Source organism: Micromonospora sp. CPCC 206061 (genome assembly GCF_036906915.1).
Lineage (GTDB): Bacteria > Actinomycetota > Actinomycetes > Mycobacteriales > Micromonosporaceae > Phytohabitans.
Genome location: NZ_JBAKHX010000066.1, coordinates 1 through 45,217 on the forward strand (window position 1 = coordinate 1; position 45,217 = coordinate 45,217).

General features: G+C 70.5%; 37 protein-coding genes and 2 pseudogenes. 25 read left to right on the forward strand and 14 right to left on the reverse strand.

Annotation, left to right across the window (positions count from 1 at the left end):
• A pseudogene (locus V6V89_RS31165) lies at positions 1 to 471 on the reverse strand (hypothetical protein); the annotation flags it as partial.
• 260 nt (positions 472 to 731) lie between these two features.
• Between V6V89_RS31165 and V6V89_RS41895 the strand changes: the two are divergent.
• Positions 732 to 1,034, forward strand: a complete 303-nt coding sequence (locus V6V89_RS41895) for an SEC-C metal-binding domain-containing protein (RefSeq protein ID WP_442935255.1) — start codon at positions 732 to 734, stop codon at positions 1,032 to 1,034.
• 151 nt (positions 1,035 to 1,185) lie between these two features.
• Here the strand turns inward: V6V89_RS41895 and V6V89_RS31170 are convergent, their stop codons facing one another.
• Positions 1,186 to 2,217, reverse strand: coding sequence for a hypothetical protein (locus V6V89_RS31170; RefSeq protein WP_334623098.1), 1,032 nt, complete (start codon positions 2,215 to 2,217; stop codon positions 1,186 to 1,188).
• A 110-nt stretch (positions 2,218 to 2,327) separates the two neighbouring features.
• Between V6V89_RS31170 and V6V89_RS31175 the strand changes: the two genes are divergently transcribed.
• The 4 genes and pseudogenes from V6V89_RS31175 (at position 2,328) to V6V89_RS31190 (ending at position 4,655) form a co-directional block, all read left to right on the forward strand.
• The gene (locus V6V89_RS31175) at positions 2,328 to 2,450 is read left to right on the forward strand and encodes a hypothetical protein (RefSeq protein ID WP_334623099.1); all 123 of its coding nucleotides are present in this window, start codon (positions 2,328 to 2,330) and stop codon (positions 2,448 to 2,450) included.
• A 411-nt stretch (positions 2,451 to 2,861) separates the two neighbouring features.
• A pseudogene (locus tag V6V89_RS41900) lies at positions 2,862 to 2,942 on the forward strand (hypothetical protein); the annotation flags it as partial.
• Positions 2,943 to 3,306: 364 nt separating this feature from the next.
• Entirely contained in the window at positions 3,307 to 3,636 is a 330-nt protein-coding gene (locus tag V6V89_RS31185) for a hypothetical protein (protein WP_334623102.1), read from the forward strand.
• 119 nt (positions 3,637 to 3,755) lie between these two features.
• Positions 3,756 to 4,655 carry a dienelactone hydrolase family protein gene (locus V6V89_RS31190; protein WP_334623103.1) on the forward strand — a complete coding sequence of 300 codons (900 nt, stop codon included), beginning with the start codon at positions 3,756 to 3,758 and terminating at the stop codon, positions 4,653 to 4,655.
• A gap of 478 nt (positions 4,656 to 5,133) precedes the next feature.
• On the opposite strand, the gene V6V89_RS31195 is transcribed toward V6V89_RS31190, so the two are convergent.
• Positions 5,134 to 5,649, reverse strand: coding sequence for a hypothetical protein (locus V6V89_RS31195; protein WP_334623104.1), 516 nt, complete (start codon positions 5,647 to 5,649; stop codon positions 5,134 to 5,136).
• Positions 5,650 to 5,733: 84 nt separating this feature from the next.
• Between V6V89_RS31195 and V6V89_RS31200 the strand changes: the two genes are divergently transcribed.
• Together V6V89_RS31200 and V6V89_RS31205 are read left to right on the forward strand one after the other, a co-directional pair.
• Positions 5,734 to 7,239 carry a PQQ-dependent sugar dehydrogenase gene (locus V6V89_RS31200; protein WP_334623105.1) on the forward strand — a complete coding sequence of 502 codons (1,506 nt, stop codon included), beginning with the start codon at positions 5,734 to 5,736 and terminating at the stop codon, positions 7,237 to 7,239.
• A gap of 508 nt (positions 7,240 to 7,747) precedes the next feature.
• Positions 7,748 to 8,500, forward strand: a complete 753-nt coding sequence (locus V6V89_RS31205; protein ID WP_334623106.1) for an ROK family protein — start codon at positions 7,748 to 7,750, stop codon at positions 8,498 to 8,500.
• Here the strand turns inward: V6V89_RS31205 and V6V89_RS31210 are convergent.
• Both V6V89_RS31210 and V6V89_RS31215 read right to left on the reverse strand, forming a co-directional pair.
• Positions 8,497 to 11,289 carry an ATP-binding protein gene (locus V6V89_RS31210; RefSeq protein WP_334623107.1) on the reverse strand — a complete coding sequence of 931 codons (2,793 nt, stop codon included), beginning with the start codon at positions 11,287 to 11,289 and terminating at the stop codon, positions 8,497 to 8,499. The two genes, V6V89_RS31205 and V6V89_RS31210, sit on opposite strands and share 4 nt — an antisense overlap.
• Positions 11,290 to 11,349: 60 nt before the next feature.
• On the reverse strand, positions 11,350 to 11,553 hold the full coding sequence (locus V6V89_RS31215; protein ID WP_334623108.1) for a hypothetical protein: 204 nt from the start codon (positions 11,551 to 11,553) through the stop codon (positions 11,350 to 11,352).
• Positions 11,554 to 11,720: 167 nt separating this feature from the next.
• Between V6V89_RS31215 and V6V89_RS31220 the strand changes: the two genes are divergently transcribed.
• The 5 genes from V6V89_RS31220 (at position 11,721) to V6V89_RS31240 (ending at position 25,341) form a co-directional block, all read left to right on the forward strand.
• Positions 11,721 to 15,026: a LamG-like jellyroll fold domain-containing protein gene (locus V6V89_RS31220; RefSeq protein ID WP_334623109.1), complete on the forward strand. Its 3,306-nt coding sequence runs from the start codon at positions 11,721 to 11,723 to the stop codon at positions 15,024 to 15,026.
• Between the two features lie 148 nt (positions 15,027 to 15,174).
• Positions 15,175 to 21,165, forward strand: coding sequence for an RHS repeat-associated core domain-containing protein (locus tag V6V89_RS31225; protein WP_334623110.1), 5,991 nt, complete (start codon positions 15,175 to 15,177; stop codon positions 21,163 to 21,165).
• A 153-nt stretch (positions 21,166 to 21,318) separates the two neighbouring features.
• Positions 21,319 to 23,094, forward strand: a complete 1,776-nt coding sequence (locus V6V89_RS31230; protein WP_334623111.1) for an AfsR/SARP family transcriptional regulator — start codon at positions 21,319 to 21,321, stop codon at positions 23,092 to 23,094.
• Between the two features lie 14 nt (positions 23,095 to 23,108).
• Complete coding sequence (locus tag V6V89_RS31235; RefSeq protein WP_334623112.1) at positions 23,109 to 23,765, forward strand: response regulator transcription factor; 657 nt, start codon at positions 23,109 to 23,111, stop codon at positions 23,763 to 23,765.
• Positions 23,766 to 23,913: 148 nt separating this feature from the next.
• Positions 23,914 to 25,341: a sensor histidine kinase gene (locus V6V89_RS31240; RefSeq protein ID WP_334623114.1), complete on the forward strand. Its 1,428-nt coding sequence runs from the start codon at positions 23,914 to 23,916 to the stop codon at positions 25,339 to 25,341.
• Here the strand turns inward: V6V89_RS31240 and V6V89_RS31245 are convergent.
• A complete protein-coding gene (locus V6V89_RS31245) occupies positions 25,294 to 26,193 on the reverse strand; it encodes a TAXI family TRAP transporter solute-binding subunit (protein ID WP_334623115.1) in 900 nt (299 codons plus the stop codon). The genes V6V89_RS31240 and V6V89_RS31245 overlap by 48 nt on opposite strands.
• Positions 26,194 to 26,304: 111 nt before the next feature.
• Between V6V89_RS31245 and V6V89_RS31250 the strand changes: the two genes are divergently transcribed.
• On the forward strand, positions 26,305 to 26,940 hold the full coding sequence (locus V6V89_RS31250) for a hypothetical protein (RefSeq protein WP_334623116.1): 636 nt from the start codon (positions 26,305 to 26,307) through the stop codon (positions 26,938 to 26,940).
• Positions 26,941 to 26,956: 16 nt separating this feature from the next.
• Here V6V89_RS31250 and V6V89_RS31255 read toward each other — a convergent pair whose 3' ends face one another.
• Entirely contained in the window at positions 26,957 to 27,862 is a 906-nt protein-coding gene (locus tag V6V89_RS31255; protein ID WP_334623117.1) for a proteasome assembly chaperone family protein, read from the reverse strand.
• 34 nt (positions 27,863 to 27,896) lie between these two features.
• Positions 27,897 to 28,868: an adenosine deaminase gene (add, locus tag V6V89_RS31260; RefSeq protein WP_334623118.1), complete on the reverse strand. Its 972-nt coding sequence runs from the start codon at positions 28,866 to 28,868 to the stop codon at positions 27,897 to 27,899.
• A 226-nt stretch (positions 28,869 to 29,094) separates the two neighbouring features.
• On the opposite strand from add, the gene V6V89_RS31265 reads away from it, so the two are divergent.
• Both V6V89_RS31265 and V6V89_RS31270 read left to right on the forward strand, forming a co-directional pair.
• Complete coding sequence (locus V6V89_RS31265; protein WP_334623119.1) at positions 29,095 to 29,979, forward strand: hypothetical protein; 885 nt, start codon at positions 29,095 to 29,097, stop codon at positions 29,977 to 29,979.
• Between the two features lie 58 nt (positions 29,980 to 30,037).
• Positions 30,038 to 30,745, forward strand: coding sequence for an EcsC family protein (locus V6V89_RS31270; RefSeq protein WP_334623120.1), 708 nt, complete (start codon positions 30,038 to 30,040; stop codon positions 30,743 to 30,745).
• Between the two features lie 10 nt (positions 30,746 to 30,755).
• Here the strand turns inward: V6V89_RS31270 and V6V89_RS31275 are convergent, their stop codons facing one another.
• A complete protein-coding gene (locus V6V89_RS31275) occupies positions 30,756 to 31,607 on the reverse strand; it encodes an SGNH/GDSL hydrolase family protein (protein WP_334623121.1) in 852 nt (283 codons plus the stop codon).
• 57 nt (positions 31,608 to 31,664) lie between these two features.
• On the opposite strand from V6V89_RS31275, the gene V6V89_RS31280 reads away from it, so the two are divergent.
• Genes V6V89_RS31280 through V6V89_RS31300 form a run of 5 tightly spaced genes read left to right on the forward strand, consistent with a single transcriptional unit; the run spans position 31,665 to position 36,136 of the window.
• Positions 31,665 to 31,928 carry a DUF6343 family protein gene (locus V6V89_RS31280; protein WP_334623123.1) on the forward strand — a complete coding sequence of 88 codons (264 nt, stop codon included), beginning with the start codon at positions 31,665 to 31,667 and terminating at the stop codon, positions 31,926 to 31,928.
• Positions 31,929 to 31,939: 11 nt separating this feature from the next.
• Entirely contained in the window at positions 31,940 to 33,313 is a 1,374-nt protein-coding gene (locus V6V89_RS31285; RefSeq protein ID WP_334623124.1) for an NADP-dependent succinic semialdehyde dehydrogenase, read from the forward strand.
• An 18-nt stretch (positions 33,314 to 33,331) separates the two neighbouring features.
• Positions 33,332 to 34,897, forward strand: a complete 1,566-nt coding sequence (locus V6V89_RS31290) for a Na+/H+ antiporter (protein ID WP_334623125.1) — start codon at positions 33,332 to 33,334, stop codon at positions 34,895 to 34,897.
• Positions 34,898 to 34,899: 2 nt separating this feature from the next.
• Positions 34,900 to 35,157: a UBP-type zinc finger domain-containing protein gene (locus V6V89_RS31295; protein WP_334623126.1), complete on the forward strand. Its 258-nt coding sequence runs from the start codon at positions 34,900 to 34,902 to the stop codon at positions 35,155 to 35,157.
• A gap of 25 nt (positions 35,158 to 35,182) precedes the next feature.
• On the forward strand, positions 35,183 to 36,136 hold the full coding sequence (locus V6V89_RS31300) for a TIGR03885 family FMN-dependent LLM class oxidoreductase (protein WP_334623127.1): 954 nt from the start codon (positions 35,183 to 35,185) through the stop codon (positions 36,134 to 36,136).
• A 266-nt stretch (positions 36,137 to 36,402) separates the two neighbouring features.
• Here the strand turns inward: V6V89_RS31300 and V6V89_RS31305 are convergent, their stop codons facing one another.
• On the reverse strand, positions 36,403 to 36,840 hold the full coding sequence (locus V6V89_RS31305; RefSeq protein ID WP_334623128.1) for a DUF3307 domain-containing protein: 438 nt from the start codon (positions 36,838 to 36,840) through the stop codon (positions 36,403 to 36,405).
• 141 nt (positions 36,841 to 36,981) lie between these two features.
• On the opposite strand from V6V89_RS31305, the gene V6V89_RS31310 reads away from it, so the two are divergent.
• Positions 36,982 to 38,358: an Nramp family divalent metal transporter gene (locus tag V6V89_RS31310; RefSeq protein WP_334623129.1), complete on the forward strand. Its 1,377-nt coding sequence runs from the start codon at positions 36,982 to 36,984 to the stop codon at positions 38,356 to 38,358.
• A gap of 48 nt (positions 38,359 to 38,406) precedes the next feature.
• Here V6V89_RS31310 and V6V89_RS31315 read toward each other — a convergent pair whose 3' ends face one another.
• Positions 38,407 to 38,706: a CPCC family cysteine-rich protein gene (locus tag V6V89_RS31315; protein ID WP_334623130.1), complete on the reverse strand. Its 300-nt coding sequence runs from the start codon at positions 38,704 to 38,706 to the stop codon at positions 38,407 to 38,409.
• Between the two features lie 146 nt (positions 38,707 to 38,852).
• On the opposite strand from V6V89_RS31315, the gene V6V89_RS31320 reads away from it, so the two are divergent.
• Both V6V89_RS31320 and V6V89_RS31325 read left to right on the forward strand, forming a co-directional pair.
• Positions 38,853 to 39,575 (forward strand): PP2C family protein-serine/threonine phosphatase, encoded by a 723-nt coding sequence (locus V6V89_RS31320; RefSeq protein WP_334623131.1) that lies wholly within the window; start codon positions 38,853 to 38,855, stop codon positions 39,573 to 39,575.
• Positions 39,576 to 39,686: 111 nt separating this feature from the next.
• The gene (locus V6V89_RS31325; protein WP_334623132.1) at positions 39,687 to 41,978 is read left to right on the forward strand and encodes a putative bifunctional diguanylate cyclase/phosphodiesterase; all 2,292 of its coding nucleotides are present in this window, start codon (positions 39,687 to 39,689) and stop codon (positions 41,976 to 41,978) included.
• Here V6V89_RS31325 and V6V89_RS31330 read toward each other — a convergent pair.
• Positions 41,959 to 42,771 (reverse strand): cyclase family protein, encoded by an 813-nt coding sequence (locus V6V89_RS31330; RefSeq protein WP_334623133.1) that lies wholly within the window; start codon positions 42,769 to 42,771, stop codon positions 41,959 to 41,961. The two genes, V6V89_RS31325 and V6V89_RS31330, sit on opposite strands and share 20 nt — an antisense overlap.
• A complete protein-coding gene (locus tag V6V89_RS31335) occupies positions 42,768 to 43,358 on the reverse strand; it encodes a hypothetical protein (protein WP_334623134.1) in 591 nt (196 codons plus the stop codon). The genes V6V89_RS31330 and V6V89_RS31335 overlap by 4 nt, the downstream gene beginning before the upstream one ends.
• Before the next feature lie 43 nt (positions 43,359 to 43,401).
• Here V6V89_RS31335 and V6V89_RS31340 point away from each other — a divergent pair, with 43 nt between their 5' ends.
• Entirely contained in the window at positions 43,402 to 44,217 is an 816-nt protein-coding gene (locus tag V6V89_RS31340) for an alpha/beta hydrolase (protein ID WP_334623135.1), read from the forward strand.
• Here V6V89_RS31340 and V6V89_RS41905 read toward each other — a convergent pair.
• On the reverse strand, positions 44,147 to 44,599 hold the full coding sequence (locus V6V89_RS41905) for a YciI family protein (protein ID WP_442935254.1): 453 nt from the start codon (positions 44,597 to 44,599) through the stop codon (positions 44,147 to 44,149). The two genes, V6V89_RS31340 and V6V89_RS41905, sit on opposite strands and share 71 nt — an antisense overlap.
• On the opposite strand from V6V89_RS41905, the gene V6V89_RS31345 reads away from it, so the two are divergent.
• A complete protein-coding gene (locus V6V89_RS31345) occupies positions 44,517 to 45,149 on the forward strand; it encodes a Crp/Fnr family transcriptional regulator (protein WP_334623136.1) in 633 nt (210 codons plus the stop codon). The genes V6V89_RS41905 and V6V89_RS31345 overlap by 83 nt on opposite strands.
• Positions 45,150 to 45,217: the final 68 nt, after the last annotated feature.

A 45,217-nucleotide genomic window follows, 5' to 3' on the forward strand; every position in this document is an offset into this window, starting at 1 on the left:
ATACAGCACGGCGATGCCTATCAGCGGCAGCCCGACGGTGCGGGTGGTCGTCGCGGCCGCGAGCAGCAGGCCCGCCCCGCCACAGGCCACGACGCCGGGGCGCCGCGACCAGCACAACGCGAGCATCCCACCGACCAGCAGCGCGGTGAACAGCGCCTCGGCCAGCAGAAACTGCTCCAGCAACGCCGTGCGCGCGTCCAGTAGGAAGACCGCCACCGCCGCCGTGGCGATCCAGCGCCGCACACCGCGGCGCACCATGAAGGCGTACAACGTTGCCGCGACCGCCAGCCCGATCAGGTGCTGCACGACGACGACGAGCCGCACGGAGTGAAACGGCAGCAGGAGCCACAGAAACCAGGAGTACCCCATTGGCCGCGCCGCGTTGGGGACCAGCGTGTACGCCGCGCCCAGGTAGACACTCGAGTCGCCGGTGAACCACAGGCCGGGCGAGTACGCGAGCGTCGTCAGCAACCGCAGCAGCGGCCCCGGCCGCGAAAATCACCAGCACGGGCCAGTGCGCGGGCACCCAGTGGAGCCGTTTCGGTACCCAACGTTCTGCCCATGGTGTCATGCGTATCCCCCCGTGTCGGTCAGCTACCTGGAGACGCGACAAGGGGTGCTTCCGTTTCCAAAATCGCGTGTATTGGCCGTTCGGTCGGTCCGAATAGGCCAGACGTAGGGCGGGTCACCGAGATGACACAAACCAGTCGCGCGTGGTGATGGTGATTTCTATGCTTGGCGCGTTCGTTGACCTCGATGGAGGAGGCAGCCATGTACCACGACCACGACGCCGAGGCGTCCTTTTGAGCCGACCAGCAAGCGCCGCAGGGGTTCCCTCTAGCGAGACCCAGGTCAAGCGCGGCGACCGCGTCGTCGGCGTCGACACCGAGTTGGTCGAGAAGCTGGGCGGAAACGATCCCTGCCCGTGCGGCTCCGGGCGCCGGTTTCAGGCGCTGCTGCCGCGGTGGCGGCCGCTACGACGACATCAACGACCACTACTACGTCCGCGACTGACCCCGCAGGGCAGACGCTGAGGCACGTCGCGCCTTCCCGCCGATCAAGGGACTCTGCGTGGATCAAGGGCAAACGCACGCGGAAATGAGATCGAACCACGCGCGTTTGCCCTTGATCGGCGGGGAGAGCGCGCGCTGAGGTGCGGGCAGGGGTGGGGGTGGGCGGGGCGGGCTATGGGTGGGTGGCGGCGAGGGTTTCGTCGAGCCAGGCGAAGTACTCAGTTGGCGGCTGGGAGCCGATGAAGATCTCGCCATGTTCCTCGATGACGATCAGGCCGTGTCCGCGTCCGCGGAGCAGCCCGGCCATCTCGTGGCCCAGGGCGGGCTCACCGCAGGGCCGGCGGCCGAGGCGAAAGCCGCGCTCGAACTCCGGGTTACGGGTGATCTGCCGGCTGGCGTGAGTGTGGATGAACGCCCACATGTGCGGCAGCCGCTCGGTGAGGACGAACAGCTCGACCGAGTCGGCGGACGGCAGCGCGGGCCCGCGGAAGGTCAAGACGTTGGACGCTTCGTCGTAGCGCTCCACGAGCACGAGACGGCTCTCATCCAGCGGCGCCTTGCAGGTGCGGGTCGCCGTGACGACCAGGCCCTCGTCGGTGCGGACCGCGATGCAGCCGTCGCCGGGGCCGCGGTGCCACAACTGGCCGGCCTTGATCCGGTCGGAGGCGGCGCGAAAGAAGGGCAGGACGCGGTCGCGCAGGCCCGGTGGCAGCTCCGTTCCGGCCTGGTGCGGCTCGTACCGTACGCGGACCGACTCCGCGATCATCGCGTCGATGATTTTGAAGTTGGAGACGAGGAACGTCTCGCCGAGCGTCAGGTCGGGCCGGATGATATTCAGCCGGTCGTGGGTGGCGCGCTTGACGGCGTCGATCGCGGGGATGGCCTCGCGGGACGCTCGCGCGTCCGGATACGCGAAGGCGATGCTCGCCGTGTCGTACGCCTCGCCGAGCCGGCCCGATGTGGCGTCCAGCAACGCTTCGTCCAATGGCCCGTCCCACACCGTCATCAGATGGTGCAGGCCCCGCGCGAGCTCCCGCGAGGTGGGCGGCCTCGACAGGCGGGTGAGGCTGAAACCGTACCTGCGTGCGGCTTCGCCAGCGAGTTCCACGAGCCGGTCACGCACCCCGAGCCGGTCGTGGACGACCAGGTCGACAGCCGCCTCTTCCCGGGTGAGCTTGGTCGCGTAGTCATAACTATCGGCCATACGCGTCACGACACTCCGGTTGGCGACGAACCAAACACCCATCGTAACGGCGCCTGTCAATGTCGGCCTATGTCCGCAGGCCACGGTTCCGCGCCGGATAGGGTGATGCCGTGCGAGCCGCCGATCTTGCCGCGCCCTTCCCCACCGTGAGCCTGAGCGCGCCCCCGCTGGAGGCGACCCGCCTCGCGGAGCAGGACCCACCCGGCCTCATCGTGGTGGTGCTCGGCAGGTGACCGGCGCCGCGAGGGCCGCCACAGCGGTCTTCGTCGTCGTCGCAACGGCGCTGACGGTCGTCGTTGTCGGTCGCGGCGGCGGCGTGAGCGTGCTGCACGTCGTGCTCACCCCGGTCGTGGGCTGGTCGTTCGGCCTCGCCGGCCTGGTCGCGTGCCTGCGCCCGCGGTGGCGTCGTCTGGTGCGCCGCGCTGGTGGCGTGCGCGGCGCTGGTCGGCAATCTCGCCAGCGGCTGGCTGGCGCCCGACCTCGCGCTGGCGCTGTGGGTGGTGTTCTCGGCCGCGTTCGCGGCCGTGCCGTTCGGATTCCTGGCCAGTGACCAGCTGGAAGGCCTCACCGCGCGGCTCGGCGCCGCCGAGCGGCGGCGCATCGAGCGAAACCTGCACGACGGCGCGCAGCAGCGCCTGGTGTCGGTGGCGTTCGCGCTGGGCGTCGCACAGTCGCGGCTGTCCGGCGACCCGGCGGCGAGCGCCGCGCTGGCCGAGGCCCGGGCGGGCCTGGCCACGGCGGTGGACGAGCTGCGCCGCCTGAGCCAGGGCGTCCATCCCGGCGTCCTCGTCGAGCGCGGGCTCCGCGCGGGCGTCGCGGAGCTGGCGTGGGCTTCGCCGGTACCGGTAGAGGTCGAGTGGCACGCGCGCGACGGGCGGCTGCCGGAGGCCGTCGAACTGGCCGGGTACTACGTGGTCGCGGAGGCGCTCGCGAACGTGGCGAAACACGCACGGGCCACCGCCGTCCGCGTCCGGTTGGCGGAACGGCGCGGGCGGGTGAGGATCGAGATCGTGGACGACGGCGTCGGAGGCGCGGACAACGCCGGCGGCAGCGGGCTGCGGGGCCTCGCCGACCGGGTCGAGGCCGTGGGTGGCACACGTCGAGCTGCACCAACGCCTCGATGCCGGACACGTGCCCCAATGGTTCGACGAGGGCCTGGCGGTGCTGGTCGCAGGCGACGAGCGGTACCTGCTGCCGGACACCGGCGGGGACCGGTGCCGGGTCGCTTCGGGCTCCGCCGAGGCGTTGCCGGAGACGCTCGCGGAGTGGTTGCGCACCGCGAAGGCCGACGAGCAGGTGTACGCCAAGGCGGCGTGCCGGGTCAGCCGGTACGTGGACGCGGGTGGCGGCCCCCGGACGGTGCTCGCCCTGATCGACGCCCTCAACCGTGGCGAGCCCTTTCCCGCGCTCACCCCGTAGCGCTCCACCCGCCGATTCGTCCGCGCGGAACGCAACCTGCGCGACGACCGCCGCCGAGGCATCGAAGGGCGTTATCGTCGTTCCGTTAGGCCGGTCTGAAAAAATCTGAGGGAGGGGCCATGACGGAGCTTCAGCGGTACCTCGCCGAGGAGGTCGCGGAAGACCTCGCCGACGGGCTCATCACGCGACGGGAGGCGGTGCGGCGGCTGGGCCTGCTCGGCCTGAGCGGAGCGGCGGCTACGGGGCTCCTGGCCACGTTCGCCACCGCACCGGCGTCCGCGAGCCCGGAGACTCAGGGCAGCGGGCGCGGCGCGGCCGAGACCAGCTGGGCGCCCGTGCCCCGCGAGTCGATCACGTTCGCCGGCCCGCGCGGGCCGTTGCTGGCCGCCTGGGCGGCCGCCGCCAAGCCGCGCGGCGGCGTCCTGGTCATCCACGAGAACCGCGGACTGACCGAGCACATCCGCACGGTCGCCGGCCGGCTCGCCGCCAGCGGGTACTCGGCGCTGGCGCTCGACCTGCTCTCCGAGGAGGGCGGCACCGGGGCGTTCCCCGGCGAGGCCGAGGTCGCCGCCGCCCTGTCGGCCATCCCGCCGGAGCGCTTCGTCGCCGACATGAAGGCCAGCGTCACCGAGCTCAAGCGGCGCGTCCGCGGCAGGAAGCTGGCCGCGATCGGCTTCTGCTTCGGCGGTGCCATGGTGTGGCGCCTGCTCGCGTCCAACGAGCCGCGCCTGGCGGCGGCCGCGCCCTTCTACGGCCCGTTCCCGACCGACGGCGACCTTTCCGGGTCCCGCGCGGCGGTACTCGGCGTCTACGGCGGGCTCGACACGCGCGTCAACGCGACCCGGGCCGCGGCCAGGGCGGCGCTCGACGCGGCCCGGCTGAAGTACGAGCTGCTGACGTTAACCGAGGCCGACCACGCCTTCTTCAACGACACCGGTGCCCGCTTCAACCCCCACGCCGCCACAGAGGCCTGGCACCGCGTCCTGACCTGGTTCGACGCGGCCGACGGCCACCACTGACCCCCACCCCACACTGCTCGCGCGCCCCCTTGCCGTCGATCAAGGGCGAATGCACGTGGTTCGATCTCTTTTCCGCGTGCGTTTGCCCTTGATCGATGCGGATGCCCTTGATCGACGGCGGCCTGTAGCGGGCAGGTGTGGCGGGCCCGCGCCCGCGGTCGGTGGACCATCGCGTCGATGGGCGCTTTCTTGACGGCGGCGCCAGCGCCGCCGCTCGCGAGATCTTGCGAGTTAGGGCGAATAGCGCTCGGCAAGTTTCGCCACCGCCACCGCCACCGCCACCGCGGCCGCGGTGGCGCATGCCCGGCCACACCCCGCGAGATCCGCCGAAGCGCCAGCGCGGGCGAGTTCTGCGAGCAGATCTTGGCGGGCGGCGTCGCTATACGTGAAGATCTGTATGCCAGCGGCGTCCGTCGCGACCAGGGGCCTCTCCAGGGGCCAGTCACCGCCGGCGCGCCTTCGCCGCGGGGCCGGGGCGCTAAGGGGCGATCTGGTACACGTAGCGGCCGTCGGCGGAGACGACGGCTCGGACGGGGGTGCCTTCGGCGAGCCGGTCGTAGTCCGCCCTGCCGACCGTCCACGCGACGATCTCGTCGTGGGTGCCGTCGTCCACGGCCACGCTGTAGATCTCCTCGCCGTACTGGCGGCTGAGCCGGTCGATGACCACGCCCTCGACGGTGTGCCGGCCGGTTATGTTGCGGGCGCCCGCGTACACCGCCCGGACCGCCACGTACGCCGCCGCGACCGCGCCGATCGCCAGGCCGCACCCGAAGACCAGGGCGACCGGTTTCGGCACCGGGGTGCGCACGAAGCTGGACAGCAGCGGCGCGGCGAGGCACGTCAGCACGACCGCCATGGCGCCCGCCGCGACGCCGCTGGTGAGCACCGAACCGGGCCGTTCGGCGGTGTGCCAGGGGTGCGTGACGCGCACCCGGCGCTGCCGCCCGCCCACCCGGGAGATCACGGTGCGTACGACGTCGAGCTCAGACCCCACCGCTGCGGTTTACCGATCGAATCGACGGCTGTCAAGACGAGTGCTACATTGACAATGATCACTGTCTGAGCGAGGGAGTGGATCGTGCGTACACGTCTAGCCGTGGCTGGCTTCGCGGCCCTGGTGATCGGCGCGGGCGGGGCCGGCCTGGCCGCCGCCGCGACCGTCGAGGATCCCGGGCCGGTGGTGCCACTCGCCAACGGTAACTTCAACTGGTCGCAGCCGCAGACTGTGGCGTCCAACCTCCAGATACCGTGGGGCCTTGCGTTCCTGCCGGACGGCAGCGCGCTGGTCAGCGAGCGCAACACCGCCCGGGTGCTGCGCGTCCAGGTCGGGCAGGCGCCCCAGCAGGTCGCCACGATCAACGGCGTCTCCGCCACGGGGGAGGCGGGCCTGCTCGGGCTGGCTGTGTCGCCGACCTTCGCGCAGGACAACCTGGTCTACGCGTACTTCACGTCGAGCTCCGACAACCGGATCGTCCGGTTCCGGCTGGACACCCCACAGACCCAGACGCCCATCCTGACCGGGCTCGCCCGGGCCAGCATCCACGACGGTGGCCGGATCGCGTTCGGCCCCGACGGCATGCTGTACGCGGGCGTGGGCGACGCCGGCAACACCGCCAGCTCGCAGAATCCGCAGAGCCGCAACGGCAAGATCCTGAGGATGCGCCCCGACGGCAGCGTGCCGCCGGACAATCCGACCTCCGGCTCCCTGGTCTACAGCCTGGGCCACCGCAACGTGCAGGGCCTGTCCTGGGACTCGGCCGGCCGGCTGTACGCGAGCGAGTTCGGGCAGAACACCTGGGACGAGGTCAACCACATCGTTGCCGGGGGCAACTACGGCTGGCCCACCGTCGAGGGCCGGGCAGGTGACCCGCGCTTCCGTGACCCGATCGTGCAGTGGACCACCGCTGAGGCGTCCCCCAGCGGCGCGGCCGTGGACGGCAACACGCTGCTGGTCGCCGCGCTGCGCGGTACCCGGCTCTGGCTCGTGCCGTTGACCGGCAACGGCGGCGCCGGCACCCCGACCGCCCAGCTCCAGGGCCAGTTCGGCCGGCTGCGTACGGTGGCCGTGGCTCCCGACGGATACCTCTGGGTCGCCACCAGCAACCGCGACGGTCGCGGCACGCCCGCCGCCACCGACGACCGGATCTTGCGCTTCGCGCCGGTCGGCGGGCCGACGAGCCCTCCGCCGACCACGCCTCCGCCCACGACCCCTCCGCCCACCACACCGCCGCCCACCACGCCGACACCGACCACACCGCCGCCCGGCGCCGGGAACTGCGTGGTCGGGTACCAGGTCAACCAGTGGAGCAACGGCTTCACCGCGAACGTCACCGTCACCAACCGGGGCCCCACAACCAACGCGTGGACGCTGACGTGGAGCTTTGGCGGCAACCAGACGATCAGCAACGCGTGGAACTCCACGGTCACCCAGAGCGGCACCTCCGTGACCGCCCGAAACGTCTCCTGGAATGGCACCATCGCGACGAATGCCAGCGTGACGTTCGGCTTCCAGGCCAGCTACTCCGGCACCAACGCGAGGCCCACCGAGTTCCGCCTGAACAACGCCGTATGCACCGTGACCTAACGGCGCTCCGTCGATCAAGGGCAAACGCACGCGGTTGGATCTCTTTTCCGCGTGCGTTCGCCCTTGATCGATGGGGATCTCCATGATCGACGCCGTTGGGTTGAGCGAGCCCTTGACTCGATGGCGTTCGGCCCTTGATCGACGCTCACGCTGGGAGTTCGACGGCGCGGCGCTCGTGTGGCGATGCGCCGCCCGCTGCCAGCCGACCGTAACTGAGCGTTCCGCTGGGTTGTGGTTACTCTCCGCACTTGAGTGCGGTGGCCGCACCATTGCTCGGGCGCGGCCTTGCCCTGCTTCCCTCTAGGAAACCTTCCTCCACCTGCGACTACACGGTTGGGGAAGGCTGGCCGGCGGCCCTGAAGGTTGCGGTGTGTAACCGTTTCCTCCCGGGAAGCAGGGCGCAGCGGCGCGAGCGTTCGCGTGACCTGTGACGTGTCGTTGCACACAGTGATCGGGAGGGCGGCTCGCGCCCGGAGCGTGGAAGGGCCTCCGGTGCGATGATCGGGGCGTGACCACCACGCTTGCGATCGACTGCGGTGGGGGCGGTATCAAGGCATCCGTCCTGGATGAGGCCGGCACCATGCGGGCCCATCCGGTGCGGGTGCCCACGCCGTACCCGCTGCCGCCGGCACTCTTCGTGCAGACGCTCAAGGATCTCGGCGGCAAGCTACCCGCAGCCGACCGGGCCACCGTGGGCATGCCCGGGATGATCCGGCACGGCGTCGTGGTAGCCACCCCGCACTACGTGACCCGCAACGGCCCGCGTACCAAGGTCGACCCCGACCTGGTCGTCCAGTGGGAGGGATTCGACGCCCGCACCGCGCTCGCTGAGGCGTTCGGCGTGCCGACGCTCGTGCTCAACGACGCCGAGGTGCACGGCGCGGGCGTGGTCGCCGGCACCGGCCTGGAGCTGGTGCTGACGCTCGGCACCGGGCTCGGCTGCGCGCTCTTCGACGGCGGCGTGCTGGCCCCGCACCTTGAGCTGTCGCAGGCGCCGGTGCGCTGGGGGCTGAGCTACGACACGTACATCGGCGAGCACGAACGCCGCCGGCTGGGCGACGCGTTCTGGTCGCGGCGCATCCGGACCATCGTCGAGGGGTTGCGGCCGGTCTTCCTCTGGGACCGCCTGTACATCGGTGGCGGCAACTCCCGGCGCATCCGCCCTGAGCAGCTCGAACGTATGGGCGACGACGTGGTCATCGTGCCCAACACGGCCGGCATCATCGGCGGCGTACGAGCCTGGTCCCTGGCCCGCCCCTAGCGGTAGTGCCTGCGCCGCTGCTCGTCCAGGCGCGCGAGGTCCCATGTTGCCTCTAGGGCGGTGTAGCGGACGGCGGCCTCGTCCAACTGGCGTTCGGCCTGGAGCAGGTCACCAGTATCAGCGAACGCGGAGGCCGCCCCTTCGAATGCCTGGGCAGCGGGCAGCGGCCTGCCGCCATCCCGATGTCGGTGTGCGGCCTCGAGCAGGAGCTGTGGGTCGTTGCTGACAAGACCGCGGCAATGGAGCGCAACGGTTGACAGCCGGGGGAGTTTCGAACCGCGCGTCAAGGACTCCGCGCGGTCGGTGACCGCGCGCGCGACTTCACGATCTTCTACCCGCATGGCGAGTCGAGCGGCATCGACAAGTAGGTGCGTAACGACCTCGTTGTCCTCACTCGCTGACAGCGCGGCGAGAAGGACGTCCAAGGCTTCACCAAGCGCGGCAGCTTGTTCGCGCCACAGGCTCTTCGCGAGCACGTGCGTTGCCACAAGACGGCCGCCGAGACTGGCTCCAAACTCGGCGGCCTCAGCGAGGTAGCGGTCAGCCGCCGGGTCGCCGCGATGCATCGCCACACACGCCGCAACACTATGTCGGACACAACCCGCGAAAGGATCACCACGGGCGTGCGTAAGGCCACTTTCGGCTGTGACGTCTTCCCAGCGGCCGATGTCGAACTTCAGCTCTTGGAGAAGCGCTTCGGCCGGGATCAGTCGCGCCACGTTGCCTGCCGCGCGGGAAGCCTGTCTGGCGTCCTCGGCTATGGGGATGGCGAGGTCGTAGCGGTCGATGTTGCCGTACGTCACCGCTTGGTTGATCTTCAACATGAGGCGGAGGTCGGCCAGCGGCGGATCGTCGTCCGTCAGTGCGATCGCCTGATCGAACAATGGCAGCGCGGCTTCCGGGTCTCCCTGCATCCCGTACACGATCGTCTGGACAGCGAGTGCCCAGCTGGTGGCCCATCGATCGTTGACGGTGGTCGCGAGCGAAAGCGCCGCCTCTGCGAGCTCGGCGGCTTTGTCTACCCGGCCCCGGGAACAGTGTGTTCGGGCCATGAGCACCAACAGCCGAGCCCGATGCGTCGGATCCATCGGCTGCGTGCTCACCGTGGGCTCCAGAATCGCGATCACCTCATCCGGTCGCCCGGCTCGAGGCAGGCAATGTGCGAGTGTCCAGTGCAGCGCGACTAGCACATCCGCGTCTGCCACCCACGTCAACGCGCTACTGGCTACGCGGATCGCGCCCACGGCATCACCGACGCGGGATAGGGCATCGGCGAGTAGGGAGGTCAGGAAGGCACGTGGGGGGTCGACATTCGGCAAGCCCTCGATCGCCCAACCCAGCAGCCGGACTGCCGCCTGTGGTGCCCTATTTACCAGGTGTTGGCCGTTTTCGACCAACCAGGGTCTGATCCATTCTTCGACCGGAGCGACTTCGCCCCCGTCCAGTCCAGGGAACAACTGCCTCGCGACCCGCTCGGCTGGGACACCCGACTCAGCCAGAGCGTGTGCGGCCTGACGGTGTCGCGCGGCTCTGATGCCGGACGGGATCGCGTGGTAGAGCGCCTCGTGGATCATCGGATGCCCGAAGGCGAGTTCCTGACCGGCATCACGCAGGACACCGGTTGCGACTGCCTCCTCGATCAGAGGCAGGACCTCGATGGTGTTCAGCGCCGATACGGCTGCCAATTCAGGCGCCGAGAACCTGGCACCGAGCAGAGCCGCGGCCTGTAGGACATTTAGAAGCGGAGATGACAGGAAATCCAGGCGGTCCGCGATCGCTTCCCTGAGAGAGCCGACGATTGGCCCGCTGGCCGCATCGACCTGGCCGCCATCGCTGATGAGTGCGTCCGCTCGAATCAGCGCGTAGATCAACTCGGTGAGGTAGAGCGGGTTGCCGGCAGCCCCGCTGGCCAGATGCCGCAGCTGCGGCCCCGGCCGTCCGCCTGTCCGGCGAGCGAGGAACTCGTTCACCTCATCGTCCGAGAAGGGGCGTAGCCGCAGCCGCCCGGTGCGCTCGATCAAACGGCGCAGCGCAGTCACGTGATGGGGGCGGGGCACCGGTCGGATCGCGCAGGCGAGCAGCAACGGAATGCGCCGGGCGGCCCGAGCCAGCAGCCCCAGGGTCCGGACGGTTGCCGGGTCGGCCCACTGCAGGTCATCGACGACCAGCACGACGGGGGCGGCGGTCGTGAGGTCCTCAGTCAGGGTGACAAGTCGATGCATGGCGCTCGTGACGAGGTCGTCGTTCGTAAGCCCCTGCCAGGTTGCTGAGTCGATGGCCTCGATCAGCGGAAGGAGGGGGATGGGGTGGCTCAGCTCGTCGCAGGTTGCCCAGAACGCCTGGTACCCGCGTTTATCCGCCGCGGAGCTTGCGGCTCGGAGGAGGGTTGACTTGCCTATCCCCGGCTCACCCTCGATGAGCACGACGCCGCCGTGGCCAGCCGCGAGGCTGTCGACGTATGTGGTGAGGCGCCCCAACTCCTCTCGGCGCCCTACGACCGACATTCCCGCCGTGTGTACTGTGGCCGCTCCGACGTCGGCGTCCTCGGCGTCGCGGGCGGCTGTCCACAGGCGTCGGACCAGCTCGATGTCGCCGCCGAGAGCATTGGCGACCGGTTCCAGCGACTGCCATCTGGGAACGCGAGTGCCGCGGAGTATGGCGTTGATGGTGGTGTGACTCAGTACGCCGCGACCGAGGGCGCATGACAGATCTCGTGAGCTCGGCTCGCCCGCCTGACGGTGCAGGCGCCGAAGTTCACGAGAGAGCGCCTGGATGAGGTCCTCACTCAACGTATGACCTTGGTTCGAGCAGCGCGGGACAGCGTTGACTACAGCATGTGACCGTTGCCGTCATGCGCACTCGTTGTCCGTCGTGCTGGACACGATGTCACTCGGGGCGACCTGGGGGTTGATGCTGGCAAGCAGCACGAGCAGCATCTCGCGCGATCTCAGTCTGTGGTCTGGGTTGGAGGACCAGACGTAGGTGGTGACCAAGATCGCGATCAACAGCGTGATGACCAGCAGCACGGAGATGAGCAGTACGAGCATCTTCACCGGCGACCTTTCAGGGGAGGAAGGACCGCGGTTCAGAATGGTGGCTCCGCGTCCTCGGGCCTACCGGTTGATACAGGTCTTTACAGGAGCTGACAGCAGAGCGTTCGGTGGGCCGAGAAATGGCGGCGTGGTGGCCTGGTGATGGCCGCTACGTGAATGCTGCCGCCATGCGTACCCGGAGCTGGTTGGTGGTGGGCGCGGTCGTCGCGGCGTCCGCGGTGGTGGTGCCGGTGCGGGCGGGGGCCGCGCCGCCGAAGGCACCGCGCACGGTGGGGGAGGCGGCGGCGCGGGCCGCCGCGGTGGCGTCGGGCAAGCGCGTGGAGGCGACCGCGCTGCGCACCGAGCGCCAGCAGGTGTTCGCGAACCCCAACGGCAGCTTCACGCTGGAGCAGTCGGTCATCCCGGTGCGGGTGCGTCGCGGCGCCGATTGGGTATCGGTCGACACCACGCTGCGCAGGAATGCTGACGGGACCGTCGCGCCCGCGGCGACCACACTGGACATGGCGTTCTCGGGCGGCGGTGCCGGGCCGATGGTGCGGATGCGTCGCGACGGCACCGAGTTGGCGCTGAGCTGGCCGGGACGACTGCCTGAGCCGGTGCTCAGCGGCGACACGGCCACTTACCCCGAGGTGCTGCCCGGCGTCGACCTGACGGTACGGGCCAGTGTGGAGGGCTTCTCGCAGCTGCTGGTGGTGAAGTCGGCGACGGCGGCGAGGAACCCGGCGCTGTCGCGGGTGCGGCTGGGCACCGCCACGAAGGGCGTGACCGTACGGGCTGCCGATGGCGGCGCGCTCGCGGCGGTGGACGTGAAGGGTACGCCGGTGTTCGAGGCGCCTGCGCCGTACATGTGGGACTCGTCTGGGAGCGGCACCGCCGCGCGCAAGCCGGGCGGCACGGTCCGCGCGATGCGGGTGGGTCTCAGTGCCGGCGAGGTGGCGCTGGTGCCGGACCGGTCTCTGCTGGCCGGTGCCCGCACGAAGTACCCGGTCTACATCGACCCGTCGTGGTCGGGTTCGCGTACGGCGTGGACGCAGGTGTGGAGCAACCTGCCGACGACTTCGTTCTGGAACGGCGCGAACGACGCCGAGGACGAGGCCCGGGTCGGGTACGACGCCACCGACGGGAAGAAGACCCGGTCGTTCTTCCGCTTCGACACGACCGGTGTCAAGGGCAAGCACATCATCAAGGCCACACTCCAGACGTTCGAGGTGTGGTCGCGCTCGTGCACCGCGCGCGAGGTGCAGGTGTGGGCTGTCAACCCCATCTCGTCGGCCACCACGTGGAGCAAGCAGCCGAGCTGGGTCACCAAGCTGGCGGCGAAGAGCTTCGCCAAGGGGTTCTCGTCGAGCTGCCCCGCCGGCGGCGTGGAGTTCGACGTGACGGCGCAGATCAAGAACTCAGCGAAGAACGGGTGGAGCAACGTCACCCAGGGCCTGCGGGCGTCCGCCACGGCGGAGTCCAACAAGGACACGCTGTCGTGGAAGCGCTTCCGCAACAACCCGTCCGTCACGATCGTGTACAACACGGTGCCGGGCAAGCCGACCAACCTGACCACGGATGGCTCCTCGATCTGCACGACGGGTTCGGGCCGGCTGGCGATCGGCACGGCCACCCCGACGCTGCGGGCCTCGGTCAGCGACGCCGACAACGCGGTGATGGCCCACTTCCAGTGGTGGAAGGTCGACGGTACGGCGCCGGTGGGCGAGTGGACGTCGGCGTCGGTAGCGGGCAAGAAGCCGACGACGGTGGCGAAGGCGATTCCGTCCGGCGCGTTCGCCAACGGGGCGATCGCCAAGTGGCGGGTGCGCGCCGAGGACGGCACCGACAGCAGCGCGTGGAGCCCGTTCTGCGAGTTCCAGATCGACACCAGCCGTCCGCCGATCCCGACGCTCACCTCGACGGCGTTCCCGGACGGCGCCGAGGGTGACGCGGTGATGGGTCGGGCGTCCACAGTGGAAATCGGGTCGAACGGCGGTACCGACGTCACGTCGTACGAGTACGTGCTGAACGGCGACTCGACGGCGCTGACCAGGAAGGCGACACCGGCGGCGGCCGGCGGGCCGGCGAGCGTGGCGGTCACCCCGGACCGGTTCGTCAACTGGATACACGTGCGCGCCGTCGACACGGCGGGCAACAGGTCGGCGGTGGCTACCGTCGTGTTCTACGCGGACGTACCGTCGGGGCCGGCTGGTGACTGGACGCTGGACGAGACCGAAGACGGCCTGGTGGCCGAGGACAGCTCGCCGAACGCGCGGCACGCCGCGCTGGGAGGCGGCGCAACCTGGGTCGACGGTGTATCCGGCGGCGCGCTGCGCCTGGACGGCACCAGCGGATACGCGGCGACGCCCGGCCAGGTGCTCGACACCACCAAATCGTTTTCGGTGAGCGCGTGGATACGGCTGACCGACAAGGCCCGCAACGCGGTCGCGGTCACCCAGGTGGGCAGCCGGGCCAGCGTGTTCGCCCTCTACTACTCCAGCTCGTACAACAAGTGGATCTTCAACCGGACGGCGGTGGACGGCGACACCCAGACGTACACCCGAGCCCTGTCGACCACCGTGCCGGCGGCCAACACCTGGGTGCACCTGGCCGGGGTGTACGACGCCACCGCGCAGCAGATCAGGCTGTACGTCAACGGCGTGCTGGAGGGTACGGCGTCCTTCACGACGCCGTGGAGCGCCACCGGCGCCCTCCAGATCGGACGGTCGAAGGTCGCCGGCAACCTCGGCGAGTACTGGCCGGGCGAGATCGACGCGCTGCGGGTGTACGACCGGGTGCTGTTGCCCGGTGAGGTGCAGCAGGTGCCGAAGCTGACCAGCCACTGGAAGCTCGACGAGACCTCCGGCACCACGGCGGCGGACGCGGTCGGCGGGCGCACAGCCACCTGGTCGGCGAGCGGCGTGTCCCGGACCACCGGGGTCCGCGGCAACGCGGTCGCGGTCAACGGCAGCACCGGTGCCCTCGCCACGACGGCTCCGGCGCTGCGCACCGACGGCAGCTTCGCGATCAGCGCCTGGGTGCGGCCGGACGCGGTGAACAAGAACGGGATCGCGGTCAGCCAGCTCGGCTCGGCGGTGGGCGGCTTCAACCTCGGCTGGGCCTGGAACGCCGACTACGGCGCGTACCAGTGGTCGGTGCGCACATCCGCGACGGACGCTTCGGGTTCGGCGGTTCGGGAGGCGACCGACCTGTTCACCAGCCCGACCGTCGGCACGTGGACGCACCTGGCGGCGGTGTACGACGCCGCGGCACACAAGCTGCGGCTGTACGTGGACGGCCAGGCGGTGGACGAGACGTACCACGCCAGCGCGTGGAATGCGGGCGGCAGCGTGCTCATCGGCCGCGGCCAGGCGTCCAACGTGACGGTCTCGCAGTACCTGACCGGTGGGATCGACGATGTGCGCACCTACTCCGGTGTCCTCAGCGACCAGGAGATCTTCGAAATTCATGGCGCGATCGCCAACGGCGACTAGTCAAGTAAAGGGAGGCGAACACATGTACCTCAAGTGGACATCTGGGGCCACCGCCGCAGTCATGGCCGCCAGTTTGTTAGTCGCCTCTCCTGCCGCTGCCGCGCCCCAGAAGCCGTGGCGGCCGCCCGCGACGCAGGCGGAGAAGTCCGTGCCCGTGAAGCCGTTTACGCCGCGCCGCCAGCGCGTCGCCACGGTGCCCGAGAAGGGCCCGGCGGCGGTGAGCTGGCCGGCCGCGGGCGAGGCCACGGTGCCGCTGCGTGCGACCCGGGCGCGGGCCGGCACCTTGCCGGTGTGGGTGACCGGCGCGAGCGCCGGCACCGCCAAGGTGAAGGTGCTCGACCGGGGCGCCACCGACCGGGTCGGCGTACCGGGTCTGCTGTTCACCGTTACCCCCAGCACCGCGCGCTCCAGGATGACCGTCGAGGTGGACTACTCGGCCTTCCGGTACGCGTACGGCGGCGACTGGGCGTCCCGGCTGCGCCTGGTGGAGCTGCCGGCGTGCGTGCTGTCCACTCCGGAGCGCGCCGAGTGTCAAGCCAGCAAGCCGCTTCCGACCCGTAACGCGGTCAAGGACGGCAAGCTGACGGCGGAGGTGAGCAGCGCGGCCGTGCTCGCCGCCGCGGCCGCCCCGTCGGGCAGTTCCGGCGACTACAGCGCGACGCAGTTATCGCGCTCGTCCTCCTGGGAGGTGGGCGGCTCGGCTGGCGACTTTTCGTGGTCGTACGAGATGGACGCGCCACCGGCTTTCGGCGGTCCGGAACCGGACCTGGACCTGAAGTACAACTCTGGCGGCGTCGACGGCCGTACGGCGTCGACCAACAACCAGCCGTCGTGGGTGGGTGAGGGCTGGGGCCTGTCCGAGGGCTTCATCGAGCGGCGCTACAAGTCCTGTTCGGACGAGGTCACGACCACGCCGAAGCCGTACGACCTGTGTTGGGAGACCGACAACGCGTTCGTCAGCCTGGGCGACAAGACCGTCGAGTTGGTCAAGGACGCGACCACCGGTGTGTGGCGCCTGCGCAACGATGACGCGTCCAAGGTGGAGCGCCTGACCGGAGCGACGAACGGCGACAACGACGGCGAGCACTGGAAGCTCACCGACCGCGACGGCACCCAGTACTTCTTCGGGCTGAACCGGCTGCCGGGCTGGGCGAGCGGCAAGGAGGTCACGAACTCCACGTGGAGCGCGCCGGTGTTCGGCAACGACTCGGGGGAGCCGTGCCACGCCTCGACGTTCGCGTCGTCGTACTGCTCACAGGCGTGGCGGTGGAATCTCGACTACGTCGTCGACTCCAACGGCAACGCGATGTCGTACTTCTACACCCCTGTCACCAACTACTACGGCCGCAACCGCACCGCCTCGGCCGGCACCGCCTACCACCGCGACGGCTACCTGAGCCGGATCGACTACGGCCAGCGCTCGGACACGATGTACTCAGCGGCAGCCCCGATGCGGGTGTCGTTCGATGTCGAGGAGCGGTGCGCTGCCGGCGCTACCTGCGGCACCGGAGCCCTCACCAAGGACACGGCGAAGAACTGGCCGGACGTGCCGTACGACCAGCAGTGCAACTCGGGCGCGACGTGCACCGACCTGTTCGCGCCGACGTTCTGGACGCGCAAGCGGCTCGCGGCGATCACCACGAAGGTGCTGGTGTCCGGCACCACGTACAAGGACGTCGACTCGTGGGCGCTCCGGTACCAGTTCCGCGAGCCCGGCGACGGCACGTCGCGACTGCTGTGGCTGTCGTCGATCACCCGCACCGGCAAGGTCGGTGGGTCGGCGGCGCTGCCGGCGGTCACCTTCGAGGGCGTGCAACTGGAGAATCGGGTCGACGCCGAAGAAGGCATCCCGCCCATGTACAAGTGGCGGGTCAGCGACGTCTACGACGAGTTCGGTGGGCACGTGCGGGTGAACTACTCGGGCAAGGAGTGCACGCGTGCGAACCCGCCGACACCGGATTCCAACACGAAGCGGTGCTTCCCGCACTACTGGACGCCGGAGGGGGCGACCGCGCCCAAGCTCGACTGGTTCCACAAGTACGTGGCGGTGCAGGTACTGCAGGACGACCAGTCCGGTGTGGCCGGCCTCGAGCAGACCGACTACGAGTACCTGGGCGGGGGCGCCTGGCACTACGACGACAACGAGCTGACGCCGGCCAAGCACCGGACGTGGAGCGAGTGGCGCGGGTTCGCGCGGGTGAAGGTGACGCACGGCGCGTCGGGCGACGTGCGGTCGCAGAGCGAGACGCTGTACTACCGCGGCATGGACGGCGACAAGCTGTCCAGCGGCACCCGGAGCGCGACGGTGACCGACTCCGAGGGTGTGGCGGTCGCCGACCACGAGGCGCTGGCCGGAAACCCGCGCGAGACCATCACTTACAACGGGCCTGGCGGTGCGGTGCTGGACGGTGAGATCCGCGACTACTGGGTCTCGGCGGCCACCGCGACCCGCGGCACCAACAAGGCGTACCTCACCGGTGTCAGCAAGCAGCGCAACCGGCTCGCGCTCGCGGCCGGTGGCTGGCGACGCACCGAGGAGCAGACGTCGTACGACTCGTACGGCCTGCCGTATCAGGCCAACGATCTGGGTGACACGTCGAGGAGCGACGACGACGAGTGTGTACGCACCACGTACGCCCGGGACACGTCGAAGATGATGATCAACTTCAAGTCGCGCGAGGAGCGGGTCTCCGTGGCCTGCACCGCCACACCCTCCCGCCCGAACGACGTGCTCTCCGACGTACGTACCTTCTACGACGGTTCCACGACGTTCGGCACCGCGCCGACCAAGGGTGACGAGACGCTGACCCAGGAGCTGGCTTCGTACTCAGGCACCACGCCGGTGTACGTGCAGTCGACCAGGGCCACGTACGACATTTACGGCCGCACGCTGGACAGCTTCGATGCGCTGGACCGGAAGACCAGCACCCGGTTCACGCCAGCGACCGGCGCCCCGGCGACGAGCAGCGTGACGACCAACCCGCTCGGGCACGTGGTCACCACCACGTACGAGACCGCGTGGGGCGACGAGACCGCCCTCGTCGACGCGAACGGGCGGCGCACCGACCTGACGTACAACCCGCTCGGCCAGCTCGCCGCCGTCTGGCTGCCCGGCCAGTCGAAAGCGGACGGTGAAGCGGCCAGCCAGAAGTTCACCTACCTGATCCGGACCGACGCCCCGAGCGCGGTCACCAGCGAGGCGATCCGCGACGACGGCGGCTACACCGCCGAGTACGCCCTGTTCGACGGGCGGCTGCGGCAGCGCCAGACACAGCGGCCGGTGCCCGAGGGCGGCCGGGTCATCACCGACACATTCCACGATTCGCGCGGCCTCAAGTCCCGTGAGAACACCGCCTACTGGAACGACGGCGCGGCCGGCACCACGCTCGTGACGGTCGCCGACAACACGGTGCCGGCGCAGACCATCTACGTGTACGACGGCGACGAGCGGGAGACCACCGAGATCTTCCGGTCGTACGGCACCGAGAAGTGGCGCACCCTGACCACCTACGGCGGTGACCGAGTGGCGGTCACCCCACCGGCCGGCGGCACCGCCACCACCACGGTCATGGACGCCGCAGGCAACACGACCGAGCTGCGGCAACACACCGGGGCGACGCCGGCCAGCGGGTACGACGCGACGAAGTACACCTACACCCGCGGTGGCGACGTCGCCTCCGTCACCGACGCGGTCGGCAACGTCTGGCGGTACACGTACGACCTGCGCGGCCGGAAGACCAAGGACGAGGACCCCGACAAGGGCACCACGTCGTACACGTTCGACAACGGCGACCAACTGCTCACGGCGACCGACGCCCGGGGCAAGACACTGGCGTCCACCTACGACGCGCTGGGCCGCAAGACGGCACAGTACGAGGGGTCGACGTCGGGCACGAAGCTGGCCGAGTGGACGTGGGACACCCTTGCCAAGGGGCACGCGGCCTCGTCGACCCGATACGTCGACGGAAACGCTTACACCACCGCGGTCACCGGGTACGACCTGAGCTACCGGTCACTCGGCACCATTGTCACGATCCCGTCCGCCGAGGGCGCGCTCGCCGGTACCTTCCGGACCAACACCGGGTACACGGATACCGGTCTGCCGCTGCTGGTCACCTATCCCGCGGCAGGCGGCCTCGCGGCGGAGACGCTGCGGTACAGCTACGACGCCCATGGGCGCCTGGCCACCGGCCAGACCGGACTGTCCACACTGCTCACCGGCGCGACGTACACGCCGTACGGGGAGCCGGCGCAGTACACGCTGCAGGCGGTCACCGGTAGACAGATGGTGCAGACGTTCATGTACGACGACGCGACCCGGAAGCTGAGCAGGTCGATCGTCGACCGGAGCGTCTCGCCGATGCGGCTGGCGGACGTGAACTACACGTACGACGCGTCGGGCAACGTTACGAAGATCGCCGACGGCGCCGACGTGCAGTGCTTCACGTACGACTACCTGAAGCGTCTGAGCAGCGCGTGGACGGCCAACAACAGCTGCGCCACCGCTCCGAGCGCGTCCGTCCTGGGTGGACCGGCGCCGTACTGGCAAGCGTGGACATACGACAAGACCGGCAACCGGCTGACGGAAACGAACTACAACACGACCACCGGTGCTGGCACGACGAGCGGCTACACGTATCCGGCGGCGGGTGCGGCCCGCCCGCATGCGCTCACGAGCATGACCACGGGCGGCCAGACCACCAGCTACGGCTACGACGCCACCGGCAACACCACCACCCGGCCCGGCCAGACGCTGACGTGGGACGTCGAGGGTCACCTGGCGACCGTGACGGAGAACGGGAAGACGTCGGAGTTCCTGTACGACGCGGACGGCGACCGCCTGATGCGCAAGGACTCTGACACGGTCACCCTGTACCTGGGCGGCACCGAACTGGAGCTGACGAAGTCGACCAACGCGGTCGCGGCGACCCGCTTCTATCAGCTCGGCTCGGTCAACGCGGTGCGTTCGAGCGGCGGCGGCCTGTCGTTCGAGGCCAAAGACCGGCTGGGCACAGCCCAGATCTCGGTCGACGCCGATGACCTGGCCGTCGCGCAGCGGCGGTATCTGCCGTTCGGTGAGCAGCGTGGCGCGGTACCGGCGAGCTGGCCGACGGAGAAGGGCTACATCGGCGGCACGGTCGACGGCAGCGGCCTGACGCATCTCGGCGCGCGGGAGTACGACGCGGGCACCGGCCGGTTCCTCTCGGTCGACCCGGTCGTCGACCACGACGACCCGCAGCAGATGAACGCGTACGCCTACTCGAACAACACGCCGGTCACGATGCACGACCCGGACGGCCGGTGGGCGGTGCTGCCGGGTGGCCACTACTGCGATGGCTGCAGCGGTGACTACGTCCACAAGCCGTCGAAGTCGAAGGGCAAGAAGAAGAAAAAGAAGAGCAGCAGCAAGAAGACGACGTACTACTGCGACAGCTGTAACTACTACAAGTACCACCGGCCCGCCAAGAAGGTGTACCCGGGCGACCTGCGCCAGCACGACAACCGGATCGCGGCGGAGGCGCGGCGGCTGGCCCGGGAGTACGCCGCGAAGAAGGCCCGCGAGGAGGCGGCGAAGAAGGCCAGGCTGGCGGCGAAGAAGGCGGCACAGAAGAAGTGGAACGCCTGCGTGGAGCAGTACGGCGCGCAACGCTCGGCGAAGTGCGGCGCGAACCCCAGCGGCAAGAAGAGTGGTGGTGGCGGCGGCTGGAGCTGGAAGTTCCCGAGTCCCGTCAAAATCGGCAAGCACCTGTGGAAGCACGGGTTCGCGAGCTGGCAGGTGTGCAACACCTCGTCTCACATGTGCGGCAAGGTCAAGATCCAGAACGGTCGGGTCTCGGTTCTGACGTCGTACAACACGACGCCCGCCAAGCCAGGGCTGGGCTCGCTTTTCCCGACCATCGGCTACGCGCACAAGTCCAGTGGCCGGGAGAAAGCCAGCACCAGCTATGCCTTCGGCCGCTACGGAGTCGGCGTCGGGGTGCGGAAGGACGGCTCCCTCAACTGGTCGGACTGGGACTATTCGGTCGGGACCAACCCCGCGGGAGGCTGGCGCGGCAGCGAGAACAGCGGCATCTCGGCGATGGGTATGAGCTACAACCTCACCGTCGCGAGCTGGTGCTTGATCGGAAGCTGCAAATGATGGGCTGCGTTATCGTTTCGTGACCATCCGACTAATGATCGTTCACCCGCGGATCCCTACGGTGTGACCGGGGGCGTGTCAATCGCGAGGAACGGTCGGTTCATGGAGTTGACGCGCGACAGTGCGGTTGGTGGTAGGCGTCCGGTTTTTCGGGTGCTCGGTCCGTTGGAGGTGCGCGGGGCGTCGGGACCCGTCCCGCTGACCGGAGCGCGGCAGCGCGTCGTCCTAGCGGCTCTGTTGGTACGCGCCAACAGGGTGGTTCCGCTCGGAGACCTCGTCGACGCGGTCTGGCCAGAGCGGCCTCCGGCGACCGCCCGCGACCAGGTGGTCAACGTGGTATCCGCGTTGCGCCGCCTGGTCGGCCGGGCGGTGGGCGCGGGATGGCTGGAGACCCAGCCGCCCGGATACGTCGTCCGGCTCGGCCCTGGCCAGCTCGACGTCGAAGACTTCGAGGAGCTGGTCCGCACCGCCGACGCCGCGGGCCTTGCGGGCCGGCCGGGAGACGCCGCACGGGCGCTGCGCGGCGCGCTTTCCCTGTGGCGCGGGCCGGCCCTCGCCGACGTGCCGGCCACGTTCGCGGCGACGGAGGCGCGCCGGCTCAGCGAGCTGCGGCTGGCGGCGGTCGAGAAGCTGATGGACGCGGAGTTCGCCGTGGGCCGGCATCGGGAGGTGGTACCCGAACTGACCCAGCTCGTCGCCGAGTACCCCTTGCGGGAGAGGCTGCGCGGCCAGCTCATGCTCGCCCTGCACGCGGCCGGCCGGACGGCGGACGCGCTGGCGGCGTACCGCAGTGGCCGCCGCCTGCTGGTCGACGAACTCGGCCTCGAGCCGGGTGCGGCGCTGCAGCGGATCGAGCGGGCGATCCTGACGGACACCGAGGTCGGCGAGCCCGCGACCGCCGGCCCGCCCGCGCAGCTCCCGCGCGACGTCGCCGACTTCACCGGGCGGCGCGCCGAGATCGCGGCGATCCGCGGACGGCTCGAAGCCCCACCGAGCACGGCGGTCCGCGTGGTCGCCGTCGTCGGCCCGCCCGGCGTCGGCAAGAGCACGCTGGTCAACCACGTCGCACACGGCCTGCGGGCGGACTTCCCGGGCGGCCAGCTCCACGCCAGCCTGCGCGGTGACCGCGACCCGTTCGAGGTGCTGGCTGAGATGCTGCGCGCGCTGGGTACGCCAGCCGGCGCGATCCCCGAGGACCTGCCCGAGCGGGTACGGCTGTACCGGTCCCTGACCGCCCAGCGGCGGCTGCTGATCGTGCTCGACGGCGTGGCCGGCGCGGCCCACGCCCGGCCGCTGCTGCCCGGCGACCCGGGCTGCGCGGTGCTGATGACCAGTCGCAGCGCCCTGACCGGCCTCGAAGGCGCGCACCGGATCACGCTGGGGGCCCTGCCCAGCGACGACGCGGTGGCGCTGCTGGGCGCGACAGCGGGACCGGGTCGGGTGACCGCCGAGCCGGCCGCCGCCCAGATGATCGCCGAACTCTGCGGCCGGTACCCGCTGGCCCTGCGGGTCGCGGGCGCCCGCGCCGCGGCCCGGCCGGAGCTGTCGCTGCGCCGGCTCGCCGAGCGACTGGCCGACCCTGAGCGGCGGCTCGACGAGCTGCGCGCCGGCGACCTCGACGTCCGGTCCAGCATGGCGGCCGGTATCGGCACCCTCCCTCCGGAGCTGGCACAGCCGGCGCGCCGGCTGGCGCTGCTGGGCGTCGGCAGCTTTCCACTCTGGACGGTCGTGGCGGTGCTCGGTGTCACCGCGGAAGCGGCCGAGGACCTCGTCGACCAGCTGGTGGACCGCCAGGTGGTCGAGTACGCAGGTGTCGACGACGCCGGACAGCACCGGTACCGGTTCCCGGAGCTGATACGGCTTTACTTGAGGTTTCCCAATCGCCACACGGCCGCGGACGCATGGTCCGGCGAAAGCGTGAGCGCGTAAAGGGGTGATGATCGATGCGCATACTGCTCGTTGAAGACGATCACCGCGTGAGCGCGGCGATGGTGGCGATGCTCCAACGCCGCGGGTACGAAGTGGAGCATGCCGCCACCGCGGCGGCTGCCCTCGCCGCGGCCCCCTGCGACCTGGTCCTGCTCGACCTCAACCTGCCCGACGGCGACGGTGTCGACGTGTGCCGCTCGCTGCGTTCGCGCAGCGAGCAGCTTGGCATCATCGCGGTGACCGCGCGCGGCGAGGAGCGCGACCGGGTGGTGGGCCTGCGCACCGGCGCGGACGACTACGTGGTGAAGCCGTTCTCCATGGCCGAGCTGCACGCGCGCATCGAGGCCCTGCTGCGCCGCACAGTCCGGCAGGCGCCGCGGTGCGAACTGATCGAGGTGGCGCCGATCAAGATCAACCTCGGTACCCGCGCGGTTGAGGTGAACGGGGCGTGCGTCACCCTGACCCGCAAGGAGTTCGACATCCTCGTCTCGCTGGCCCGGCAGCCCGGTTCGGCGGTCAGCTACGAGCGGATCCTGCTCGATGTCTGGCAGACGACGTGGTCGGGCCGGCACACTCTCGAGGTGCACATCGCGTCACTGCGCTCCAAGCTCGGCGTACCAAACCTGGTGCAGACGGTTCGGGGGGTGGGCTACAGGCTGCGAACGGGCTGATCGGAACGCTTTGGGTCACGGGGCGGGTTGGGGGACAACCCAAACCGGAATTCGGTCATTCGCCGTCGTTGGTCGCCACGGCTCCTAGCTGGATCCGAAGGCGACCGATACGGGTAGCGCTGGGGGACGGCGCGAGGCGGGAGGTACGGTGCGGCGACGGCTGGTGAGCACGTACGTGCTGTTGCTGTGCATGGTGTTGCTGGCGCTGGAGATCCCGCTGGCGATAGCGCTGACAAACCGCGAGACCCAACAGGTGGTCGCCGACCGGCTGGCCGACGCCACCCGGTTCGCTTCGCTGGCCGCGCCCGCGGTGCGCGACGGCGAACTGGACGCCCTCGGCAACGAGCTGCGCCCGTATCACGAGCTCTACGGCATCGCCACGCTCGTGGTCGACCAGAACCGCCAGGTGCTCAGCATCTTCGGCGCGCCCCGCCCGTACTGGGAGTCCACCGAACGGGCGATCCGCGGCGCGCTCGCCGGCCGGCAGGTGAGCCTGCCCGCCACCATCTGGCCGTGGCAGGAGCACGCGCTTGTCATCGCGGTGCCGGTCAGCGACGGCGGTGCGGTGCTGGGTGCCGTGGTCACGGTCTCGCCGACCGGTCACATCCGGCGCGCGGTCGTCGAGTCCTGGTTGGAGCTCGGGCTCGTCGGGCTGCTGGCGGTGGCCGCGTGTGTGATCACCGCGCTCCGGCTGGCGGGTTGGGTGCTGCGGCCGGTGACCCGGCTCGACGCGGCCACGCATGAGATCGCGGCCGGCGACAGCGGTGCCCGGGTACAGCCGAATCTCGGGCCGCCGGAGCTGCGGCGGCTCTCGGACAGCTTCAACGAGATGGCGGACGCGGTCGCCGAGGCGCTGGAGCGGCAGCGGTCGTTCGTGGCCCACGCCAGCCATCAGCTGCGCAACCCGTTGACCGTACTGCGGTTGCGGGTCGAGGAACTGGGCCTCGGCCTGGTCGACCCGCTGGCGAAGGCCGACCACGAGATCGCGCTCGCCGAGACGGACCGGCTGGCGGATGTGCTCGACGGACTGCTCGCCCTCGCCCGGGCGGAGCGCGGCCAGCACGGTGTGGAGGTGCTCGACACGGTGGCGGTGGCGCAGGAACGGGCGGTGGCCTGGCAGCCGCTCGCTGAGCGGCGCGGCATCGAGCTGGTCACCGAGGTGCCGGACGAGCCGGTGTGGGCGCGGCTGGTGTCGACCGGGCTGGACCAGTCGCTGGACGCGCTCGTCGACAACGCGCTCAAGTTCACGCCGGCCGGCGGGCAGGTCACCGTGATGGTCGAGCCGGCCGGCGGCGGTGTCGCGGTGTCGGTGCGAGACAGCGGGCCGGGCCTGACCGAAGAGCAGTGCCGGCTGGCGACCCACCGTTTCTGGCGTGCGCCGGATACCCAGAACGTCGACGGCGCCGGCCTCGGCCTGCCGATCGTGGCGGTGCTGGTCGAGGCGTCCGGCGGCCGGCTCTCGCTTTCTCCCGGAGAGCCGGCAGGACTGGTGGTACGGATGTGGTTTCCGGCGGCTGAACCGCCGCCGCTACGGCTTGACGGACTTGAAATAGCGGGCGGCACCCGGGTGGAGTGACAGCGGCGCGGTGGCGATCGCCGACCGGAAGTCCAGTGGCTCGGCCGCCGGGTGTGCGGCGGCGAGCTCGTCGCGCCGCTCCAGCAACAGCCTGGCCAGATCGTAGGCCAGGTCGTCGGGCATCGCGCCCGACACCACCAGCAGGTTGGGCACCGCTACGGTGCTGACCGCCCCGAGCCCGTAGGTCGACGTGGGCACGTCGCGTACCACGTAGGCGTCGCTGTACGCGTCGCGCAGCGGCTCCGCCCACTCGCTGAGGTCGACGAGGCGGGGTGCGACCTGGGCGCGCAGGTCGGCGATGCGACCCACGGGCAGGCCGCCAGAGAAGAAGAACGCGTCGATCCGGCCGTCGGTGAGTGCCGCTGACGACTCGTCGATGCCCATCCGTTCCTGCTGGATGGCGCCGGAACCGGCGAGGCCGCCGACGGTCAGCAGCCGGTTGACGGTCACCTCGGTGCCCGATCCTGGTGCGCCCACCGACACCCGCCGGCCACGCAGGTCGGCGAGTGTCCGGATTGGACTGTCGGCCCGCACGATCAGGTGCAGCAGATCGTCGTACACCCTGGCGAGCGCCGTGAGGTTGGCGCTGTTGCCGTCGTCGAGGATGTCGGCCTGCGTGAAGCCGACCTCGGCCTCGCCCCTGCTTACCCGGGCCACGTTTTCCGCGGACGCGGCGGTCACCTGCACGCTGGCGTCGACCTCGGGCAGGTCGCGCTCGATGATGCGGGCGAGGGCGGATCCCACCGCGTGGTAGACGGCCGTCGTGCTGCCGGTGGCGATGCGGATCTGTCGTTGTTCGGGGACGCCGCCGTCGCATCCGGTTGCGGCGAGTAACACGACAATCGCCGTCATGGTCGATCGAATCCGGCGCACTCGCAAGTTTCCCTCAAGTCCTTGGCGACGGTGTACCGGCCGAACGGCGGATCAGCCACGGTGTGTGTGGGACCGGGAGAGGAGACACGGATGATCCGGGAACAGCTCGGTTTCGAGGCGATGAGTCTCGTGCAGTGCACTGACCTTACGCGGGCGGCCGGCCGGCGTCGCCCCGCCTGGGCGCACGCGGAGGGGTACCGGCCGAATCTGCCCGCGGTGCTGGCGGAGTTCAACCGCGAGGACGCCGCGCACCGGCTCGCGCTACTGCTGTCCGACCTGGGCGTCGCGGCCTCGCACGACGTGCGCGTCGGTGGTGGACGCAGGCGGTTCCGGCTGCACCGGGTCGTGGTGCCGGCCGACCGCGACGGCGTGATCCGTGCGCTCGCCGGATACTGGCGGCAGGGGCGCGCGACGTTGCTGAGCACGGAACCGGTCGGGGCATCGTCGCCGCGCAACGCGCAGCGCGCGACGCTGGCGCGCGCCGCTTGGCGGGCGGCGCTGCTCGCCGGCGGCCGGCGGCTTCGTGCGGATTCCTTGGGGGTACGCCTCGGCGATCAGGAGATGGCGGCGGTTCTCGTGCGGGCCGGGCGCCTGCTGGGTGTGACGCCCGCTGTGCTGTCTCGCCCGGGCTGCCTGCTCGTCACCGTCTCCGAGCCGGAGGAGCGCACCCGCATCCTCAACACGTTGAGCACCACGGTGGCGCTCACCGCCCGCAGGGTCGCCTGATTGGGGCGCTGGTCGCTCAGGGCGTGTCGCCCTGCTCCGCGAGGAATCGCTCCAGCTCGGCGCCCAACTCCTCGGCGGTCGGCAGCGGTCCGGTATCGGCTAGCAGGTTGCGCCCCGTCTGCCGCCCCCGGGTGAACGCGTCGTACTGCTCCTCGAGCGCCCGCACCAGCTGGGTGGCCTCTTCGGACTGTGCCACCTGGTGGTCGATGTCGGCGCGCACCAACCCGGCGTTTTCGCGCAGCCCGTCGGTAGGCAGCAGCAGCCCCGTCGCCTTGGACAGTGAGGAGAGGAGCTGGTCGGCGGCCGCCGGGAACTCGGCCTGCGACAGGTAGTGCGGCACGTGTACGGCGAAGCCCAGCGCGTCATGACCGCGCTGCCCCAACCGGTACTCGATGAGGTTGCCGGCGCTGCCCGGCACCTGCACGCGCTGCAGCCATGGCTCGTAGCCGGCTATCAGGTCGCGCCGGGTGGCGTGTGCGGTGACCCCCGTGGGCCGGGTGTGCGGCACGGCCATCGGGATCGAGCTGAGCCCCACGGTCAGCCGCACGCCGAGCCGATCGACCATACCGATCACCGCCGCGACGAACCGTTCCCACTGCAGGTCAGGCTCGGGCCCGGTCAGGAGCAGGAACGGCGTGCCCGCGTCGTCCTGTAGCAGGTGCAGTTCGAGCCGCGGGTCCTCGTACTCCGACCAGTGGTCCTCGACGAAGATCATCGGGGGGCGGCGGGACCGGTAGTCCAGGAGCTGGTCGACGTCGAACGTCGCGACCGTGCGGTGCTCCAGCGTCTGGGTGAGGTGCTCGCGAGCGAGCCTGGTGCCGCTGCCCGCGTCGACGAAGCCGCTCAGGGCCTGTACGAGCACCGGCCGGCCCAGCTCGGGCAGATCCCCGGTGAGGTCGTACAGGGCATGCGGATCGAGCACGGGGGTCCTCCTCGTTGGCAATCACCTTCGGTAATTAAACCTCCGTGACCCAGGCGTCGATTCCCGCCAGCAGCGCGGCGCGTACGTCCGGTGGGGCGGCGGACGAGGTCACGGAGTGCCGCGCGAGCGCTGCCAGCTCGGCATCTGTGCAGGTCAGGTCGTGTCGCGCGATCTCGTACTGCCGGATTAAGCCGGCAGCGAACAGCAGCGGGTCATCGGAGCCCAGCGCCACCGGCACACCGGCCGCGAGCAGGGCGCGGACGGGCACCCCAGCCAGGTCGGCGGCGACCCCGAGCGGCGGGTATGACGTGGGGCACACCTCAAGGGCCACGCGCCGCTCCGCGAGCAGGTCGAGGGTCGCCGGGTCGGCCAGGGCGGTGAGCCCGTGCCCGATCCGGCTGGCGCCGAGCACCGTCACGCAGTCGCGTACATGCCAGGAGGGCTCGTAGAAGCCCGCGTGCGGTGCGGCGAGCAACCCCGCCTCGGCGGCGATCCGGCAGGCGGGCGCGAAGTCGGCGACGCGCCCCAGCCGCTCGTCGTTTGAGATACCGAAGCCGACCACTCCAGCGCCGGCGTAGCGGGCCGCGAGGCGGGCGACCTCGACGGCGTCGCCGGGGGAGCGCGCCCAGCTCGCCGCGAGCACCACGCCGGCCGGCTTGCCCCGGGCGCCGGCGAGCACGGCTTCCACCACCTGCTCCGGGCCGCCGAGGCGTGCGGCGTACGAGGTGGGGTCGACCTGGAGCTCGACCCAGCCCGCGCCGTCCGCCGCGTCGTCCGCGGCCGCTTCGGCCACCACGCGTGCGATGTCCTCCGCGGTACGCAGTGCGGCGCGCGCCGTGTCGTAGCGGGTCTGGAAGGCGGCCCAGCCGTGCACGCGGGTGAGGTCGAGCGGCGCCGGCAGCGGCAGCCCGTACCGGTCGGCCAGCTCCACCAGCGTGGCCGGGCGCATGGCGCCGGTGAGGTGGAGATGGAGGTTCGCTTTGGGGAGCCGCCGGAGGTCGCGCACCCGGTCGACCCTAACCCCTTCGGCCGAACGGCTGAGTCTACGGAGAGTAGCGGATCTTTCTACACGTAGTGTCCCAATCGGACAGACGAGGACATGTCTGTTTTGCGAGGTTCAAGCCGCGTGGCGTCACCCCGTCACGCGCCGCGTAGAAAACCAAACCCCAAAGTGATCAGCGTCATATGATCACCGTGTGTAATCACGGTGTGCGCCTGCCTAGCCTCGCTGGATGCACGACGACGACAAGAAATCCCAACAGTTCGCCGCGGCATCCCCCTTCCGCCGTTTGGCGGATGTCGTATCCGACCTATCGAAGAAGAGTCGGCACCGCGCCGACCGAGTCCGTCCTTTCATCCTCGCCTACATCAACGCTCCGTCATGGGCCCGGGTCACCGTGGCCGCCAGCATGGTGGCCGCACTCGGGGTCGCGGCACTCACCGAGACCCGCGACGGGACCACCGAAGCGGCCTCACCGGTCGCCGGAAACAAGGCCGCGGTCGAGCGGTCGATTACGGACCGTGCGCAGCAAGCGGATGCCGCGTCGCGTTCTCAGCGAACCGCGGCGACCCCGCCTGCCCCCGCGGCCCCGGCTGCCCCGGCCGCTCCGGCACCGGCGGCGAAGGCGGCACCCGCGCCGGCTCCGAAGGAACCCACCCAGGTCGGGCCGGTGGCCGGCCTGTCCCAGGTGCAGATGAACAACGCGCACGCCATCGTCAAGGCGGGCCTGAAGCGCGGCATACCCCAGCGGGGCCTCGTCATCGCCGTGGCGACGGCCATGCAGGAGAGCACCCTGCTCAACCGGGCCAGCGAGGTGCTGCCCGAGTCCAAGCGGTACTCGCACCAGGGCACCGGTTCGGACCACGACTCGGTGGGCCTGTTCCAGCAGCGTCCCAGCAGCGGCTGGGGTCCGGTCGCCAAGCTGATGCAGCCGGACTACGCCGCCGGCAAGTTCTACGCGGGCCTGGTCCAGGTCCCCGGCTGGAACAAGATGCCGCTGACCCTCGCCGCGCAGGCGGTGCAGGTGTCCGCGTACCCGTACGCCTACGCCAAGCACGAGCAGCGGGCAGCCGCGATCGTTAACGCGTTGCTCAAGGCCGGCGTCACCGGGAAGTAGCCCGCTCCGGGCACTATGGAGGCAGGCAACCCTTGACCTCTGCCCCCGGAGGCCCTACGTGACCGACCCCACGCCACCCGTCGAAGAAGCCACCCCGGACGCCACCGCCGAACTGCCGGCGGGGCTCTGGGACCGGATGCGCAGCGACCCCCAGTACGCGCCCGAACACCTGGCGCTGGAGGCGGTGCGCCGCCTGGGCCCGCAAGCGCGGGCCTGGGCCGACCGGGCCCGCGCCGAACGCCCCGGCGTCGACGCGGACGCGCTCGCCCAGCAAGCGATCCGGAAGTTCGTCAAGCTGGCCCGGCTGTCCGGTGCCGTGTCCGGTGCCGCGGGGCTGCCCGGCGCGGTGGTCGACGTGGGCGTGCTGGCGTGGACGCAGGCCCGGATGGTCCTGCACGTCGCGGCGGCGTACGGCGTCGACCCGACACACAACGACCGCGCGATCGACCTCCTGGTGCTCCAGAAGGTGCACAAGGCCGCGCAGACCGCGCGACTGGCGCTCGGCGTCGCCGCCGGGCGCGAGCGGGCCGGGGCGCTGTTCGGGCGTGCCGCCATGCCGCTCGCCCGCACCGTGGCCAGCCTCGGCGTCAAGCTGGCCCAGATGGCCGGCGTACGCGCCGCCAAGCGACTGTTCGCCAAGCTCATCCCGGGCGCCGGCATCATTCTTGGCACCTGGGCCAACTCCTCGGCCACCACCGACCTGGCCCGCCGCGCCCAGGCCATGTACCGCCCCCGCCCAGCGATCCCCGCCCAACGCACCGCCTAACGGCACGGCGCTATCGGAAGGCGCGACCGAACGTCACCTCGGCCAGCTTGTGCTGCCCCTCCGTGTCGGGGTGGAAGTAGTCGAGTCGGTTCAGCATGTCGAGGGTGAAGCGCACCTTGTGCACGGCGCCGCCGTCGTACACGCACCGCTTCCCGTACGCCTTGCACGCCGCGGCCAGCTGGCTGTTGTACGCGTCGACCCGCTTCCCGACCGCGGCCCGGCGGTCAGCGTCGGCCTTCGCGGTCGAGGTGGGGTTGGCCAGCAGCGCCGGGCAGATCCCGTTGCTCCAGGCCTTGATCGCGCGTTCGTCCCCATGGCCGATCTCCCACAGCCGGTTGAGATCCGGCACGCTCACCACCAGCACGCGGGCCTTCGGCAGGCCCTTCTTGAGCACGGCGAGCGCCTCGTCGACGCTCGACCGGAACGACTCCACCGGCGTCATGTCGCCGACCCTGGTGCGGCAGGCGTCGTTGGCGCCGATCAGCACCGTCACGTACTCCACTTTGGACTGGACGGCCTGCCTGGCCTGCGCGGTGAGGCCGGACGCCCGCGCGCCCGGCACCGAGTAGTTGTAGCCCCGGCCGTCGATGGCGGGGTTGTCGTCCTTGATCCGGCGGTAGTGGCTGTCGACCCGGGCGCTCTCGCCAGTCGACCACGAGTTGCGGTGGCACTTGACGAGGGCGAGGCAGGTGCCGAAGCCCGACGTCACCGAGTCGCCCAGCGCGGCCATCGACGACGGGAGATCACCGCGGGGCGTCGACCCCGCCGATGGCTCCGGGTCCGCGGAGGCAGTGCCCTCCTTGCACGCGAGCCCCACGAGCGCCGCCACTACGAGTAATGCTGTAGTCCACCGTCCGTGCACACGGACACTGTACGGGGAGGGTGTTAATTCTTTAAGACCGACGGGTAGTCAGTACCCATGAAGCCGCAGCGACGCGGCGCGCGCGGGACGGTCGGGCACCCGTACAGCACGCTCAACCTGCGTCTGGTCCTCGCGCTCTTCGGGCTGGTCTCATGCGGCGTGCTGGCCGTGCTCACCGCGCGGGCCGACCTGCCCGTCGCGGCCGGCGTGCTGGCCGTGCTGGCCCTGGTCGGGCTCGTCGACATGGTGGTAGTCATGAAGCGCCGGGCCGCCCGGCGCCGCACCGAACCGCCCGGCACACACCACTCACTCTTCGAGTGAAGGAGCCAGCCGTGCCGATCGCCACCGTCAATCCTGCCACCGCGCAGGTACTCAAGACATTCGATCCCATGCCGGAAGACCGGATCGACTCCACGCTCGATCGTGCGGTGAGCGGATTCGACAAGGTCCGGCACCTGTCCTTCAAGGAGCGCGGCGAGTGGATGCGCGCCCTCGCCGACCTGCTCGACGACGAGCGCGACGACATCGCCACGCTGATGACCACCGAGATGGGCAAGACGCTGGCCGCCGCCAAGGCGGAGGTCACGAAGTGCGCGTACGCGTGCCGCTTCTACGCCGGGCGCGCCGCCGGGTTCCTCGCCGACGAGCCGGCCGACCCCGCAGCGGTCGGCGCCCACCTGGCGTACGCCCATTACCAGCCGCTCGGCCCGGTGCTCGCGATCATGCCGTGGAACTTCCCGCTGTGGCAGGTCATGCGCTTCGCCGCGCCGGCGCTGATGGCCGGCAACGTCGGGCTGCTCAAGCACGCGTCCAACGTTCCGCAGACCGCGCTGCGCCTCGAAGACCTGTTCAAGCGGGCGGGCTTCCCGGAGGGAGCGTTCCAGACCCTGCTCATCGGCTCGGACGCCGTCGAGCGCGTGCTCACCGACGACCGGGTACGGGCGGCCACGCTCACCGGCAGCGAGGCCGCCGGCCGTTCGGTCGCCGAAATCGCCGGCCGCGTCATCAAGAAGACCGTCCTGGAACTGGGCGGCAGCGACCCGTTCGTCGTCATGCCCTCGGCGGACCTCGCGCGGGCAGCGGAGGTCGCCGCGACGTCCCGCTGCCTCAACAACGGTCAGTCGTGCATCTCGGCCAAGCGGTTCATCGTGCACGCCGACGTGTACGACGCGTTCGCCGAGGCGTTCGTCGGGCGGATGTCCGCGATGACGCTCGGCGACCCCTTGGCGGCTGACACCGACGTAGGCCCGCTCGCGACCGAGCAGGGCCGCACCGACGTCGAGGAGCAGGTGGCGGACGCGGTGGGCAACGGCGCCCGGGTACTGTGCGGCGGCGAGCGCCCCGACCAGCCCGGCTGGTGGTACCCGGCGACCGTCGTCGCCGGCATCACACCGCGGATGCGGATGTGGTCCGAGGAGGTCTTCGGCCCGGTCGCCGGGCTCTACCAGGTCGGCTCGTACGACGAGGCGGTCGCGGTGGCCAACGGCACGTCGTTCGGGCTCGGCGCCAACGCGTGGACGGCCGACCCGGGCGAGCAGGAGCGGTTCGTGGCCGACCTGGAGTCCGGCCAGGTGTTCCTCAACGGCATGACCACGTCGTACCCGGAGCTGCCGTTCGGCGGCGTGAAGAACTCCGGGTACGGGCGGGAACTGTCCGCACACGGCATCCGTGAGTTCTGTAACCTCAAGACCGTCTGGGTCGCCTGAACACATAAGCTCCACCGCATGGACGGGCTGGTTGACGTCGTCGTACTGGTCGCGGTGGCGGTGCTGGGGGTGGCACTCGCCCGACGCCTCGGCATGCTCGCGCCCATCCTGCTCGTACTGGGCGGCCTGGCGCTGTCGTTCGTGCCCGGGTTCCCCGAGGTGCACCTCGAACCCGAGATGGTGCTCGTCGGCATCCTCCCGCCACTGCTCTACGTCGCCGCAATCGAGACATCAGTGCCGGCGTTCCGCTTCAACCTGCGCCCGATCCTGCTGCTCGCCATCGGTCTGGTGATCTTCACGGCGCTGGTCGTCGGCGTGGCGCTGCACCTGATGCTGCCCGAGGTGCCGCTGGCCCTGTGCGTGGCGCTCGGCGCGGTGCTGGCACCACCCGACGCGGTCGCCGCCACCGCCATCGCCCGCCGGATCGGGCTGCCCCGGCGGCTGGTCACGATCCTCGAAGGCGAGAGCCTGATCAACGACGCCACCGCGCTGGTACTGCTGCGGGTGTCGATAGGCGCGGCCACCGGTACCGCCGTGGGACTCCTGGACATCGGCCGCGACATCGTCATCGCGGCCGGCGGCGGCGTCGCGATCGGCGCCGTCGGCGCGGTGATCATCGGCTTCCTGCACAAGAAGATCACCGACCCGTTGCTCGACACCGCGCTGTCGCTGCTCACCCCGTTTCTCATCGTGCTCGTCGCCGAGGCCATCCACTCGTCCGGCGTCGTGGCCGTGGTGGTCGCCGGCCTGTACCTCGGGCACCGCATGCCCACCCTCATGTCCGCCGCCTCCCGCCTCCAGAGCGACGGGTTCTGGCAGATGACCCGCTTTCTGCTGGAGGGCCTGGTGTTCCTGCTGGTCGGCCTCCAGCTCCGCGACATCGTCCGCGAGCTCGAAACCCCGTGGGGCGAGGTCGCGTGGATCACCGCGGCCGTCATCGGCGTGCTGATCGTGACCCGGTTCCTGTGGGTCTTCCCCTCCACCTATCTGTCGCGGCTCATCCCGAGGATCCGTCGCCGCGACCCCTTCCCGCCGGCCAGCCACCCAGTCGTGGTCGGCTGGGCCGGTATGCGCGGGGTGGTGACGCTCGCCGCGGCGCTCGCCCTGCCACCCACCAGCGAAGTGGAGTACCCGCGCGACCTGTTCATCTGGCTGGCGTTCGCCGTGATCGTGGTGACCTTGGTGCTCCAAGGCGCCACCCTGCCGGCCGTGGCGCGCCGGCTCCATCTGCCACAGGACGAGCGCACCCAGGACGCCCTCGCCGAGGCGGCCGTGCAGAACGCCGCCAGCAAGGCCGCCCGCGACCGCCTCGACGCGATCGCCGACGGCGTACCCGAGCGGGTCCTCCACAAGCTGCGCGATCTCGGCGAGCACCGTGTCAACAAGGCGTGGGAGCGCCTCGGCGGCGAGGGCGAGACCCCGTCACGGGTGTACGGTCGACTGCGCCGCGAGATGATCGACGCCGAGCGGGGCGTGTTCCGCGCGGCACGGGACGAAGGCCGCATCCCCGAAGAGGTACTCCGCCGGGCCCAGCGCGACCTCGATCTGGAGGAGTCCATGCTGCACCGCACCGTGGAGGAGTAAGCATGACCTGTACGCACCTGGCTTCGGCTAATGCGGCTTCGCCGCAGAGCACCGACGGCTGCCAGGACTGCCTCGCCGACGGGTTTACCGACTGGGTGCACCTGCGGCTGTGCCTGGCCTGCGGTCGGGTCAGCTGCTGCGACTCGTCGCCCCGCAAGCACGCCACCGCACACTGGCACGCGACCGAGCACCCCGTGGTCCAGTCGTTCCAGCCCGGCGAGAGGTGGCGTTGGTGCTATGTCGACGAGGCGGTTGGCTGACATTCAACGAGGGTAGAAGCGTGGCATGACGGTGTACGGCATCCACGCGTCCCACGAGCAGGTCCACCCCCGCGCTCTGCTAGACGCGGTGGTCGGCGCCGAGCGGGCCGGGTTCGGCGCGGCAATGTCCTCCGACCACTTCTCGCCCTGGAGCGCCCGGCAGGGCCAGTCCGGGTACGCGTGGTCGTGGCTCGGCGCCGCGCTGGCCTCCACCGACCTGCCATTCGGCGTGGTGACCGCACCCGGCCAGCGGTACCATCCCGCGATCACCGCCCAGGCCATCGCCACCCTCGGCGCGATGTTCCCCGGCCGCTTCTGGGCCGCCCTCGGCACCGGCGAAGCCAGCAACGAGCACATCACCGGCGGCGGCTGGCCACGCAAGGAACTGCGCGCCGCCCGCCTGCGTGAGTGCGTCGACGTGATCCGCGCGCTGCTGGCCGGCGAGGAGGTCAGCCACGACGGCCTGGTCACCGTCGACCGCGCCCGCCTCTGGACCCGCCCCGAGGAGCCGCCGCCGCTGGTCGGTGCCGCGGTCAGCGTCGAGACCGCCCTCTGGTGCGCCACCTGGGCAGACGGCCTGATCACCGTCAATGCTCCTGAAGATCACCTGCGCCGCATGATCGACGCGTACCGGACGGCCGGCGGTCGTGGCCGGCTGTGCCTCCAGGCCCACCTGAGCTGGGCCCCGGACGCCGACGAGGCGGCGCGGATCGCGCACGAACAGTGGCGCAGCAACGTGTTCGCCCCGCCGGTGTGCTGGGACCTGGAGCTGACCGACCACTTCGACGAGGCCTCCCGCTTCGTGACCCGCGAGCAGGTGGCAGAGGTCGTCAACATCTCCGCGGACCTGTCCCAACACGCCGACTGGCTCCGCTCGTACGCCGACCTGGGCTTCGACGAGATCTACATCCACCAGGTAGCCCAAGACCAACGCCCCTTCCTAGAGGCAGCGGCCGACAAACTCCTCCCCCTCCTCTAACCCCGCCCACCCGCCCACCCGCGCCACCGGTCGCGCCGCGCGGGGCGCTTCGCGCGCCCGGCGCCGGGCGCTCCGCGCCCCTCTTCCCGCCGATCAAGGGCAAACGCACGTGCTTCGATCTCTTTTCCACGTGCATTCGCCCTTGATCGATGGAGATGCCCTTGATCGGCGGCGCGTTAGGCGCAGGTGCGCGGCGTCCGGTTGCGCGCCGCGCCTGAGCCACGAACCGGCGGCGCGGTCGATCGGCGGGGAGGAAGGGAGCGCGGCTACAGGCGGGCAATCATCAAGGCGGAGATCAATAGGGCCAGCCAGTGCAAGGCTTGGTCGGCTACGTACATGCCGGAGACCGGCGTGGTTTGCTCGGCGAAGGCGGGGGAGCGGGTCAGGCGCAGGATCTGGCGCACCGGGTAGCGCAGGTCGAGGACCGCGTGCGTCACCAGGCTGAACGCGAACCCCGCCGCCACGCCCGTCGGCGACAGCGACAGGTCCAATGTGTACGCCGTGACGGCGAGCACGCCGAAGACGGTCAGGTGGTATCCGGTGAGGTGCCCGGCGAGCGCCTTCGCCCCGGTCCAGCCGCCCGTCGACTTGTTCACTGCCTGCCTGTCGGTCTGCGCGACGTGATCGCCGACCTGGTGGCCGATCAGCATCGCGAGCAGCGCCACCAGAAATGTCGTCTGCAGATCCACCTGCTCGCCGGTCATCTAGGCATACTGCGTGAAGACTCAGGTTCATTTCTGCGTGCTAGCTGACACTTTGCGGGAATGTGTCGGACGTCGCCTGGGTATTGACGATCCATGACGCAGACCGCCGCTGATCGATTTCCGACGCGCCATCTACCGGGCGTGACGGTACGCGAACTGCCGGACCTGCCGTCCTCTCCCTGGCGGATCATCGGACCTGGAGTGGTCGCGGCCGGCGTGGGACTCGCCTCCGGCGAGTTCATCCTGTTTCCGTACATCGCGTCGCAGGTGGGGCTGGTCTTCCTGTGGGCGGCGGCGATCGGCATCATCACGCAGTACTTCATCAACATGGAGATCGAGCGGTACACGCTGGCGACGGGTGAGACCGCGCTGACCGGGTTCTCCCGGTTCTGGCGGCACTGGGGCCTGGTCTTCGCGATCATGGTGTACTTCGCGAACCTGTGGCCCGGGTGGGCATCGAGCTCCGCCACCATGCTCACGTACATCTTCGGCGGCGAACCGAAGTTCATCGCGGTGGTCCTGCTGCTGCTGATCGGAACGACGCTCACCTTGGCGCCGGTGATCTACAGCGCGCTGGAGCGGGTCGAGTTCGTCAAGGTCGGCCTGGTGGTGCTCTTCATCGTGGTGGCGGTGGTGTTCGCGATCTCGGCAGACGCGTGGCGGGAACTGCCCACCACCGTGACCTCGCCGGACTTCCCGACCGAGCTTGGGTTCGCGCTCATGCTCTCCGCGCTGGTGTTCGCGGGCGCGGGCGGCGGCCAGAACCTCTGCCAGAGCAACTGGATCCGCGACAAGCGGTACGGGATGGGCGCCTATGTGCCGCGGCTGGTGAGCCCGGTGACGGGGCACGAGGAGGCGGCGCCGGACAGGGCCGGGTACGTCTTCGAGCCGACCCCCGACAACATGGCGCGGTGGCGGCGCTGGTGGAAGGTCGCCAACCAGGAGCAGCTCGCCACGTTCGTACTGATCTCGTTCGTGACGATCGTGCTGATGTCGATGCTCGCCTACTCAACCGTGTACGGCGTGCCCGGGCTCGCCAACAGCGTCGCGTTCCTGGAGGTCGAGGGGGAGCGGCTCAAAGAGCTCGTCGGGCCGTGGTTCGGTGTGCTCTTCTGGCTGATCGGCGCGGTCTCGCTGTTCGCCGCCGCGATGGGCATCGTCGACTACACCAGCCGGCTGGCCGCCGACGTGTTGAAGACCTCGTATCTGCGGCGCTTTTCCGAAAGCCGGATCTATTTCGCGCTGGTGTGGGGCCTGGTGGTGCTGGGCTGCGCGATCCTGCTGGCCGGTTTCGATCAGCCGCTGCCGCTGCTGGTCATCTCGGCTTGCGTGGGCGGCCTGATGATGTTCATGTACTCGATCCTGCTGCTCGTGCTGAACCGGCGGGTGCTGCCCGACGAGATAAGGCCGCGGGCGTACCGGGTGGCCGCGCTCGCCTGGGCGGTGGCACTCTTCGGCGTCTTCTCCGCGCTCACGGTCTGGCAGCAGGGCGACCGCCTGCTCGAATGGTTGAGGTGAAAGAGCGCCGGGCCACCGGCCCAGCACCCTTTCAGGAATTGAATACCGTCAGGGGAGCTCGTCCGGACGGGGCTTACGAACCACCTCGCGATAGCGGGGGTGACTCGCGCCGTACAGCGCGAAGTTGAGCCGCGCCTCGTTCAGGCTGAGATCGCCATTTGGGCCGCCGACCGCCACGAAGGCGCTCGGATCGGCCTGCCCCGGGTCGGTCCAGAAACAGACCGGGCACGTTATGCACCCTGTCCGGTATCCACAACAGGGACACCGGTTAATCACTGACGCCTGACCACCCACCACGCGCCATAGCTTTTCACGACAACAGGCAGTGAGGTAACCCGGGTGCGGCACCTTTGTGGACGGTCTTCGAGTCGCCGAACAGGCGAGTCGATCACCATTGGGGGGCCGCCAGCGCAAACACGGATTTTCGGTACTTCTCGGTCGTTGGGGTGATCTACTAGAGACATGCCTGCCCCTACCCTGGCAGGCTGCCTGCCATGACCCTCAAGCTCCGCTACGCGGCGGTGAGTGACACCGGCCTGGTTCGCAGTGCGAATCAGGACTCGGTACACGCCGGGCCGCGCCTGCTCGCCGTGGCAGACGGCATGGGTGGGATGGCCGCCGGAGACCTCGCCAGCCGCATCGTCATCGATGTGATCGCCGGGCTGGACACCGAGATAGCCGACGACGGGCTCATAGCCGCGTTGCGGGACGCGCTCGACGAGGCCAACAGCCGCATCCGGGCCGCGGTCGCCGAAGACCCGAACCGCGAGGGCATGGGCACGACCCTGACGGTGGTGCTCTTCACCGGCAGCGCCCTGGTACTGGGACACGTCGGCGACTCCCGGGCGTACCTGCTGCGCGATGGGGAACTGCGGCAGATGACCCGTGACGACACTTTCGTCCAGATGCTCGTCGACGAGGGCGTGATCACGCGTGAGGAGGCCGGGAGCCACCCCCGCCGGGCGGTGGTCACCCAGGCGATCCAGGGCGGCGAGGCGACCCCGTCGTTCACGTACATGCGGCCGGTCGCCGGCGACCGGTGGGTGCTCTGCAGCGATGGTCTGTCCAATGTGGTCTCGGACGAGACGATCGCGGAGACGCTCGGGGCCTACACCGAGCCGCGGGACTGCGCCCAGCGCCTGGTCGATCTCGCGCTACGGGCCGGCGCCCCCGACAACGTAACCGTGATCATCGCGGACGTGACCGACGGCGCCTGAGCCAGGTCAACGACACGGGCGCCCAACTGCGGTAGGTTACTCCGGTCGTGCGGGGGTGCTCGAGTCTGCCAGGGGAGGGGTGGGCTGACACGTCTCTATGCCCGTGTCACGGTGACGCTGATAGCCGTCGCCGTGATAGTTGGCGTCAACAGCAGTGGTTGGCTGCCGGCGCGCGCGGTGGCTGTGCTCGACAATGGAGCTCAACTGGCGGCGGCGCTGGCCGCCGTCGCGACCTGCGCCTGGACCACCCGCAGGCTGACCGGCGCGGAGCGCTCGTGGCGCCGCCTCATGGCCCTGGGCATGGCCGGCTGGGCGCTCGGGCAGCTCATCTGGAGCTGGTACCAGATCTTCAGCACCGAGCACCTCCCGTCACCGTCGCTGGCTGACTTCGGGTACCTCTCGCTGCCGGTCTTCGCGCTGCTGGCGCTGCTGTCGATCGCGGCGTCGGTGCCGCGCCCGGCCGCGGCCTCGCCGCAGTCGCGGCACCGCGACCGCGCGGTGCTGGTGCTCGACGGCCTGATCGTGGTGGCGTCGCTGCTGGTGCTGAGCTGGGCGACGGTGCTCGGCGCGGTCGTGGAGGCGGGGGCGGAGACCCGCGAGGCCTTCGCGGTCGCGATCGCCCACCCGATCACCGACCTGGTGCTGACCGCCATCGTGGTGCTGATGTTCTCGACCCGGCCGGTGCCGCGGGCATACCGCCCGCAGCTCTCGCTGCTGGGCCTCGGCCTGGTCGCGCTGTCGCTGTCCGACTGCGTCTACGCGTACCTGGTGGCGACCGGCGCCGAATCGATGTCGCCGCTGGCCAACACCGGTTTCATCGCCGGACCCGCGTTGATCGCGCTGGCGGGTTCGGCCACCGTCGACCGGCAGCCGCCCGAGCCGGTGCCCGCGCCGCGTCGCCGGGCGGACTGGCTGCACCTGCTCGTGCCATACGTGCCCGTGATCGCCACCGGGCTGCTCGTCGTGGTCCGCGCCCTCAGCGGCCACAGACTGTCCAACGTGGAGATCTACGTCGGGTGGCTGGGCCTCGGCCTGGTGGTCGCCCGGCAGATGGTGACGCTGGTGGAGAACACCGCGCTGCTCGCCCGGGTCTCCGAGGGCCAGCAGCGCCTGGCCTACCAGGCGTTCCATGATCCGCTCACCGGCCTCGCCAACCGGGCACTCTTCCGGGAACGCCTCCAGCACGCCGTCGACCGGCATCGGCTGCACGGGCAGCCCGTCGCGCTGCTCTTCGTCGACCTCGACGACTTCAAGCTGGTCAACGACGGCCTGGGGCACGCGGCCGGCGACCGCCTCTTGCGCGCCGTCGGCGACCGGCTTCAAGGTTGTGTACGCCGGGACGACGCGGTCGCGCGCCTTGGCGGCGACGAGTTCGCGATCCTGCTCGACGGTGACCCGACGGTGCCGGAGCGGGTCGGTGAGCGGATCATCGCCGCGTTGAGCGAGCCGTTCACCGTCGACGCGCACACCGTGCGGGTAAGCGCCAGCGTCGGTGTTGTCGTGCCGGACGCCGACGAGATGCTCACGCCAGACTCCCTGCTGCGCCGCGCCGACGCCGCCATGTACGCGGGCAAGCGTCGCGGCAAGGGCCTGCTTGTGCGGTACGAGGCCGGGGTCAGCGACGGCAGCGGCGACCCGCACCTGCCCGACCTGCTGGCGACGGCGTTGACCGGTGACCCGGCGTCGGCCGGGTTCGAGGTGCACTACCAGCCGATCGTGCGGTTCGAAGACGCGGCGACGGTAGCCGTGGAGGCGCTGGCCCGGTGGTCCCACCCGGTCGCCGGTGCGGTCGACCCGGACGTGTTCGTCAAGGTGGCCGAGCGTGCCGGGCTGGTCGCCAACCTCGACGACTTCGTGCTCGACCGGGCGTGCGGCGACGCGGCGGCGCTCGCCGAGACGTACGGGCAGGCCATCGACGTACACGTGAACGTGTCCGCGGGCCGGTTGGGGCGGCCGGAGCTAGAGGCGGCGCTCGACCGGGCCCTGGCCAGGCACGGGCTGCGGCCCGGCCGTCTCGTCCTGGAGATCACCGAGACCAGCCGGATCGTCGACCTGACCGGCGCCGCGGCCGCCGCGCGCCGCATCCGGGCCCGAGGCGTACGGGTGGCGCTGGACGACTTCGGATCGGGCTTCAACGCGCTCGCCCAGCTGCACGCGTTGCCGGTCGACGTGGTGAAACTCGACGCGGCGCTCACCGACATCGAGACCGAGCCGGAGCGTGCCGAGGCGCTCTGCCGGTCGGTGCTGGCGATCTGCGCCGAGTTGCAGGTGGCGGTCGTCGCCGAGGGCGTCGAGACGGTGTCGCGGGCGGGTGCCCTGGCCCGGCTGGGATGCCGCCTAGGCCAGGGCTACCTGTACGGCCCGCCACGCCCGATCCAGGGGCTTACCGCCTCGGTGGGATGAAGCCGAAGATCGTCGCGGTCGAGCCAGAGCCCGCCTTGTGGATGGGACCGCCCGCGAGCACCCAGGCACCGGTCGCCGGCAGCGCGGCCAGGTTCGCGAGGTTTTCCAGACTGATCCGGTGCTCCTGGTACAGCGCGACCGACACCGCGAAGTCGGTGTCGACGCCCCGGTCAGGGCTGAACGTGTCGGTGCCGAGCGCGCCCCGGGTCGCCAGCCGGCCGGTGTCGATCAGCCACTGTGCCGCCTCGATGGTGAACCCCGGCTGGTGGATCACGCCCTCGTCATCGAGGTTCGGATACGCGGGCGTGCCCCACTTGTCCTCCCACCCGGTCCACAGGACCACCGCCGCCCCGGACGGGATGCGCCCATGCCGGCGCTCGAACCGCCGCAGGTCGTCGACCGTCACCCCGTAGTCCGGGTCGGTGGCCGCCTTGCGGCGCACGTCGACCTTGACCGCCGGCAGGAACAGGTCATTGGGGTCCAGATCGTCGGCCAGCAACCCGCCCTCCTGGAAGTGACCGGGCGCCCCCCAATGCGTGCCGGTGTGCTCGCCCTCCTCGACGTACTGCATGTAGAACCCGTCCTGCGGGATCGTCGCCATCACCGTCAGCCGGAACTCCGGATCACCCGGGAAGACGCTGGTCGTCGCGGGATCGTTGACGTGCGAAAGGTTCACGAGTTGGAGCGCGCTCAGATCCACCCTGCCGGCTTTGTTTGCTTGCGCAGGCGCCGCGCCGACCATTGTGCCCAGTACACCGGCGGCCGCCGTGGTCACCATCTGTCGTCGTCTCATGTGGCCAAACTATGCCCGACGTCCACTGCGGACACTCGGCCGATCAGCGGGTGCTGGCCGGCCGCCGCATCCAGTTCCTGCGGCACCCGCACCATCAGTACCACCAGCAGGGCGACCGCGACACCGGCCGCCACCAGCTTGCGGTGGCGGCGATGCTCGTACGCGTGCCACCACGCCACCGCGGCCTCGGCCAGCGGGCGAGCCTCGGGCCGGCGGGTCGTGCCGACCTGCGACGCCAGCCGCAGCGCGACGCTCGACCACGGCGGCGGTATGCGGTACGGGGCCGGCACAGCGTTGCCCGGCCCCACCTGCACCTCCACCTCGACCGGCCCCAACTCGGCGGGCTGCCAGCGCTCGGAGCGGCGGGCGAACGCACGGGCGAGGTACAGGTCGGCGGCGCGCGTCTCGCCCAGCCAAACCCGCAGCAGCTCCAGCCAGCGCCAGCGTCCCGCCACATCGGCCAGCACGTCGGGGTAGAGCAGGTCGGCGTCGCGCTCGTCGCCGACCACGCGCGCGGACTCGCGGCGCAGCGCGTCGAGGTGCCGTTCGACGAACGCCACGTATTCCGGCGGAGGCTCCGTCCCCATGCGGGGCATGGCCCTATTTTCCCTTGCGGGCATACAATTTGGCATGCTTGCGGGTGGGCTGTTGCGCCTGACCTGCGCGGTGCTCCTATCGGGGGAGATCGCCGCGACGGCCAACTGCGGCGGCATCAGGGTCGATCCGCCGGTGCGGCCACCCGTCACGTCGGCGGCCGAGCCAGCTCGTCCACCCGACCCGGCGGCCCGCTGCTTCGGCCCCAGCGCCGTCAACGTGCCGATGACCACCGCCGACGGGGTGGGGCTGGCAGGGGTGCGGCTCGGCTCCGGCCCGCGCGGGCTGCTGCTCATCCACCAGGAAGACGGCGACATGTGCCAGTGGCACCGGCACGCTCACCGGTGGGTCGAGCTCGGCTACCACGTGCTGGTTTTCGACCTGCGATGCTTCGGGTTCAGCGAGTGTGGCGCCGTCGACGACTACGTCGCCGACACCACGGTCGCGGTGGCGGCGCTGCGGGCGGCGGGCGCCACCGAGGTGGTCGTCGTCGGTGCCGGCATCGGCGCGGGAGTCGCCCTGGTCGCGGGCGCCCACCTCGGCGAGCAGGTGAGCGGGGTGGTGGCGCTGTCCGTGCCGAGCCTCACCGAGCCCGCCGCGCCGGCGGGGCGTGATCCGCGTACGCCGCTGGCGGCGCGCACGACATTCCGGGTGCCGCTGCTGCTCGTGTACACCGAGCGTGACCGCAACGCGATGTCGGCCCGGTCGGCGACCCGGTTCGTCAACGAGGCGCCCAGCCCGGACAAGCGGCTGGCGGTGTTCAGCGGCACCACACACGGCCTTAACATGCTGCACACCGGTGGGGAGATTCCGGTACTGGTCGAGGGCTTCCTGCGGGAGCACACAGCGTGAGCGGCTCCCAGGCCCGCTTGCTGGCCACCTCGACACCCAGCGTGGCGAAGTAGGGGTCGGCGTCCAACAGCCTGTCCAACGCATCTTCGTCCGGCACGTCAAAAACGAGCACCGCGCCCGATCCGTCGGCCAGCGGCCCGGCCATCCGCACCGCGCCCGCGTGATGCAGTTCCGCCAGGCGCTCCCGGTGCGCGGGACGGGCGGCAAGCCGCTCCGGGGCGTCCGAAAACCTCAGTTCCACGATCCACATGCCGGCACCGTACGGGCGAGGGCGGGAGGGGCGCTGTATCACTGGATACATGACCTCACTGGCGACGATCCCGGCGTTCGCGGCGCTCGACGCCCGCACGCTCGTCGCGCTCGAGCGCGAAAGCAGCCCCATCCGGTACGCGGCCGGCGCGGTGATCCGCCCAGCGGCTGGCCCGGCCGGGCCGGTCATCCTGCTGCTGCGCGGCACGATCGTCACCGCGTACCCGGCCGCGTCGGGCGGGCAGTTCTGGGCCGGGCGCTGGGACGGCCCGTCGATCGTCGACAAGCCGGCCGTGCTCGGCGGGCCTGCGCTGTCCGGCGCGTTGCTGGCGACAACCGCGGTGACCGGCCGCGCGCTGCCTACCGTGCCCTTCCTGCGCCTGCTCGACGACGAGCCGCGCGTGCGCCGGCACGTGCTCGGGAAGCTGGCGGCTGACGCTTTGGCACTACAGCAGCGCATGGCCGACGCGGTCACGCTGCCCGCGGTGGCGCGGGTGGCGCGGTCGCTGCTCGCCGAGGGAGCCTGGCGCGGCTCCCAGGAGGACCTGGGCCGCGCGTTGGGTCTGAGCCGAGTCACGGTCAACCGAGCCCTGGCCCGCTTGGCAGCCGAGTCAGCCATCCGCCTAACCCCAGGCGGCGTCGACGTAACCAACCAAGCCCGCCTATCGACATTCACAACCTGACCCCGCCCTGCCCGCCCTGCCCGCCCCGCCCGCGCCGCCCGCCCTGCCCGCCCCGCCCGCGCCGCCCG

Bases quoted from the DNA above. Each gene is read 5' to 3' on its own strand.
- V6V89_RS41895 (WP_442935255.1), top strand. From the start codon at position 732: ATGCTTGGCGCGTTCGTTGACCTCGATGGAGGAGGCAGCCATGTACCA.
- V6V89_RS31170 (WP_334623098.1), bottom strand. From the start codon at position 2,217: ATGGCCGATAGTTATGACTACGCGACCAAGCTCACCCGGGAAGAGGCG.
- V6V89_RS31190 (WP_334623103.1), top strand. From the start codon at position 3,756: ATGACGGAGCTTCAGCGGTACCTCGCCGAGGAGGTCGCGGAAGACCTC.
- V6V89_RS31220 (WP_334623109.1), top strand. From the start codon at position 11,721: ATGCGTACCCGGAGCTGGTTGGTGGTGGGCGCGGTCGTCGCGGCGTCC.
- V6V89_RS31235 (WP_334623112.1), top strand. From the start codon at position 23,109: ATGCGCATACTGCTCGTTGAAGACGATCACCGCGTGAGCGCGGCGATG.
- V6V89_RS31245 (WP_334623115.1), bottom strand. From the start codon at position 26,193: ATGACGGCGATTGTCGTGTTACTCGCCGCAACCGGATGCGACGGCGGC.
- V6V89_RS31250 (WP_334623116.1), top strand. From the start codon at position 26,305: ATGATCCGGGAACAGCTCGGTTTCGAGGCGATGAGTCTCGTGCAGTGC.
- V6V89_RS31265 (WP_334623119.1), top strand. From the start codon at position 29,095: ATGCACGACGACGACAAGAAATCCCAACAGTTCGCCGCGGCATCCCCC.
- V6V89_RS31280 (WP_334623123.1), top strand. From the start codon at position 31,665: ATGAAGCCGCAGCGACGCGGCGCGCGCGGGACGGTCGGGCACCCGTAC.
- V6V89_RS31290 (WP_334623125.1), top strand. From the start codon at position 33,332: ATGGACGGGCTGGTTGACGTCGTCGTACTGGTCGCGGTGGCGGTGCTG.
- V6V89_RS31295 (WP_334623126.1), top strand. From the start codon at position 34,900: ATGACCTGTACGCACCTGGCTTCGGCTAATGCGGCTTCGCCGCAGAGC.
- V6V89_RS31300 (WP_334623127.1), top strand. From the start codon at position 35,183: ATGACGGTGTACGGCATCCACGCGTCCCACGAGCAGGTCCACCCCCGC.
- V6V89_RS31305 (WP_334623128.1), bottom strand. From the start codon at position 36,840: ATGACCGGCGAGCAGGTGGATCTGCAGACGACATTTCTGGTGGCGCTG.
- V6V89_RS31320 (WP_334623131.1), top strand. From the start codon at position 38,853: ATGACCCTCAAGCTCCGCTACGCGGCGGTGAGTGACACCGGCCTGGTT.
- V6V89_RS31330 (WP_334623133.1), bottom strand. From the start codon at position 42,771: ATGAGACGACGACAGATGGTGACCACGGCGGCCGCCGGTGTACTGGGC.
- V6V89_RS31335 (WP_334623134.1), bottom strand. From the start codon at position 43,358: ATGGGGACGGAGCCTCCGCCGGAATACGTGGCGTTCGTCGAACGGCAC.
- V6V89_RS31340 (WP_334623135.1), top strand. From the start codon at position 43,402: ATGCTTGCGGGTGGGCTGTTGCGCCTGACCTGCGCGGTGCTCCTATCG.
- V6V89_RS31345 (WP_334623136.1), top strand. From the start codon at position 44,517: ATGACCTCACTGGCGACGATCCCGGCGTTCGCGGCGCTCGACGCCCGC.
- V6V89_RS41905 (WP_442935254.1), bottom strand. From the start codon at position 44,599: ATGGGGCTGCTTTCGCGCTCGAGCGCGACGAGCGTGCGGGCGTCGAGC.